The sequence below is a fragment of the Pelagimonas phthalicica genome, assembly GCF_004364805.1.
Lineage (GTDB): Bacteria > Pseudomonadota > Alphaproteobacteria > Rhodobacterales > Rhodobacteraceae > Pelagimonas > Pelagimonas phthalicica.
Genome location: NZ_SOAP01000002.1, coordinates 461,374 through 519,044, shown reverse-complemented (window position 1 = coordinate 519,044; position 57,671 = coordinate 461,374). Strand labels below are relative to the sequence as shown.

General features: G+C 56.5%; 53 protein-coding genes and 1 pseudogene (2 of these 54 only partly in view). 16 read left to right on the top strand and 38 right to left on the bottom strand.

The window, feature by feature from the left end; all coding sequences use genetic code 11:
* Positions 1-398, bottom strand: the start of a protein-coding gene (locus CLV87_RS12570; protein WP_099245798.1) for an MBL fold metallo-hydrolase. It extends 520 nt beyond the left edge of the window; 398 of the gene's 918 nt are visible here — the first part of the coding sequence; its start codon is at positions 396-398; the stop codon falls past the left edge of the window.
* A 52-nt stretch (positions 399-450) separates the two neighbouring features.
* Between CLV87_RS12570 and CLV87_RS12565 the strand changes: the two genes are divergently transcribed.
* The gene (locus CLV87_RS12565) at positions 451-1,743 is read left to right on the top strand and encodes an ATP-binding protein (RefSeq protein ID WP_099245796.1); all 1,293 of its coding nucleotides are present in this window, start codon (positions 451-453) and stop codon (positions 1,741-1,743) included.
* Positions 1,744-1,910: 167 nt separating this feature from the next.
* Positions 1,911-2,180 carry a hypothetical protein gene (locus tag CLV87_RS12560; protein WP_133840778.1) on the top strand — a complete coding sequence of 90 codons (270 nt, stop codon included), beginning with the start codon at positions 1,911-1,913 and terminating at the stop codon, positions 2,178-2,180.
* A gap of 3 nt (positions 2,181-2,183) precedes the next feature.
* Here CLV87_RS12560 and CLV87_RS12555 read toward each other — a convergent pair whose 3' ends face one another.
* The 4 genes from CLV87_RS12555 to CLV87_RS12540 form a co-directional block, all read right to left on the bottom strand.
* Positions 2,184-4,400, bottom strand: coding sequence for a PAS-domain containing protein (locus CLV87_RS12555; RefSeq protein ID WP_099245792.1), 2,217 nt, complete (start codon positions 4,398-4,400; stop codon positions 2,184-2,186).
* Between the two features lie 2 nt (positions 4,401-4,402).
* A complete protein-coding gene (locus CLV87_RS12550; protein WP_099245790.1) occupies positions 4,403-5,548 on the bottom strand; it encodes an FIST N-terminal domain-containing protein in 1,146 nt (381 codons plus the stop codon).
* 74 nt (positions 5,549-5,622) lie between these two features.
* Positions 5,623-6,315 carry a response regulator gene (locus tag CLV87_RS12545; protein ID WP_099245788.1) on the bottom strand — a complete coding sequence of 231 codons (693 nt, stop codon included), beginning with the start codon at positions 6,313-6,315 and terminating at the stop codon, positions 5,623-5,625.
* 160 nt (positions 6,316-6,475) lie between these two features.
* Positions 6,476-8,293: an extracellular solute-binding protein gene (locus CLV87_RS12540; RefSeq protein ID WP_099245786.1), complete on the bottom strand. Its 1,818-nt coding sequence runs from the start codon at positions 8,291-8,293 to the stop codon at positions 6,476-6,478.
* A 315-nt stretch (positions 8,294-8,608) separates the two neighbouring features.
* Here CLV87_RS12540 and CLV87_RS12535 point away from each other — a divergent pair, with 315 nt between their 5' ends.
* A complete protein-coding gene (locus CLV87_RS12535; protein ID WP_099245784.1) occupies positions 8,609-9,382 on the top strand; it encodes a 3-hydroxybutyrate dehydrogenase in 774 nt (257 codons plus the stop codon).
* Positions 9,379-9,711, top strand: coding sequence for a pentapeptide repeat-containing protein (locus tag CLV87_RS12530; RefSeq protein WP_099245782.1), 333 nt, complete (start codon positions 9,379-9,381; stop codon positions 9,709-9,711). Before CLV87_RS12535 ends, CLV87_RS12530 begins: the two co-directional genes overlap by 4 nt.
* A 37-nt stretch (positions 9,712-9,748) precedes the next feature.
* Here CLV87_RS12530 and CLV87_RS12525 read toward each other — a convergent pair whose 3' ends face one another.
* On the bottom strand, positions 9,749-10,543 hold the full coding sequence (locus CLV87_RS12525; protein ID WP_099245780.1) for a crotonase/enoyl-CoA hydratase family protein: 795 nt from the start codon (positions 10,541-10,543) through the stop codon (positions 9,749-9,751).
* Between the two features lie 195 nt (positions 10,544-10,738).
* Here CLV87_RS12525 and CLV87_RS12520 point away from each other — a divergent pair, with 195 nt between their 5' ends.
* Positions 10,739-11,767 carry a patatin-like phospholipase family protein gene (locus tag CLV87_RS12520; RefSeq protein WP_099245776.1) on the top strand — a complete coding sequence of 343 codons (1,029 nt, stop codon included), beginning with the start codon at positions 10,739-10,741 and terminating at the stop codon, positions 11,765-11,767.
* 32 nt (positions 11,768-11,799) lie between these two features.
* On the opposite strand, the gene CLV87_RS12515 is transcribed toward CLV87_RS12520, so the two are convergent.
* From CLV87_RS12515 to CLV87_RS12505, 3 genes are all read right to left on the bottom strand, one after another.
* Entirely contained in the window at positions 11,800-12,531 is a 732-nt protein-coding gene (locus CLV87_RS12515) for a DUF502 domain-containing protein (protein ID WP_099245774.1), read from the bottom strand.
* A gap of 85 nt (positions 12,532-12,616) precedes the next feature.
* The gene (locus tag CLV87_RS12510; protein WP_099245772.1) at positions 12,617-13,531 is read right to left on the bottom strand and encodes a pseudouridine-5'-phosphate glycosidase; all 915 of its coding nucleotides are present in this window, start codon (positions 13,529-13,531) and stop codon (positions 12,617-12,619) included.
* On the bottom strand, positions 13,528-14,421 hold the full coding sequence (locus tag CLV87_RS12505; RefSeq protein WP_099245770.1) for a PfkB family carbohydrate kinase: 894 nt from the start codon (positions 14,419-14,421) through the stop codon (positions 13,528-13,530). The genes CLV87_RS12510 and CLV87_RS12505 overlap by 4 nt, the downstream gene beginning before the upstream one ends.
* 282 nt (positions 14,422-14,703) lie before the next feature.
* Here CLV87_RS12505 and CLV87_RS24365 point away from each other — a divergent pair.
* The 4 genes and pseudogenes from CLV87_RS24365 to CLV87_RS12490 all read left to right on the top strand — a co-directional run.
* A pseudogene (locus tag CLV87_RS24365) lies at positions 14,704-14,826 on the top strand (tetratricopeptide repeat protein); the annotation flags it as partial.
* Between the two features lie 165 nt (positions 14,827-14,991).
* Positions 14,992-17,052 carry an O-linked N-acetylglucosamine transferase, SPINDLY family protein gene (locus CLV87_RS12500; RefSeq protein ID WP_176556031.1) on the top strand — a complete coding sequence of 687 codons (2,061 nt, stop codon included), beginning with the start codon at positions 14,992-14,994 and terminating at the stop codon, positions 17,050-17,052.
* 112 nt (positions 17,053-17,164) lie between these two features.
* Positions 17,165-17,608, top strand: a complete 444-nt coding sequence (gene aroQ, locus CLV87_RS12495) for a type II 3-dehydroquinate dehydratase (protein ID WP_099245766.1) — start codon at positions 17,165-17,167, stop codon at positions 17,606-17,608.
* A complete protein-coding gene (locus CLV87_RS12490) occupies positions 17,602-18,366 on the top strand; it encodes a helix-turn-helix transcriptional regulator (RefSeq protein ID WP_370739647.1) in 765 nt (254 codons plus the stop codon). Before aroQ ends, CLV87_RS12490 begins: the two co-directional genes overlap by 7 nt.
* Positions 18,367-18,671: 305 nt before the next feature.
* Here the strand turns inward: CLV87_RS12490 and CLV87_RS12485 are convergent, their stop codons facing one another.
* The 15 genes from CLV87_RS12485 to CLV87_RS12415 form a co-directional block, all read right to left on the bottom strand.
* The gene (locus CLV87_RS12485; protein ID WP_133840777.1) at positions 18,672-19,196 is read right to left on the bottom strand and encodes a hypothetical protein; all 525 of its coding nucleotides are present in this window, start codon (positions 19,194-19,196) and stop codon (positions 18,672-18,674) included.
* Between the two features lie 63 nt (positions 19,197-19,259).
* Positions 19,260-19,775: a hypothetical protein gene (locus tag CLV87_RS12480; protein ID WP_133840776.1), complete on the bottom strand. Its 516-nt coding sequence runs from the start codon at positions 19,773-19,775 to the stop codon at positions 19,260-19,262.
* A gap of 4 nt (positions 19,776-19,779) precedes the next feature.
* On the bottom strand, positions 19,780-20,658 hold the full coding sequence (tsf, locus tag CLV87_RS12475) for a translation elongation factor Ts (protein ID WP_099245758.1): 879 nt from the start codon (positions 20,656-20,658) through the stop codon (positions 19,780-19,782).
* Between the two features lie 108 nt (positions 20,659-20,766).
* The gene (gene rpsB, locus CLV87_RS12470) at positions 20,767-21,540 is read right to left on the bottom strand and encodes a 30S ribosomal protein S2 (protein WP_099245756.1); all 774 of its coding nucleotides are present in this window, start codon (positions 21,538-21,540) and stop codon (positions 20,767-20,769) included.
* 630 nt (positions 21,541-22,170) lie between these two features.
* Positions 22,171-22,860 carry a phosphate regulon transcriptional regulator PhoB gene (gene phoB, locus CLV87_RS12465; RefSeq protein ID WP_099245754.1) on the bottom strand — a complete coding sequence of 230 codons (690 nt, stop codon included), beginning with the start codon at positions 22,858-22,860 and terminating at the stop codon, positions 22,171-22,173.
* 3 nt (positions 22,861-22,863) lie between these two features.
* Positions 22,864-23,598 carry a phosphate signaling complex protein PhoU gene (gene phoU / locus CLV87_RS12460; protein ID WP_099245752.1) on the bottom strand — a complete coding sequence of 245 codons (735 nt, stop codon included), beginning with the start codon at positions 23,596-23,598 and terminating at the stop codon, positions 22,864-22,866.
* Entirely contained in the window at positions 23,598-24,395 is a 798-nt protein-coding gene (pstB, locus tag CLV87_RS12455; RefSeq protein ID WP_099245750.1) for a phosphate ABC transporter ATP-binding protein PstB, read from the bottom strand. The genes phoU and pstB overlap by 1 nt, the downstream gene beginning before the upstream one ends.
* Positions 24,396-24,411: 16 nt before the next feature.
* Positions 24,412-25,764, bottom strand: coding sequence for a phosphate ABC transporter permease PstA (pstA, locus tag CLV87_RS12450; RefSeq protein WP_099245749.1), 1,353 nt, complete (start codon positions 25,762-25,764; stop codon positions 24,412-24,414).
* Positions 25,764-27,251: a phosphate ABC transporter permease subunit PstC gene (gene pstC / locus CLV87_RS12445; protein WP_099245748.1), complete on the bottom strand. Its 1,488-nt coding sequence runs from the start codon at positions 27,249-27,251 to the stop codon at positions 25,764-25,766. The genes pstA and pstC overlap by 1 nt, the downstream gene beginning before the upstream one ends.
* An 82-nt stretch (positions 27,252-27,333) precedes the next feature.
* Positions 27,334-28,374 carry a substrate-binding domain-containing protein gene (locus CLV87_RS12440; protein ID WP_099245747.1) on the bottom strand — a complete coding sequence of 347 codons (1,041 nt, stop codon included), beginning with the start codon at positions 28,372-28,374 and terminating at the stop codon, positions 27,334-27,336.
* A gap of 286 nt (positions 28,375-28,660) precedes the next feature.
* On the bottom strand, positions 28,661-29,698 hold the full coding sequence (locus CLV87_RS12435) for a sensor histidine kinase (protein WP_099245746.1): 1,038 nt from the start codon (positions 29,696-29,698) through the stop codon (positions 28,661-28,663).
* Positions 29,699-29,702: 4 nt separating this feature from the next.
* Positions 29,703-30,884: a trans-sulfuration enzyme family protein gene (locus CLV87_RS12430; RefSeq protein WP_099245745.1), complete on the bottom strand. Its 1,182-nt coding sequence runs from the start codon at positions 30,882-30,884 to the stop codon at positions 29,703-29,705.
* A 118-nt stretch (positions 30,885-31,002) separates the two neighbouring features.
* The gene (locus CLV87_RS12425; protein WP_099245744.1) at positions 31,003-31,524 is read right to left on the bottom strand and encodes a gamma carbonic anhydrase family protein; all 522 of its coding nucleotides are present in this window, start codon (positions 31,522-31,524) and stop codon (positions 31,003-31,005) included.
* Positions 31,521-32,174, bottom strand: a complete 654-nt coding sequence (gmk, locus tag CLV87_RS12420) for a guanylate kinase (RefSeq protein ID WP_099245743.1) — start codon at positions 32,172-32,174, stop codon at positions 31,521-31,523. The genes CLV87_RS12425 and gmk overlap by 4 nt, the downstream gene beginning before the upstream one ends.
* 3 nt (positions 32,175-32,177) lie before the next feature.
* Positions 32,178-33,068, bottom strand: coding sequence for a YicC/YloC family endoribonuclease (locus tag CLV87_RS12415; protein WP_099247738.1), 891 nt, complete (start codon positions 33,066-33,068; stop codon positions 32,178-32,180).
* Positions 33,069-33,308: 240 nt separating this feature from the next.
* Between CLV87_RS12415 and CLV87_RS12410 the strand changes: the two genes are divergently transcribed.
* Complete coding sequence (locus CLV87_RS12410) at positions 33,309-34,028, top strand: PAS domain-containing protein (RefSeq protein WP_235871918.1); 720 nt, start codon at positions 33,309-33,311, stop codon at positions 34,026-34,028.
* Between the two features lie 167 nt (positions 34,029-34,195).
* Here the strand turns inward: CLV87_RS12410 and CLV87_RS12405 are convergent, their stop codons facing one another.
* The 6 genes from CLV87_RS12405 to CLV87_RS12380 form a co-directional block, all read right to left on the bottom strand.
* On the bottom strand, positions 34,196-34,981 hold the full coding sequence (locus tag CLV87_RS12405; protein WP_099245741.1) for an FAD binding domain-containing protein: 786 nt from the start codon (positions 34,979-34,981) through the stop codon (positions 34,196-34,198).
* Between the two features lie 93 nt (positions 34,982-35,074).
* Entirely contained in the window at positions 35,075-37,444 is a 2,370-nt protein-coding gene (locus CLV87_RS12400; RefSeq protein ID WP_099245740.1) for a xanthine dehydrogenase family protein molybdopterin-binding subunit, read from the bottom strand.
* A 92-nt stretch (positions 37,445-37,536) separates the two neighbouring features.
* The gene (locus CLV87_RS12395) at positions 37,537-38,022 is read right to left on the bottom strand and encodes a (2Fe-2S)-binding protein (RefSeq protein WP_099245739.1); all 486 of its coding nucleotides are present in this window, start codon (positions 38,020-38,022) and stop codon (positions 37,537-37,539) included.
* A gap of 71 nt (positions 38,023-38,093) precedes the next feature.
* Positions 38,094-38,609, bottom strand: coding sequence for a CoxG family protein (locus CLV87_RS12390; RefSeq protein ID WP_099245738.1), 516 nt, complete (start codon positions 38,607-38,609; stop codon positions 38,094-38,096).
* Between the two features lie 211 nt (positions 38,610-38,820).
* Positions 38,821-39,708 (bottom strand): hypothetical protein, encoded by an 888-nt coding sequence (locus CLV87_RS12385; RefSeq protein WP_099245737.1) that lies wholly within the window; start codon positions 39,706-39,708, stop codon positions 38,821-38,823.
* A 41-nt stretch (positions 39,709-39,749) separates the two neighbouring features.
* On the bottom strand, positions 39,750-41,291 hold the full coding sequence (locus tag CLV87_RS12380) for a helicase HerA-like domain-containing protein (RefSeq protein WP_099245735.1): 1,542 nt from the start codon (positions 41,289-41,291) through the stop codon (positions 39,750-39,752).
* 446 nt (positions 41,292-41,737) lie between these two features.
* Between CLV87_RS12380 and CLV87_RS12375 the strand changes: the two genes are divergently transcribed.
* Positions 41,738-42,367, top strand: a complete 630-nt coding sequence (locus CLV87_RS12375; RefSeq protein WP_099245733.1) for an invasion associated locus B family protein — start codon at positions 41,738-41,740, stop codon at positions 42,365-42,367.
* Positions 42,368-42,413: 46 nt separating this feature from the next.
* Here the strand turns inward: CLV87_RS12375 and CLV87_RS12370 are convergent, their stop codons facing one another.
* Positions 42,414-43,379, bottom strand: coding sequence for a DUF808 domain-containing protein (locus tag CLV87_RS12370; protein WP_099245731.1), 966 nt, complete (start codon positions 43,377-43,379; stop codon positions 42,414-42,416).
* 292 nt (positions 43,380-43,671) lie between these two features.
* On the opposite strand from CLV87_RS12370, the gene gap reads away from it, so the two are divergent.
* Both gap and CLV87_RS12360 read left to right on the top strand, forming a co-directional pair.
* Positions 43,672-44,676, top strand: a complete 1,005-nt coding sequence (gap, locus tag CLV87_RS12365; protein WP_099245729.1) for a type I glyceraldehyde-3-phosphate dehydrogenase — start codon at positions 43,672-43,674, stop codon at positions 44,674-44,676.
* Between the two features lie 32 nt (positions 44,677-44,708).
* Entirely contained in the window at positions 44,709-45,341 is a 633-nt protein-coding gene (locus CLV87_RS12360) for a hypothetical protein (RefSeq protein ID WP_133840775.1), read from the top strand.
* Between the two features lie 2 nt (positions 45,342-45,343).
* Here the strand turns inward: CLV87_RS12360 and CLV87_RS12355 are convergent, their stop codons facing one another.
* The 7 genes from CLV87_RS12355 to purC form a co-directional block, all read right to left on the bottom strand.
* Positions 45,344-46,678: a sigma-54-dependent transcriptional regulator gene (locus tag CLV87_RS12355; RefSeq protein ID WP_099245725.1), complete on the bottom strand. Its 1,335-nt coding sequence runs from the start codon at positions 46,676-46,678 to the stop codon at positions 45,344-45,346.
* 7 nt (positions 46,679-46,685) lie between these two features.
* A complete protein-coding gene (locus CLV87_RS12350; RefSeq protein WP_099245723.1) occupies positions 46,686-48,452 on the bottom strand; it encodes a sensor histidine kinase in 1,767 nt (588 codons plus the stop codon).
* A gap of 46 nt (positions 48,453-48,498) precedes the next feature.
* Positions 48,499-49,164: a phosphoribosylformylglycinamidine synthase subunit PurQ gene (purQ, locus tag CLV87_RS12345; protein WP_099245721.1), complete on the bottom strand. Its 666-nt coding sequence runs from the start codon at positions 49,162-49,164 to the stop codon at positions 48,499-48,501.
* 134 nt (positions 49,165-49,298) lie between these two features.
* Complete coding sequence (gene purS / locus CLV87_RS12340; protein ID WP_099245719.1) at positions 49,299-49,529, bottom strand: phosphoribosylformylglycinamidine synthase subunit PurS; 231 nt, start codon at positions 49,527-49,529, stop codon at positions 49,299-49,301.
* 165 nt (positions 49,530-49,694) lie between these two features.
* Positions 49,695-51,872, bottom strand: coding sequence for a right-handed parallel beta-helix repeat-containing protein (locus CLV87_RS12335; protein ID WP_099245717.1), 2,178 nt, complete (start codon positions 51,870-51,872; stop codon positions 49,695-49,697).
* A gap of 109 nt (positions 51,873-51,981) precedes the next feature.
* On the bottom strand, positions 51,982-54,096 hold the full coding sequence (locus CLV87_RS12330) for a S1 family peptidase (protein ID WP_099245715.1): 2,115 nt from the start codon (positions 54,094-54,096) through the stop codon (positions 51,982-51,984).
* A gap of 61 nt (positions 54,097-54,157) precedes the next feature.
* The gene (gene purC, locus CLV87_RS12325) at positions 54,158-54,919 is read right to left on the bottom strand and encodes a phosphoribosylaminoimidazolesuccinocarboxamide synthase (RefSeq protein WP_099247736.1); all 762 of its coding nucleotides are present in this window, start codon (positions 54,917-54,919) and stop codon (positions 54,158-54,160) included.
* A gap of 182 nt (positions 54,920-55,101) precedes the next feature.
* On the opposite strand from purC, the gene CLV87_RS12320 reads away from it, so the two are divergent.
* From CLV87_RS12320 to CLV87_RS12310, 3 genes are all read left to right on the top strand, one after another.
* Complete coding sequence (locus tag CLV87_RS12320) at positions 55,102-55,413, top strand: DUF1476 domain-containing protein (RefSeq protein ID WP_099245713.1); 312 nt, start codon at positions 55,102-55,104, stop codon at positions 55,411-55,413.
* Positions 55,414-55,561: 148 nt separating this feature from the next.
* Positions 55,562-57,424: a phosphatidylglycerol lysyltransferase domain-containing protein gene (locus CLV87_RS12315; RefSeq protein ID WP_133840774.1), complete on the top strand. Its 1,863-nt coding sequence runs from the start codon at positions 55,562-55,564 to the stop codon at positions 57,422-57,424.
* 85 nt (positions 57,425-57,509) lie between these two features.
* Positions 57,510-57,671, top strand: partial view of a DMT family transporter gene (locus CLV87_RS12310; RefSeq protein ID WP_099245709.1) — the beginning only. Its footprint extends 705 nt past the window's final position; the window shows 162 of its 867 coding nt (coding positions 1-162); it begins with the start codon at positions 57,510-57,512; the stop codon falls past the right edge of the window.

Below are 57,671 nucleotides of genomic sequence, written 5' to 3'. Positions count from 1 at the left end.
TCTGAATCCACCCCTTCACCGCCACCAACGCAGCCGGAATCGGCCAAAGTTTGCATGGCGGCACTGCGACCCGCCTCAGCAGGGCCAAACCCGTAAATGGGCGCGTCAAAGTGTTGGGACAAACGTTTCGATAAAGGCGAGTGATCGAGATGCGCATGGGTCACCAGAATATGGGTGATTGACTGACCGTCTTCCATAGCGGCCAGAATCGCCTGAAAATGAGCCGCGTCATCCGGGCCTGGATCAATAATGGCGAGATCGCTGTCACCAATCAGATAGGTATTGGTGCCGCGATAGGTCATGGGCGAGGGGTTGGGGGCCAGAAGGCGGCGAACCCCTGGTGCCACCTCTTCTGGTACTCCGGCGACCGGGCGAAACTCCGGTTGTGGATCTTGCATGGCCTGTCCTTTTCGAATGGCACGGCGGTATTGCTTTGTTTAGGCTTAGAGCATGTCTTTCAAGTGGCTCAAACACTATATGCCGCGCAGCCTGTACGGGCGGGCGGCTTTGATTCTGGTCTTGCCGGTTGTCACGCTGCAACTGTTGATTTCGGTCATCTTCATTCAACGCCATTTCGAGGGCGTCACCCAACAGATGAGCCGGGAACTGGCGCGGTCGACCAATCTTGCTTTGGCGCAAGCCGAAGCGTCGCCCGAAACCCTGCTCGGGCTGGACCTGAAACTGACGACCATTCCTGAAACCGACCTGCCAGCAGAGAATTTTCGCCGGTGGTATGACTTTACCGGTCTGGTCGTGATCCGCGAGTTGAACAAATTCATTCCGAATCTACAGCGCGTGCAACTGCCCGATGATGGGCGGGTTCTGTTATATGTTCAGCGCGGCGATGAACTTTTGCAGCTCACGGTAAACAGGGGGCGCGTTTCGGCGTCAAATCCGCATCAGCTTTTGGTCAACATGGTTTTCTTTGGAATGCTGATGACGTTGATTGCGTTCCTATATCTACGCAACCAATTGCGCCCAATTACCCGTCTCGCCGCAGCTGCCGAAGCTTTTGGTAAAGGGCGCCACGTGAGTTATTCACCCTCCGGCGCGGTCGAAGTTCGGGCAGCCGGTCACGCGTTTCTGGATATGCGGGCGCGGATTGAGCGCCATATTGAACAGCGCACGATGATGTTGTCGGGCGTAAGTCACGATCTGCGCACGCCGATTACACGCCTGCGATTGGGCCTGTCGCTGCTGGAACCCGAAGACCGCGAACCGCTTGAAAAAGACGTGGAAGAAATGCAGCGCCTGATCGACGCTTTCCTGGATTTCGCACGGGGCGAGGCCGAGGCGGGTGAGGCAGAGCCTGTGGATCCGACGCAATTGGTGGCAGATGTGGTGACGGATGCCACGCGCGCCGGTCAGGATGTGACCTTGACCGAGACACAGGGCCGTGGAGAGGTTCTGTTGCGTCCCAAAGCTTTGCGGCGCGCGATTGAGAATCTGGTCGGGAATGCTGGCCGCTATGGCAAGACCTGTCATGTTTCGGTCAACCTGTCGGGCAAGGCGCTGCGCATTCGGGTCGAGGATGACGGGCCGGGAATCGCCGTTGAGGATCGCGAACGCGCCCTGCGCCCCTTTGTGCGTCTGGATCCGGCGCGAAATCAGGATCGCGGCTCGGGCGTTGGATTGGGGTTGGCGATTGCGGCGGATATTGCCCGTGCCCATGGCGGCGTCCTGCGGCTGGGCGAAAGCGATGCGCTTGGCGGGTTACGCGCGGATATTGTTATCGGGCTGTGATCCAAGTCGCATTTGAGGTCCCACTCGCGGATTTGTTTAATAAAATCCGCGACTTTCGCCCAATTTTGGCCACGAACCAAACACCTCAGCGCGTCTTTGAAAGGCCAGAACGTTCCCACGAGCTGCTGATGCGGCACCGGAATTCAAATCATGGGAGCCCCGATCCAATGGGTATTACAACACTTGTCACGCTCGCTTCGCTTGGCCTTGCCTCTGTACCATCCACCGCTCCAACCGGAGAGGTGTTGGCACAGGCCAATCCGTTTATTTCCACGCAAGGGATCGCCGTGCCGCGCGGTGATTACATGACGACGGCCAAGGGCTGCACCTATCGCAAAACCCAAGCCCCAGGGCATCCGCCGCGTTGGATTCTGGTGGTAAACCCGCAGCGGCTGGGCCTGCCCAAGCCACCCAAAGGCTGCCGTGGCATGATGTAGGGATCAAAACCTTTCTGAGCCGTCGGCAATCGCGTCCAGAAAGGCACCAAGTTTATGACGGTCGAGCGGCTTTGGTAGCAGCTCGACCGTTTCCTTTTTGCAGGCCTCTTTCAGTGCATCGGTTCGGTCGGCGGAAATGATGGCGCAGGGCAGGGAGCCCAGGCGCGATTTGATTTCGGAAAACAGATCGAGCCCGGACGGCCCCGGCCCGAGTTGATAGTCGAGCAATAACAAGTCGGGCTTGAGATCCAGGTCTTCGAGCAAGCTAAGGGCCGATTCAGCATCCTCGGCCTCGATCACATGCACGCCCCAAGACTCCAGCATGACGGTCAATGCCCGGCGCATTTGAGTTTCGTTTTCGACCAGCAAAACCACAAGGCCTGCCTGCGCCAATCCCACAGGGGCGGCAATGCGGCGGCTGACCTGTTTGTTGCGCACGGACCGGCCTGACAAGGGCACAGTCACCTTGAAACAACTGCCCGCGTCAAGGCTGGAGCGCAGATCCAAGGCGTGCCCAAGCCGTGTGCAGGCACGTTCAACAATCGCCAGCCCAAGCCCAAGCCCTTCGTTGTCGCTGGCATTGGGGTCCAACCGGCGGAATTCCTCAAAAATGGCCAGCTGATCCTCTTCGCTGATACCGGGGCCGGTATCCCAAACCTCGATCCGCGCGGAATCAGCGATGCGCCGCACGCCAACCAGAACCTTGCCTGTTTGAGTGTAGCGGATGGCATTGGAGACGAGGTTTTGCACGATACGGCGGAAATAGGCCGGGTCGGTATCTACGATAACCGAGCTTGGCACATATCGCAGTTCCAACCCGTGTTCGCGCGCCAACACGTCGCCTTCGTCACAAAGGGGACCAAGCACATCGTCCAAGGCAACCGGGCGCACGTCAAAGGAAATCCCTTCATCGGAATCCAGCTTGGAGATGTCCAGCAAGGCGTCGATGATCTGCTCGGCACTGCCCAGCGCCGCCTCGGCCTTGCTCAGAACAGCGCGATCGGCGTCGGGTTGGTCACGATCCGCAAGCGAGGCGATAAAGAGCTTGGCCGCCGACAAGGGTTGCAGCAAATCATGGCTGGCCGCAGCCACAAAGCGAGACTTGGAGGCATTGGCGCGTTCCGCGGCTGCCAAGGCGTCCTCAAGCTCCATGGTCCGTTCGACCACACGACGCTCCAGGATTTCGTTGATTTCCGCGAGTTTCTGCGCCGCTTCGCGTTCGGCGGTGACATCCGTCACCGAAATGACGAACCCCTGATCCGGCATGCCGCGACCAAAGACCTGCAAGGTCATGGTGGTGCCGTGTTTGATCTCAAAACTGATCGGACCTTGTGGGCGCCCAGAATAGGCCCAATCCCGAAATCCATCGCGTCCAATCCCGCGGGTAAAGACGATCTGGTCATCAAGCTGCTGCAACAGGCTGGAAAAGGAGGCACCCAATTGCAGCCGTCGGGCGGGCAGGGCCAGCAACGTGCCAATTTTCCGGTTCCATCCCACCAGACGGGCGTTTTCGTCAAACACACACACGCCTTGGTTCAAATGATCCAAGGTCGCGCGGATCATGCGGGTTTGTTTGTCCTTGAGGCGGTCGCGTTCTTGACGCTCCAACCGGATGAGATCGGTCACATCGGTCTGGAGCACAACCGTGCCGCCATTGGTGGTGCGATGTTCCGAAACCTGCAACCAACGGTCATGCACAAGGCGCACGTTGAACATGACATGGCGGTCACGGTGGCTTTTGAGCCTCTGTTCCGCCCATTTGTCCGAGGTCATGCCCTCGGGCAAGGCTAGGTATTTCGAATGGCTGATCTCTTGGACATAAGTGCCAAAAGGAAGGCCTGGATGAAGAGCTTCTGTTATATCTTTGAAATCTCGACAAAAACGTGAATTGCACATCACGAGATTGTCGAGCGGATCAAAAAGAGCAAAACCTTCGGAAACGGTTTCGATGGCATCGGCCAGGTTGCGGCGCGCGGCCTCGGTTTCTTCGTTCGCTTGCGCCAGTTGCGAATTGGACTGGTGCAACAGATCAAGCGTGCGTTCCAATTCATTAGTCCGCTCACGCACCCGCTTTTCCAACAGGGCGGCACGTTCGAATTGCACATAGGCAGCGCTTGATTGTTCGGTCCCGTATTCGACACGCTGCATCAACGCGTCGGCGATTTTCAGCAGCTTTTCATTTTGACGTTCAAGACTGTCGGTCGGATCAACAAGGGACATGCCTACCCATCCTCACGGGCAACGGGCGGAAAGATGGCGACTCCGGTCAGGGTCTGATTGACATGCAGCCCCCCGATCTGTTCGCCATAGGTGGAAAAGCCGACAACGTTATGGCGTTTCAATATATTTGAAATCTCATGATTTTTCTGAGTTTGTTCGGCCTCAATCCGCCGCAAGAGACAGTCACAGCCCAGAATATGATCCGGCGCGACTTCTTCTCTGAATTTGGACAGGCCCGCCTCAAGATGGGTTGCCATATCTTGATGCTGAGCCAGTGTCAGCACCATGCCCTCGTTCACGGCGGAAAAGAAAACGAGTTCACCATTTTCGTTGACCCGCTGAATGGCGCGCACGTGATGGGTATCGCCCAAGCGCACAACAACCGGATGAGAAGCAAAGGTAAAGGCCGAAAGTTGATAGGGGTCTTTCCCAGTCAGGCGGGCATATTCCTTGGCTGCCGGTTCAGCATTGATCTCGGAAACCAGTCGATTGGCCGGATCGGCACCAGTCACCACCATGCGTGTTTCGGTCGGGATGAGATGATCTAGGCTGAAGACGCGAACAGGGCAATGGCTGCGCACCAGGGCGACAACGGCAGCGTCCTGCCGAATGGCCCCGTTATAGGCCAGCCATGTCTGACCAAACTCGGTTCCATCGCCCGAGGAGCCCCCAAAAAGCGGCATGGTCCCAAGTCCGGAGGCCAGAACACTGGTCAGCTTCTCTTCACACAGGGACAACCCATCAACCAGCAGAAAGGCAAACTCTGACTCCATCGTGTCGGCGCGCTGGTTCAATTCGATCCGTTGCTGAATGAGCGTGTCGACCACGCTTTGCTCATCCATTTTGCTTATGTCGTCAATGACATAGGTAGAGGTGGCAAAGTTTTCCTCCGGAAAACCTATGGCGATGATTTGCCCATCTTCATAACCATTCTCCCCAAGCTCACCAGCGGTCGTACAAGACAGCACATCGGCCCCCGCGAACAGGGTTTGGGCTGCGCTTGTCAGGGCAGCAAAATCCGCTTCTGGGCTGACAAATAGACAGACCATTGAAAATGGCCCGTCCCCCAATTGATTGCACAGGCTTTGCGCCGGATTCGGCGCATCAGCTTGCACCTGCGCAATGCGCAAGGCCGGCAATCGTGTCATCTCCTCCCGAGCGGAGCTGTTATTCGCTCCGTCCACTCTTTTACGTCCTCAGTTGTCGTCCAAGGATAGGGGGCCTAGCCGTCGCTTGGCAAGACCCGTGAAAACCGTGCCTCTTGCGCGACCAGCACGGCCTGGGTGCGCGATTGCACCCCCAGTTTGCGCATGATCGCGGTGACATGCGCTTTGACAGTTGTTTCAGCGATTGAAAGGTCAAAGGCGATTTGCTTGTTCAGCTTGCCTTCGCAAATCAGATGCAAGATCCGGGCCTGCTGGTTGGTCAGCGATGCCAGTCGTGTCAGTGCCTCGTCGGGAGAGCCTTCTTGCCCACCCTGGGGATCGATATAGTCATCGGGAACATAGCTCTGACCTGCCACCACGGCCTCATAAGCGCGACGAAAGACCGAGCGTTGCGAGTGTTTGGGGACAAAGCCATTGGCACCGGCCTTGAGCGCGTGACTGATCATCCGGTTATCGGCCATGGAGGAGGCGATGATGATCAAGGCATCCGGCGCTGCGGTCCGCAACCGCACAACCCCGTCCAGCCCATTCACATCGGGCAAGTTCAGATCAAGGATGATCAACCCAATGCTGCTGTCCTGGCCCACGATCTGCAGCGCTTTCTCAAGCGTGCCTGCGGTGCGAATTTCCGAAAAATCGGCAATGGATTGCAAGGTCAGGGTTAGCGCATCGCAAAACAACGGGTGATCATCGACAACCAGGGCTGTGGTGGGTTCGTCTCGCTGGTCGGGTGTTGTTTGCGGGGTCATGTCGCCTTGTCTTTATGTTGTCTTTTGAGGTTTCAAGATCAGACTATAACGGTCTGGCGCTCAGGTCTCTTACCGAAAAGTCGCATAAGGACCAGACCCTAAGACGGCAAAACGGCGGGGAAACCCCCGCCGCTTTTTCATTTGATCGACTTGTCTGGGCTTATTTGTCTTCCCACCACCACACGTCGGATTGCCAGGTGATCCAATCGCCATAGACTGGAATACGCTCGGGATAGCTAAGCTCCTTGGCATGTGCAAGACGGCCATTTGTGTAGGTGTAGAACGGGATGACATAGCGCCCTGATGTCAACACGCGGTCCAGGGCACGGGTCGCTGAGACAAAATCTTCGCGAGATTGCGCGGTTAGGATCTCATTGATCATCGCATCAACTGCGGGTGAATTCACCCCCATCCAATTGCGCGTTCCCGGCGTTTCGACACCGTTCGAGCCCCAATAATTATACTGTTCATTGCCGGGGGACAAAGAGACGCCGCGCCAGTAAAAGGTCATGTCGAAATCGTATTCGAGCGTACGTTCCTTATATTGCGCCGAGTCGATTGTGTTGATTGTGGCATCGATGCTCATGCGTTTTAACGCTTGAACAAAGGTGTCGGCGATCCGCTCATGCTCTGAATTGCCTTTGCGCATGAGAATTTCAAAGGTGAACGGATTACCGTCGCCATCTTTCATCACGCCGTCCTGCACGGTGTAGCCAGCTTCTTCCATAAGGGCCAAGGCTTTGCGCAGGTTCTTGCGGTTGCGTTCCGAGCCGTCAGAAACGGGCAGGGCGTAGCCCTCAAGCGCGCCGGGCAGCAGATCGTCTTTGAACGGCTCCAACAGCTCCTTGACCTTGCCAGTGGCCGGTCCGTCCTGCATCCCCAGAACCGAGTTTGAGAAATACGAGGTTATGCGCGGCTGTTTTGATCCGGTGAGGATTTCGTTGATGTATTCAAAGTTAAAGGCGTGGGTCATCGCATCACGCACACGCCAATCGGCGAAGAGGTCTTTGCGGGTGTTCATCGCCAACCCGATGATGCCCGACGGTCTGGCATGCGGGATTTCCGATTTAACGACTTCTCCTGCGCCAATGGCAGGGAAACCATATTGCGTTTCCCATTTCTCGACGTTGAATTCACGGTTGGTGTTCAAAAGCCCGCCTTTGAATGCTTCAAACAGAGCGGTTTCGTCACCAAAGAATTCCATGCGGATTTCATCAAAGTTCATGGTGCCGCGACGATAGGGCAGGTCGTTGCCCCAGTAGTCGGGGTTGCGTTTCAGGGTAACGAAACGGCCCGCCTCGTAATCGTCTACGACATAGGGTGATGAGGTGATCGGGACTTGATCCAGGCGCGAGGTTTCAAAATCCACACCTTCCCATTGAGCCTTTTTCAGGATCGGACGCATGCCGACGATCAGGGCCAGTTCGCGATCTTCGACGTTGAATGTGAACTTGACCTTGTTGGGGCCGGTCTGCTCCATGCTGCCGATTTTGCCCCACAACCCACGGTAGCGGCCATGCCCCTTGGTCCCAAGGGTCTCATAGCTCCACATCACATCCTCGACGGTGACCGGGCTGCCATCAGAAAAACGCGCCTCATCGCGCAGGGTGAATTCAACCCACTCGCGATTCGGACCGACCTCAATCGATTCGGCCAGCAGGCCATAAAGCGAGAAAGGTTCGTCCCAATTGCGCCCCATCAGGCTTTCGACTCCGAGGAAACGCAACTGCCAGGGCACGCGCCCTTTTTGGATATAAGGGTTCAGGCTGTCAAAGCTGCCAACCTCGCCTGCGGCGATCACCCCACCTTTGGGAGCATCGATATTCACATAGGGGAGCGACACAAAATCCGGTGGAAGTTCGGGGTCACCATACATAGCTATGCCATGTTGGGGCTCGGCAACCGCTAACCCACTGGAGAGAATCAGAGAAATGACGCCTGCGGTCAGTCTCGAATTTCGGAAAAAGTTTACGCTCATTTTGGCAACAATCCCTGTTAACCCTTGTTTTATTGATCCGCAGCCTACCGGTGCTTTTACGCCTTTTCAAACTTTTAGCTTGGACTCGGGCGAGGAAACGCTTATAACAAAATCACTGCTCGATAGGTTTCTTGCCTGTATGAAACCTGCCTCAATGACTGAACCCCGGCCTTGCGCCGGGGTTTTTTTCTGCGTGATTGGGCGGCGGGCTTCAAGGCGTGTTGCGCTTATTATGTACGCTTTCCCTTGCAAATATTGGCGATGCAGCATGTTATGCCGCACAAGCAAAGTCATTCACGTAAAAGGGAAGAGCACATGTCGCTTCAGGGAAAAACAGCCGTCATCACCGGATCCAATTCGGGAATCGGTTTGGGAATCGCTTGGGAAATGGCCAAGGCGGGGGCCGATGTGGTGATCAACTCCTTCACCGACCGTGAAGAAGACCACGCTATCGCCGCCGAGATTGCCAAGGAAACCGGCGTGACCGCGCGCTATATTCAGGCGGACATGTCCAAAGGCGATCAATGCCGTAACCTGATCGAAAAGGCGGGCAGCTGCGATATCCTGATCAACAATGCCGGGATTCAGCATGTGACCGCGATCGACGAATTCCCGGTTGAAAAATGGGATGCCATCATCGCGATCAACATGAACTCTGCCTTTCACACCACCGCCGCCGCTTTGCCCAAGATGCGCGCCGCCGGGTGGGGCAGGGTGATCAACATCGCCTCGGCCCATGGGTTGACTGCCTCGCCCTACAAGTCCGCCTATGTCGCGGCAAAACACGGAGTCGTCGGCATGACCAAAGTTGTGGCGTTGGAAACCGCTCAAGAACCAATCACCGCCAATGCCATCTGCCCAGGATATGTTCTGACCCCATTGGTCGAGGCGCAGATCCCCGACACGATGAAAGAATACAACATGTCGCGCGAAGAGGTGGTCAAGAATGTCATGCTGACGCGCCAACCATCCAAGGAGTTTGCGACCGTGGAACAAATGGGTGGCACCGCAGTGTTCCTTTGCTCTGACGCGGCGGCGCAAATCACCGGCACAACCATCAGCGTCGATGGCGGCTGGACCGCGCTGTGAGCGACAAAGAGGCAGGGCGCGACAAGCTCGAAATTGACAACATGTACCTGTGCGGCTCGCGCTTTACCCGCGTGAGCCTCAAGGATGCTGTGTTCAAAGATGCGCATTTGATCGAGGCCACGCTTGATGATGTGAACGCGCAAGGGTTGAAGGTTGAAAACGTCAACCTGTCAGCCGCATGTTTTCACAACGTCAACATGTCGGATGTCTCGATCAAGAATGCGAACCTGCAAGGGGTCGCAATCTCGGATGCCAACATCACCGACATGACGATTGACGGGATCAAACTGTCTGATCTGATTGCGCTTTGGGATAAAATCCACGGGTAAAAAGGGCCCGTCATCGGGGGCCTTTTTCAGCAAGGCTTCATTTAAAGACCGGGGCGCGTTTTTGCATCTGAGCAAAAATCGCCTCAAGCTGGTTGGGTTGTCCGATTACCTCGGCTTGCAATTCCGCCTCGCGCCGCAGAGTGGTTTCTGCATCGCCAAGCCAGCAATCGTTCAACAATTGCTTATCGCGTCGGATCGCATCCGGGTTTTTGCCCGCAATCACGTCAGCCAAGGCGCGGGCTTCGGCCAATGGGTCGTCGACAACGCGAGTCACTAGTCCTAGCTGCGCACATTCCTCGGCCTCGACGATACGACCGGTAAAGACCAACTCTTTGGCCACATCCATGCGCACCAAACGCGGTAGGGTCTGGGTGATGCTCATATCCGGGATCAAACCCCATTTGATTTCCATCACCGACATCCGCGTATTCGGTGCGGCAAATCGGATATCCGCGCCCAAAGCGATCTGTGTGCCTGCGCCATAGGTCACGCCCTGAAGCGCGGCGATCACCGGAACCTCGATCTCTTGCCAGACATAGCCCGGCTTTTGGAACATATTGGCAACTTCGCCGTCAGGGAAAGTCTTTATCTGTTCAACCAGTTTGGCCGGGTTCATCGCACCGGTGAAAAAGCCGGTATCGATGCCGGAACAAAAATTGTCGCCAGTTCCGGCCAGAACAACCGCGCGAATGCTTGGGTCAGCCTTGATCTCCTCGCCAATGCGGGCCAGCCCTTCGAAGACCGACAAATCCACGGCATTGTGTTTCTCGGGGCGGTTCAACCACACTTCGGCCACGTGATCATTGCGTTTGAGCAGAACGGTTTCAGTCATGGTGGCCTCTTTTGTGGAATGTCGTGCCACAGGTATTCCCCGAGAAAACCGGTCTGAAAAGAACAAGTTGCCGTTTGCCGGGCACTCCGTCACGTCAAATGGAATGAAATACCCCTGTCATGTTTTTCAGCGCCTGTTTCTGGCAATTCTGCGCGGCAGCGATTACCTTGAACAAGCCGATAGAGAGGACACGTGATGGTAAAGATCAACCTGGCCCTACAGGGCGGCGGTGCGCATGGGGCTTTTACCTGGGGTGTCCTGGATCGGCTTCTCGAAGATGATGAGATCGAAATTGCCGCCATTTCCGGCACCTCTGCCGGGGCGCTGAACGGCGCTGCGCTGAAATCGGGCCTGATCCATGGCGGGCGCGAAGGCGCGCGTGAAAACCTCGACTGGCTTTGGTCGCAGCTTGGGGCAGGGGAAACCACCACCCCGCAATGGATGCATCCCTGGCTGCCCAATCCCGGCATCGTGTCCAAGGCCGTCGAATATTCGCTGCCCTATATATGGGGCGAGACGATGGGGCGCATGATGTCGCCCTATGCCTGGGGGCCAGCCTATCGCAATCCGCTGGAAAAGATCGTTGATCGTTTTGACTTTGACACGATCTGCGCCGAGGACGGGCCACGGTTTTATGTCGGGGCCACGCAGGTGCGCGAAGGTAAGATCCGGGTCTTTACCGGCAAACGGATCACGACCAAAGCTATTCTGGCCTCGGCCTGCCTGCCAACCCTGTTTCAAGCAGTTGAATTGGAAGACCCGGAAACCGGTGTCATCGAAGCCTTTTGGGATGGCGGATACACAGGCAACCCGCCGCTTTTCCCGTTTTTCGACAGTGCTTTGCCAGATGATATCATCGTCGTGAACATCAACCCGATGTTTCGCAGTCAGGTTCCGGTGACGCCACCAGAAATTCAGAATAGAATCAATGAGATCAGCTTTAACTCTTCGCTGTTACGTGAGTTGCGCGCTATTGAATTCGTTCAACGCCTGCTGAAACAGGGATCATTGCAGGCGGGCAGCATGAAGGATGTTCGCGTGCATATGATCGCTGATGACGACCTGATGAATGACCTCTCGGTGGCGACGAAAACCCTGCCCGTGCCATCCGTTTTGGCGCAGTTGAAAAAGGCCGGGCGACGTGCCGCTGGCAGCTTTATCGACGCGCATAAAAAGGATCTGGGCAAGGCGCAGACCGCCGATTTGCGCGCCATGTTTGGTTAAGAAGTCAGGGCAGGGGCCGTGCCTGACCTGGATCAGGACGCCTTGCGTAGCTGTTCTTCGACCGCTTCCTTGGCCTTTTCGCCATTGGGGTAAACCAAGCCCGCCGAGATCACTAATTTGGCGGCGTCTTCGATATTCATGTCGAGCTCGATCACATCCTCACGCGGGAAGAACAGCAAAAACCCAGAGGTCGGGTTGGGCGTCGTGGGGACGAAAACCGATATCAAATCGCCCATATTCTCTGCTTTTTCAGCGACTTCACCCCTGGCGACGGTTGAAATGAACCCGATGGCCCAGATCCCCTTGCGCGGATATTGGATCAAGCAGGCCTTTTCAAAACTGCGCTCGGATTGGGCGAATACCGTCTCGGCAAGCTGTTTGATCCCCGAATAGATCGAGCGCACCACAGGGGTGCGATCCACCAGAGTTTCCCCAAAATTGATCATCGAGCGACCAATCAGCCCCTTGGCGATCCAGCCAACCAGAATGGTAAAGATCAAAAAGACGACAACGCCCAGGCCGCGAACATTCACCTCAATCCGGTTTTCGCCCTCAAGCTCAAACCAACGATTCAGAATTTCGGCCGGGTGATAGGCATCCGGGACAAACGGCCAGACAAAACTGTCCACCCAGCCGATGACTGTCCAGATCAACCAGACAGTCAGGCCAACCGGAGCAATGACGATGATCCCCGTCAAAAAGGAATTGCGCAATCTGGCGATAAAGCCGGGGCGCTTGGTTTCCGGGTCAAATGGTGTTGTCATGGTCCGGTGTACTTTGAGTAGTGGTCACAGGGAAATTAAGGTCTGATTCACCTCGCGACAATGGTCGGAGGTCATTTCTGTGTCGTCATGCTTCTATTTTGCACAATTCTTGCGCGATTTCAGAGGCTAGCCGCGCGTTGTTCAGAACCAGCGCGATATTTGCCTCCAGCGAACGGCCCTCGGTCAGTTCATAGATCCGCTGCAACAGATAGGGCGTTACGTCCTTGCCCTTGATCCCATGAGTTTCGGCGTCTTTGGTTGCCTCACCAATAATCGGGGCAAGGGTTTCGCGTGCGATTTCAGCATCTTGAGGAATCGGATTGGTCACCAATTGACCACCCGGCAGACCAAGCTTGGCCCGCATCACCTGAGCTGCGGCGATCTCAGCCGCGGAATCCATACGCAGAGGTGCGCGCAAACCTGCCTCGCGCGACCAGAAGGCGGGGAGCTGATCCTGACCAAAGGCAATGACCGGAACGCCAAGGGTTTCAAGTACTTCCAAGGTTTTCGGAAGGTCAAGGATTGCCTTGGCACCCGCCGCAACGACGGTCACGGCAGTTTGACCAAGCTCTTGAAGATCGGCGGAGATGTCGAAACTGTTTTCGGCCCCTTTATGCACGCCCCCAATGCCTCCGGTCGCAAAGACCGAAATTCCGGCAAGTTTGGCGGCAATCATGGTCGCCGCGACAGTGGTTGCACCCGTGCGGCCTTGCGCCATGCAAACGGCCATATCGGCGCGGCTCAGCTTGGCGACACCTTTGGTCTGCGCCAGCTTTTCCAGCTGCTCATCGGTCAACCCGACATGCAAAACGCCGTCAATAACCGCAATCGTTGCCGGTTCTGCTCCGTTTTCACGAACCGTGGCCTCGACCTGGCGCGCCACCTCAAGGTTTTGCGGCCAAGGCATGCCATGGGTGATAATCGTGCTTTCCAGCGCAACAACGGGACGACCGTCTTGCAGAGCCTGGGCAACGGCGGGCGAGGGGGTAACGATGGTCATATTGCGACTTCTCCGGAAACGTAGGATGCAGCGGCGTGCAAGGCGCGGCTCAGGGCGTCGGCACGATTTGCGCCGTCACATTCTGCGGCGATATGGGCCGCCATAAAGGTATCGCCGGCACCGGTCACACGGGTGACCAACACTTCGGGCGGTGACTGACTGATCAAACCATCCTGGGTTGCGTCACAACAGCTATCGCCGCCATTGGTCACCAAAACCCGAGACGCTCCTCTTTCCAATAGTTTAGCCGCAGCTTCGGAAGCGGTTTCAAAAGAGGCCTGACAGAGAATTCCAGCTTCTTCCAGATTCACGTAAAGCGTCCCGCGCCCTTCGCGAACAAAGGGCAAGAGGCGCTCAGCCTTGCCCGGACTGGCAGGCGCAACGCGCAGATCAGCGGCAGAAAAAGAGTCGCTGACCGCGATTTTCTCGAGCAAAGCAGCGGTGAGATTGCCATCAAGTGCGATCAGACCGTCAAAGGGTTTTTCCGGATTCCCCAACGGGCCAAAGTTCAGTGGATTCAGTATCTTGTCGCCCGCAGCTTCCAAGGAGTGGGCGTCTGCGATTGCTGCGATCAACCCGTTAGCACCTTCAATCGCCATGTAACGATCTGTGGGCAAGTCAGCCGAGCGATAGAGGTGATCCGTGCCAAGCCCACGCCGCGCACATTCGCTGACCAATTCGTTGCCTTCGGCGTCCTGGCCAATGGCAGATAACAGATCCGCCTTTAAACCAAAACGCGACAGGGCCATGGCGATGTTCATCGCAACGCCGCCGGGCAACCTGATGATCCGTCCGGGCACATCAGATCCGGCGCGCATAACGCTGGCGGATCGGCCAATGATGTCCCACAGGACCGAACCAATACATAGGATATGTGGAGTCTTTGTCATGATGCGGTTTTGCAGCGGATTGGCAAAAGGGGCAAGAGCCGAAGCGTTAGCTCTGGCAATGCAATTAACCCATAATCCGTATTATGTAAAATATATTACTGCACAGAAACGCTGCCCGCGACACATTGAACCCATCACCCACGGTGCTATCAAATTCGCCGTTTTGCACTGGTAGTTCGTCAGAGAATTCCTAAATACCACGCAACGATTTTAAACCAATCGTTGCGCTGGTAACGCCGTTTTCAGGTGTCAGTGTAACGACCCAATTCCCCGGTACCCTGTGTGACCCAAAGCGACCAAAAAGCCCTCAGAGCTGCAAAGCTCTTGGAGACTCAAGGAAATCCTGCGCAGGCTGCAAAGATCTATGCGCAACTGTTGGCCAAGAACCCCAATAACAAGGACGCCCAAAAAGGACTGCAACGGTTGAACCCGTCCAAGCGCAATCCGGCCCTATCGATTCAGACGCTTTATCAACAAGGAAAATTTCAGCAGGTCGTCCGCGCCATTTCCGCTCTGCCAGCAGCACAACAAAACGCACCTGGTATTGTTGCGCTTTTGGGGGCGTCTCAGATGCAGTTGAGCAATTTTAAAGGTGCGGAGGACGCTTTTCGTAAGTCTCTGATGCTCGCACCGGACAAGCCTGCAAGCCATAACAATCTTGGATTGGCCTTGCGCGCTCAGGGGCGGATGGCAGATGCCGAGCGCGCGTTTCGTGCGGCTTTGAAGCTGGCTCCAACCTATGCTGAGGGCTGGAATTCGCTTGGTGCGGTCCTGCAAGAAACCGAGCAGATATCAGAGGCGTTGGCCGCTTTTACCCGTGCCACCGAATTGAACGCAGATAACCCGGAATTTCTGACCAATCTTGGGAATATGTTTCAGAAGACCGGTGATTTAACCGAGGCTGTCAAGTTGTACCACCGCGCCCTCAAAGCCCATCCGCGTTTTGCTGGGGCTCATTTCAATCTTGGCCTTGCCCTGAAAGCCACCGGACAACTGGAAGCTTCCGCAGAGCATTACGAGAAGGCCATTTCAGCCAGCCCGCAATTTGCCGCGGCCTACATCAATCTGGGCAATGTATTGCAATCGCTCGGTCGCTTGGCTCAGGCGGAAACGGTCTTGAAAAAGGCTGTGGACCTCGCCCCCAAAGACGCAAATGCGCAAAACTCCTATGGCACTTTGCTTCAACGTCTTGGCCGATTAGATGAGGCTGTTGCAGCCTATGATGCGGCGTTGCGTGCGGATGACAATCACGCCATGGCCAGCGCACAACGATTGCATCAAATGGCTCACATATGCGATTTCCGGGCCTATGCAGATTTCGCTGATGTGACCGATACCTTGGGTATTAAAGGTGATGCTGTTCCGCCGTTGACTTTGTTGGCGATGGTGGATCATGCGGAACATCAACTTGCCAGGGCAAGCAATTATGCGAAAACGTCTTTTTCAGATATTGCCCCCCTGCCCCAACCACCCCAAAGCTCCGAACGCCCCGCGAAGTTGCGCATTGGCTATTTCTCGGCTGATTACCGCAATCACCCGGTCGGGCGCTTGATCGCCGGCACTCTGAAAGCGCATGATCGCAACCGGTTCGAGCTGATCGGCTATTCCTTTGGTCCCAACCAGCAAGACGCGTTGCGCGATGAACTCAGCCAGGAGTTTTCGACTTTTCGCGATATTCGCGCCCTCAGTGACAATGAGGCGGCGCAACTTGTTAAGGACGACAAACTTGATATCGCCATCGATCTGACAAGCTATACGCAGCATTCGCGCACTGCGCTTTTCGCCAAACGTCTTGCGCCGGTGCAAATGAACTATCTTGGCTATCCGGGAACCTCTGGTGCCCCCTTCATGGATTACATCGTGGTTGATCCCACTTTGGTTCCATCGACCCATCGCAACCATGTCAGCGAAGCGCTATTGAGCTTGCCTCATTGTTACCAGCCCAATGACAACCGTCGCGAAGTGCCTAAGGACGCCAAAACGCGCGCAGAGCATGAGCTGCCTGAGGATGCGCTTGTGCTGTGTTGTTTCAACAGCACGTATAAAATTACGCCGCGCGAGTTTGCCATCTGGATGCGTGTTCTCGAACAGGTGCCCAATGCGGTGCTTTGGTTGTTGGAATCCAATGACTGGGCGCAGGCCAATTTGAAAGAACAAGCGGCGAAGGTCGGGATTGCGCCGGACCGGTTGGTCTTCGCGCCACGCGCGAACAATATCGACCATTTGGCGCGTCACCAGCACGCGGATCTGTTCATCGATACCTTTGCCTATAACGCCCACACCACGGGCAGCGATGCTTTGTGGATGGCCGTGCCAATTGTGACTCTCTTGGGTGACCAGTTCGCTGCGCGCGTTTGTGGCAGTTTGCTCAAGGCTGTTGGTTTGCCCGAATTGATCACCGAAACCGAGGCGGATTACGAAGCTTTGATCCTGGCCTTGGCGAAAGACCCGGACCGGCGCGCGCAATTGAAGACCCGCTTGGAAGAAACACGCGCGACGGCCCCCTTGTTCGACACCGAAGGCTATACACGCGATCTCGAAACCGGATTTGATATGGCGCATGAGCTTTGGCGCGCGGGGCAAGCTCCCCAAGATATTCAGGTTCCGGCAAGCGGCCAGCGGTCCACATAGGTTGCAGGTGCAGAAAGCACAGTAAAACCGTTAAAGATCAGGAAAAATCAGGAAACACTGGACAGGGCCACGCCCTGCCCTTTACCAGATGATCAGAAATTCGGAGAAACTCATGCGCTCCTTCCTGATCCTGAACGGTCCCAATCTGAACCTGCTTGGCACGCGACAGCCGGAAATCTACGGCCACACCACCTTGCCCGATGTCGAAGCCATGTGCGCGGCCCATGCGGACAAGATTGGCGTAATGGTCTGCTGTGTTCAATCGAACCACGAGGGTGCCCTTGTTGATGAAATCCACAAGGCGCGCGGCACGCATGATGGCATCGTTCTGAATGCGGGTGCCTACACGCATACCTCGATTGCTTTGCTGGACGCGATCAAAGGCTGCGACGCCAAGATTATTGAGCTGCATTTGTCCAATATTCACGCCCGTGAAAGCTTTCGACACAAATCTTATATCTCACCTGTCGCCATAGGTCTGATATGTGGGTTTGGAGCGCATGGTTATATTCTGGCCATGGATGCGCTTAACAACCATTTGGAGACCGGATCGTGAAAGCCAATTTGCGCACATACCTGACCGAACTGACCAATGTCGACAATGTCGAAGCTCTTTGGTCTTTGCATTGTGACAAGATGGCAGAGTTCGGCTTTGACCGGCTCATTTACGGGTTTACCCAATTCATGACGCCGACCTCCTTTGGCGATCCAAATGACTTTGTGGTTCTCAGCAACCACACTGCGGAATACCGCAAGGGCTTTGTCGAAGATGGCTTGTACCGCGATGCGCCCATGGTGCGTTGGGCGCTTGAAAACGAAGGTCATGCCAGCTGGCGTGTGATGGCCGAGCGGATCTCGCATGGTCAGATTGACGAGAAGGTGCAAAAGGTCATTGCCTTCAACCTCACCCACAAGGTGAATGCCGGCTACACCGTCAGCTTCAAATCGGTTTCCAGCCGCGCCAAAGGGGCTATTTCGCTTTGTGCGGCGGCCGATATCAACCAGGATCAGATTGACGAAATGTGGGCCGATCATGGTGGCGATATTGTTCTGATGAACAACCTTGTTCATCTGAAAATCATGACCTTGCCCATTCCGCTGCAAAACCAGAACCTGACCCCGCGCCAACGCGAGGCGCTGGAATGGGTGGGAGATGGCAAGACCATGCAGGATATTGCCCAGATCATGGGGCTAACCCAGGCGACGATTGAAAAACATCTGCGCCTTGCCCGCGAAACACTGAATGTGGAAACCACAGCCCAAGCGGTCGCCAAGGCGGCGTTCCACAATCAGATGTATGTGATTCACGCCTAAATTCAGCGCCTTACCCGCGTTTTGGTCCTAAAGTGACGTAAGGTCTGGAAATCCAGACTTACGGATTTCGGCCATTCTTGCGAGTTTGGCTTTGTTCCGTGAGTGGTGGCCGATTTAGGCCATGGAACACCAAGGGAATGGTACCCCGTCGATTATCGGGCTCTGCTTTTCTTCGGCTTTTGCCGAGTGGGTTGGGGATGTGTTTTCAAGCATCTTCCAGCTTGCAAACCGTCGGGGCCTCAACCTTCATCCCCAATGTCTCTGGTTGGGGTCCCGGCGCGCCCGCCCTGCCCTTTTGCCTGTGATCAGACGAGCCGCAGCATGAATGTATCTTCGTCAATCATCAACCAAACCGATTTCGCCGTTTCCTGACCGGACAAGCGTAGCAAGGCGCGCGGATATGCTTTTGGGTCCAGACCGTCCAAATCGGTGATCTCATCCAGTGGCTTAAACCGGTTAAAGGTGTAAAAGCCTTCCTCGGCACGTCGAACTATATCCTCGCATAGCTGAACATCCCGATCGTCGCGGTGATAGCTTCCTGGGCCATCCTCCGCTTTTCGGCGAATGCCGTGTTCATGAGGTTGCCCCGGCCCGCCCAGATGTCTTGGGCCATCACATCGCATAAAGAAAGTCGCCGCGGTGGCCAAATCACAATCTGGCTGCGCAACAATCCATTCCACCCACTGGCGGGGGCCAAAATGCTCTTTGTCACAAAAATGCGCCGCGTATTCGTGCCAGAATGCCGGATCGCGGTTCTGCTCCAACCAGGTGATGTCGATTTGATCACGCGAAACGGTATATCCGTATGGATCTGGGAGAGTGCGACGCAAGTGACCAAATTTCGCCTCCGCACCTGCGCTTGCCGCCAAGATAAAGGCGATGCAATGAAAGGGTTACGCTGCCTCTGCCTGCCAAAGCTGTTTTGCAAGATCGACTGAGCGAATTTGGTCCTTCTGAAAGAAACCGGGTTTCAAGGCCTGGTCAATGACTTCGGTGACATCCGAACGCCAACAGGTGCGAAACCGCAAGAACTCTTCCAAGAGAAAAAAGGCATTGCCGCTGATCGCCTCGTCCAAGGTGCCACCCCCATAGAACCGCCAGCAAATCGTCAAAGCCCGCTGTTCATAAAGCGACAGCGAGTCCCATGTCGGAGGTGCCGAGAAATCAGCCAGTGTGTCACCGCGCTCCATAGCGCGATGCAACACGAGCCCAAGAGGAAGCCACAGCTTGCCCCGGGTTTTACGTGAGTTCAGAACGCGACCTTTGAGGAGTTCAGCCCGCCCAATGTTATAGGCTTTGCGTCCATCGTCGAGCGCACCCAACCCTTCGACCGGGCGGCGCGCGCCCCAAAAACGCAAAATGGCGCGGGAGAGTATCCCGCGCCATCCACTTGATCCAGAAGAGGACAAGGGCTTAGCCTTGAACCGCTTTCGCAACCTCTGCTGCGAAATCTTCTTCTTTCTTTTCGATGCCTTCGCCAACCTGCATACGGACAAAGCCAACGATCTCGGCACCCGCGTCTTTGGCTGCCTGCTCAACGGTTTTGTCAGTGTCCATGACGAACTGCTGGCCCAGCAGAGTCACTTCGGCTAGGAATTTCTTCATGCGGCCAACGATCATTTTCTCGATCACGGCGTCTGGCTTGCCGGATTCCTTGGCGATGTCGATTTGAACCTGACGCTCTTTTTCAACAACGGCCGGGTCCAGGTCTGCTTCGCCCAGCGACTGCGGGTTGGCTGCTGCGATGTGCATGGCAATTTGCTTGCCGAATGCTTCGTCGCCGCCTTTCAGCGCAACCAGAACACCGATCTGGCCCATGCCAGCGGTGGCTGCGTTGTGCACATAGGCTGCAACAACGTCACCTTCAACGGACGCCATGCGGCGCACGGACATGTTTTCGCCGATGGTGGCGATCTTGTCGGTGATGGTGTCTGCAACGGATTTGCCACCGAGGAGGTCAGCAGCTGTCAGAGCTTCTACGTCAGCAACGCCCAGAGCGGCCTTGGCGATACCGCCAACCATTTCCTGGAACTCAGCGTTTTTGGCAACGAAGTCGGTTTCCGAGTTCACCTCAACAGCGACACCTTTGCCGCCATCAACGGAAACGGCCACCAGACCTTCGGCTGCGGTACGGCCAGATTTCTTCGCCGCTTTGGCGAGGCCCTTGGTGCGCAGCCAGTCGACAGCAGCTTCCATGTCGCCATCAGTTTCAACCAACGCTTTTTTGGCATCCATCATGCCAGCGGCAGTCATTTCACGCAGTTCTTTTACGAGTGCAGCAGTGATCGCCATGATTTGGCTCTCCTCATCTGTCTTAAATGCTGTTCGGGTGGCCTGAAGTCATTCAGTCCGGCCACCCGCCTATGTCACATTCGGATGTCGCTTTTGCGACAGCTCCGATCAAGCCTCTGCAGGGGCTTCTTCTGCCAGAACTTCTTCTGCTGGTGCCTCTTCCAGAGCACCCAGATCGATGCCGGCGGCTTCCATCTGACCGGTCATACCGTCCAGAGCAGCGCGCGACGCCAGATCGCAGTACAAAGAGATCGCACGAGATGCGTCGTCATTGCCTGGGATGATGTAGTCAACGCCATCTGGAGAGCAGTTGGTGTCGACAACAGCCACAACCGGGATGCCCAGCTTGTTGGCTTCGGCAACGGCCAGAGCTTCTTTTTTCACGTCGATGACGAAGAGCATGTCAGGCACGCCACCCATCTCGCGGATACCGCCCAGAGAGGCCTGCAGCTTCGCCTGGTCGCGTTCCATGTTCAGGCGCTCTTTCTTGGTCAGACCTTCGGCACCGGTTTCCATCTGCTCATCGATCGCACGCAGGCGGTTGATGGACTGGGAAACGGTCTGCCAGTTGGTCAGTGTGCCGCCGAGCCAGCGGTGGTTCATGTAGTACTGGGCGCATTTTTCAGCGGCTTCAGCAACCGGGCCAGCGGCCTGACGCTTGGTGCCAACGAACAATACGCGGCCACCTTTGGCAACACAGTCACGGATCGCGTTCAGAGCCTGATCCAGCATAGGAACGGTCTGGGTCAGGTCCATGATGTGGATGCCGTTGCGCGAGCCGTAGATGAACTCGCCCATACGAGGGTTCCAGCGCTGGGTTTGGTGGCCAAAGTGAACGCCAGCTTCGAGCAGCTGACGCATGGTGAACTCAGGAAGAGCCATGCTTCTTATCCTTTCCGGTTTCATATCCTCGAGCGGGGGATCAGCCAAATGGCCAACCGGTGGACGTATGGGGATGTCTCCCCCAAATGCCCGCCCCCGCCTGTGGGGTTCGTGCGCGTGCCATACAATGAGGAAAAAAGGAACACAAGCGTTATTTCTTCAAATATGCAGTTTCGCCTGACCGGCACCATTGGGGCGCTGCCCCGCCCCGAGCAAGCTCGGGACTCCCCGGGATATTTTTAGCCCAAAGAAACCTGGGGCGCGGTGCTAAGGCTTCTTTGGGCCAAAAGTATCCTAGGGTCAGGACCCATTAATTTAACGCCACTGGTTTGGTTGGTCTTGGTCCTGACAAGGCACGTCTCCGCAGGAATACTGGTTGTATTTCAAGGTGATGTAACGCAGCTCAGGGGCAAGACCAACCAAATCTTGGAGACGCAGGTAGCGCTGCAAAGCAGCGGCTTTGACCGCTTGAAATTGACCCCGCCAGTTCCTGCGCGTCCAAAACCACTGCTTTTTTGCTCTTCCTGCGCCAGTGACGTCAAATGAATGGGTCCTGACCCTAGGGTGAATGGAGCCCTTGGGCTCTAGAGGGGCAATGCCCCTTAAAATCCGTTCACGGATTTTTCTTCTTCAGCCCAAAGCATAGCCGGCCCCTCGCACAGTGCGCAGAGGGTCACCGCCGCCATGCTGGCACAAAGCTTTGCGCAGGCGGCCGATATGAACGTCAACGGTGCGTGTATCCACATATATGTCGCGGCCCCAAACCCGGTCGAGCAGCTGGTCGCGTGACCACACTCGGCCCGGCTTTTCCATAAAGGTCGAGAGCAGGCGAAACTCGGTGGGGCCCAGTTTCAGGGTCTGACCGCTGCGGGTTACGCGGTGCGTTTCGGGATCCAGCGAGATATCCTCGTAATCCAGTTGCACACCCACCGCTGCCGGACGGGTCCGGCGCAGTTGGGCGCGCACCCGTGCCATCAATTCGACCACCGAATAGGGTTTGACCACATAGTCATCCGCGCCGGTTTCCAGACCCCGGACGCGGTCCACCTCTTCGGAACGCGCCGACAGCATGATGATCGGCACATTGCGCGTGTCGGGCCGGGTTTTGATCTGGCGGCAGACCTCGATGCCCGACACATTGGGCATCATCCAGTCCAGCACGATGATATCCGGGCTTTCTTCGGAGACCATGACCAGAGCTTCTTCGCCATTTTCGGCTCGAACGACGCGAAACCCTTCGGCCTCCAGGTTATAGCTGAGGATTTCGCGCTGTGCCGCTTCATCCTCAACCACAAGCACTGTCGGTTGATCAGAAGACATGGGTTAGCTCCCGTTGCTCGCGCTGTGCTGACCAAGCTCAGCAGCAGTTTCGTCGCCCTTTTGGCGGGCATCTTCTGGCTTCTGGCCTGTCGCCAGGAACACGACCTGTTCCGCGATCGACGTCACATGATCACCCATGCGCTCGATATTCTTGGCGATGAAGTGTAGATGCATACATGCGGTAATATTGCTTGGATCTTCCAGCATGAAGGTCAGGAATTCGCGGAACAGAGCATTGTGCATCTTGTCCACGTCTTCGTCGCGCGCGATGACATCCAGGGCAAGCGCATCGTCGCGCTGGATATAGGCATCCAGGGCGTCCTTGAGCATCAGCTCAACTTCACGCGCCATGCGACGCAGCGAGGTGGGCGTGTCGCCAACCTGTGGCATCTGGACCAGAACATCCGTGCGCTTGGCGATGTTTTTCGCCAGATCACCGATGCGTTCCAGGTTGGACGACATCCGCATCACCGACAGGACAACGCGCAGGTCAGAGGCTGTAGGCGCGCGCAAGGCGATCACACGGGCGGCCTCGTCGTTCAGCGTTTCTTCCAAGGCGTCGATCAGTTTGTCGCCATTGCGAACACGCTCCGCCTTTTCGATGTCGCGGGTTTCCAACGACGTGGCGGCCTCCATGATGGCGGCTTCGACCAGACCACCCATTTTCATGATCTGGGCCTGAATGCCTTCCAGGTCGCGATCAAAGGCGCTGACAATGTGATTGTTAAGCTCGGTCATCAACCAATCCGTCCTGTGATATAGCTTTCAGTGCGTGGGTCTTCGGGGTTTGTGAAAATCTTGCCGGTCTCGCCGAATTCAACGAGATTGCCCAGGTGGAAGAAGGCGGTCTTTTGGCTGACGCGCGCGGCCTGCTGCATCGAGTGTGTCACGATCACAACCGAATAGTCCTGACGCAGTTCGTCGATCAGCTCTTCGACCTGTGCGGTCGCAATCGGGTCAAGCGCCGAGCAAGGTTCGTCCATCAGCAGCACTTCGGGCTCGGTGGCAACGGCGCGGGCAATGCACAGGCGCTGTTGCTGACCACCAGACAATCCTGTGCCGGGGGCGTGCAAGCGATCCTTGACCTCATCCCAGATGGCACCGCGGCGCAGGGATTTTTCGACGATCACGTCCAGGTCAGCCTTGGAATTGGCCAGCCCGTGGATACGCGGACCATAGGCGATATTGTCATAGATCGATTTGGGGAACGGGTTGGGCTTTTGAAACACCATCCCGACCTTGGCGCGCAATTGAACAGGATCGACACGCTTGTCATAGATGTCTTCTTCGTCGAGCAGGATCTGGCCTTCGACGCGGCAGATATCAATCGTGTCATTCATGCGGTTCAGACAGCGCAGAAAGGTGGACTTGCCGCAGCCCGACGGACCGATAAAGGCCGTAACACATTTGGCTTCAATCTCGATGCTGACGTCTTTGATGGCATGGGTGTCGCCATAATAGACCTGTACATCATTGGCGCTGATTTTAATGTCGTCCACGTTCGTCTCCGCGCGATGTGTGTGTACGTCGTACATGATTGTCGTCTCCCTTTTACCACCGGCGCTCAAAGCGGCGGCGCAGGATGATTGCGATGATGTTCATGGTCAGCAGGAACACCAGCAAGATGATGATGCCACCCCAGGCGCGTTCGTAATATGCCGGGTCGGCACGTTTGGCCCATTCATAGATCTGCGCCGGCATGGCCGAGTTTGGATCCATAAAGCCCGATGCGATGCCTTCGGGATAGTTGGTGGCAATATAACCCACCATACCGATCAGCAGAAGCGGCGCGGTTTCACCCAAGGCCTGAGCCAGACCAATGATGGTCCCGGTCAGGATGCCCGGCATGGCCAGGGGCAGCACGTGGTGGAACACCGCCTGCATCTTGGAGGCACCAATGCCCAAGGCCGCGTCACGGATGCTGGGTGGAACCGATTTCAACGAGGCGCGGGTCGAGATGATGATGGTTGGCAGGGTCATCAGTGTCAGAACCAGACCACCGACCAGCGGGGCTGATTGCGGCAGATGGGCGAATTGGATGAACACCGCCAGGCCAAGGATACCAAACACGATAGAGGGCACCGCCGCCAGATTAGAGATGTTCACTTCGATCAGGTCAGTGAATCGGTTCTGAGGGGCGAATTCCTCAAGATAGATCGAGGCAGCCACACCAATGGGCAACGCCAGGGCGAGCACCACAAGGGTCATAAAGAACGAGCCTAGGATCGACACGCCCATGCCCGCCTGCTCGGCCCGGCTTTCAGAGGCATCGGCACCGGTAATAAAGGACCAGTTGAACTCTTTCTTGATGATACCCAAGTCCGTGAAGCTGTCGACCAGATCCAGATGCACCGGCTTGATGTTCTTGTCACGGGCCACGCTTTCACGGGTCACACGACCTTTGAGGTAGCCATCGACGCGGGACGATGTGAGCACGCGGAATTCGACCTTGTCACCAATGCGATCCGGGTTGGCGATGACGAAATCTCGTACCTGCGCAGCAGCAGAGGCCGAGATCAGCGCCTTCATATCCTTGCGCTTGGCCAGAGGTGTTTCGATCCCATTGGCCTCGATCTGGTCAAACAACCCCTGCTGCACCAGTGGCGTATAGCCAAAGGTCGACACCTTTTTGATATCGGCAATGTCGCGCTGGCCTTTCTTGTCCAGTTTGGCCGGATCAAGATAGACCTCAACCGTCAGGAAGGTTTGCTGAAACGCCCCTACCCCGTTGGACAGGATCGCCCCCAGCAAGACCACCAGAAAGAACACGCCAGCGGCAACGGCAGAAATGCCATACATGCGAAAGCGGGCTTCGGCAGCGTTGCGGCGTTTGGTGCGGGCGTCCAGCGCAAGAAGAGAGCTCTTGCCACCGGATGCCGGGCTGTGAATGCTTGCATCGGTCATTAGTCGTACTGCTCCCGATATTTGCGCACGATGTAGAGGGCGAAGACATTCAACCCCAGCGTAATGATGAAGAGGGTCATGCCCAGGGCAAAGGCAACCAGCGCCTCGGGCGAGGCAAAGTCCGCATCACCGGTCAGCTGAGACACGATCTTGGCGGTCACAGTGGTCATGGCCTCGAACGGGTTCAGGCTCAGACGGGCCGCGGCCCCTGCCCCAAGAACCACGATCATGGTTTCCCCAATGGCGCGCGAGGCCGCCAGAAGGATTGCACCGACGATGCCGGGCAAGGCCGCGGGTAGAACAACCTGTTTGATGGTCTCGGATTTGGTGGCCCCCAACCCGTAAGAGCCATCACGCATGGCCTGCGGCACGGCGTTGATAATGTCATCTGACAGCGAGCTGACAAATGGGATCAGCATGATGCCCATAACCAGACCGGCGGTCATCACGGCGGTCCCGGCTTGCATCCAGCCCAGCCCGTCATCGCCAAAGACACCGATCAGCAGCGGACCAACTGTCAGGAGCGCGAAGAGACCGTAAACAATGGTCGGGATACCGGCCAGAACCTCAAGCATCGGCTTGGCAATGGCGCGTGTCTTGGGCCCGGCATATTCCGACAAAAAGATCGCGGCGAAGAGCCCGATTGGCACGGCAACTGCCAAGGCAATCAGAGAGATATAGAGCGTGCCCCAAAGCAGTGGGATGATGCCCAGCTTGGAGAGCGGGTTGCCATCCGCGTCGATGCCACCGCCAAAGGACGGCAACCAGGTCGGATTGAAAAAGAACTGAGACGCAGGATAGAGGCGGAAAAACTCGACCGTGTTAAAGATCAGCGACAATACGATGCCAATCGTGGTCAGGATCGCAATGGAGGCAGCTGCAACCAGCAACCAGCGGATCGACCGTTCAACAACGTTGCGGGCGCGAAAGTCAGCCTTGGCCCCGGCCAAGCCCCAGAACACCCCGGCCACAGCAATCGCAATCACCGCGATGGACATATAGAGGTTGCTGGACTTGACCATGGCGCGGTGCGCTTGCGCGGCTTTCAGGATTGGCTGTGTGATCGTGTTCGTCACAACCTGCCCCGCATCCTTGAGCCGCTGGGTCACATCGGACAAATCAGCGCGCGCATTGCGCGCCTCTTCATCGGTCATGAAACCGCCGGCTACGGCGTTTTCCAACCCTTCGGAGGCGCGGCGCACTTCGGCCATCAGCAGACTCGCGCTAGAGCCTTCGCGGATCTCGCTTTCGGGGATCATGCCCGAAACGCGCCCTTCGATGACAAAGGGCTGCGCAAGCAGCCAGACGATCATCAGGAAGAACGCCGGAACCATCACTTTGATGGAAACGTTCGAGCCATAATAAGATGGTAGTGAGTGCAGATGGCGACTGTCGCCCCCCGCACTAGCCAAGGCACGTTGGCGGCCAATGATATAGCCGACCGCCGCTAACCCCAGCACGATCAAAATGAGCCAGAAAACAGGCATCAAGCCCCCCGCGGGTTGTATTTGGAAAAGGTCCTAAAAGGGGTAAGGGGCGGCGAAATATACCGCCCCTAGGAAGAATGGCTTACATGCCTTCTGCCATTGTGGTGCCTGCGGCAACCGCGGCCTGAGTTGCTTCCAGCTCAGGGTCGGAAACCAGACCGTACTCGGCCAGAGGGCCGTCACCACCGGCGATCTCGTCGGAGATGAAGAAGTCAGCATATTCCTGCAGACCTGGGATCACGCCGATGTGGGCTTTCTTCACATAGAAGAACAGCGGGCGGGATACAGGGTATTCACCGGTCGCGATGGATTCGGTGGAAGGCGCAACGCCACCCATGGTCGCAACTTTCAGCTTGTCGGTGTTGTTTTCGTAGAACGCCAGGCCGAATACACCGATGCCATTCGGGTTCGCGTCAACGCGTGCCAGGGTCTCGGTGTAGTCGCCGTCGATGTCAACGGAAACGCCATCGGTGCGCACTTCGTAGCAGGCTTTGCCAGCGGCTTTCTTGTCGCCACCGTTTGCCGCCATGTACAGGTCAAATGCGCCTGCAGCTTTACAGCCCGCAACCATAACTTTTTCTTCGAACACTTCACGGGTGCCGTGCTTGGTGCCTGGGATGAAGGCTGCGATGTCAGCCGCTGGCAGGTCAGCGTTGAAATCTGCCCACTGCTTGTTGGTGTTCTCAACCAGTGCGCCGTCAACAACAACTTTGGCTGCCAGTGCGTTGAAGATGTCGACAGGCTGGAAGGCGGTGTAGGCTGGGCCGTCGATTTGCGAGGCAAATACGATGCCGTCATAACCGATGCGAACTTCGATGATGTCGGTGACACCAGCTTCGGCACAGGCTTTGATTTCTTTGTCTTTGATTTTGCGCGATGCGTTTGCAACGTCGATGGTGTTTTCGCCAACACCTTCGCAGAAACGCTTCAGGCCTGCAGAGGAACCACCGGATTCAACAACAGGTGTCGGGAAGTCAAAGTTTTCGCCAAACGCTTCGGCAACGATGGAAGCATAAGGCAGAACGGTCGAGGAACCGGCAACCTGCACGTTGTCACGGGCAAAAGCGGCGGAAGCAGAAACGGCGGCGATTGCCAGCACGGAGGCGGTCAGTTTCACGGTCATGGTGAACTCCTGAAAGTTACGGATTGGATCATCCCTGTGATGATCTCCGGGGCCGGAAATATTAACGTCACGCAATGCTTTTGTGACAGCTATGTAACAGTTTTATGAAACAGCTAGACAGCGATGGCGGGCATTGAGCTATTGCATTGAAATTGCACCATAAAATAAAGCGACCAATTCCAAAAATCAGCGCAAATTACATGCCGAAGGGCGCACTGGTGCCCCTCTGCCCTGACAAATGTAACAGATTTCCGTCACAAAGGAATCAGACGGGAAGAAACGGCCCCTAGGTCACCGGCAGAATGACCGTGAAACAGGTGCCCTTGCCCTTTTCACTGTCGACTTCCAAACGCCCGCGATGGCGATTGACGATATGTTTGACAATCGCAAGGCCCAGCCCCGTGCCCCCCATCTCACGCGAGCGGTGGCTATCTACCCGGTAAAAGCGTTCCGTCAGGCGCGGGATGTGGTGTGGTTCGATCCCCTGCCCCGTGTCGCACACGACCAAACGAATGGCCTGCGCACGCAGGCGCGGCTCATAGCTTGGTCCGGTCAAGGACAGCGTGACCGTTGATCCGCTGCCGGAATACTTGATCCCATTTTCGGTGAGATTGGTCATGACCTGACGCACCTGATCCCGATCCCCAACCATCGAGACTTCGTTGTCGGGCAAATCGGTTTCGATTGTCACGCCTGCCTCTTCGGCCAGCGGGGTCAAGCTATGCGCGGTTGTTCGGATAATGTCATTGGGTGACATGATTTCCGTGGGCCGCACACGTTCCTGCGATTCCACCCGGGACAGGGACAAAAGATCGCCGACCAAGCGGTTCATCCGCTTGGATTCATCTTCCATGATATCGAGAAACCGCAACCGCGCGGCGTCATCATTGCGCGCGGGTCCTTTCAGGGTTTCGATGAAACCGATCAAGGCTGTCAGCGGCGTGCGCAACTCGTGGCTGACATTGGCCACAAAGTCCCGCCGCATCTGCCCGGCCTGTTCAAAGGCCGTGACATCTTCAAAGCAGACCAGAACAACATGCTCGCCACTGTTCTCAATCGCGCGGACCGAGACCTTGTAGGTCGTGTCCTGCTGGCCATCATTTGTCAGATATTCGCTGCGACGCGGCTTTGCATCATGCAAGGACCCTTCGATGGCTTCGATCAGCATGGGCTGCCGCAAGGCGGTGATAAAATGCCGCCCCTCAATCCCCGCGCCAAGCAATGTCAGCGCGGGTTCATTCGCCGCCTCAATCCGCTCATTGCGCCGGATCAGCAGAGCTGGCCAGGGAATGGCATTGACGAATTGCGCGGCGGAACATTGCATGGGCTTACTCCGAAACCTCTTGGGCGGCCTTGAGGCCCTTGGTGAAGGCGGCGATCATCGCATCCGGATCTTCGAGGCCGACGGAGACGCGAAAGAACCCTTCGGAGATGCCATTGGCTAGGCGATCTGCCTCGGGTACATTGCGGTGCGAGGAGGAATTGGGATGTGAAATAGTGGTGCCAACATCGCCAAGCGTCGGAGCAAAGGCCAATTCGCTTGCCGCCTCGGTAAAGGCATTGGCCTGCGCCCGCCCGCCCTCGATCTCAAAGCTGACCATATTCGCCCCGCGCCCTTGCAACAGGCTTTGCGCCCGGGCCGCTTCGGGATGGTCCTGCCGCGTCGGATAGACCACCCGTTTGACATTGGGCATCTCCGCAAAGGCATCCGCCAGGCGCTGCGCCGTTTGCTGCGCGCGCTGATACCGCAAGTCAAAGGTCGCCAAGCCGCGCTCGGCCAGCCAGCATTCAAACGGGCTGGCGGTCAATCCATGGGTCACAGCATAGATGGTCATACGCTCCATCAAAGCCGGGTCTTTGGCACAGACCCAGCCCAGGGTCACATCCGCATGCCCGGCCAACAGCTTGGTCACCGAATGCAAAACGATATCGGCACCATGTTCGACAGGCTTTAGCGCCGCCGGCGTGGTAAAGGTGTTATCCACCACCAGTAGAACACCCTTTTCTTTGCAAACCTCGGCGATCCCATCGAGATCGGCAATGCGGATGGTTGGGTTCGACACGATCTCGACCAGGACCAGTTTGGTATTCGGTTTGATCGCCTCTGCCACGGCCTGGGCATTGGTTGTATCGGCCAATGAGGTCTCGATGCCGTAACGCGGCAGATCTTCGGACATCAGCCGCAAGGATCGACCATAAAGCTGGTTGCCGCCAACAACGTGATCTCCGTTTTCACAGAGCCCCATCAAGGCCGCGCTAACCGCCGCCATACCAGACCCGGTGATAATACCGCCCTGCATGCCCTCCATCATGGCAATACGCTGGGCAAGAATATCGGCGTTGGGGTGCCCTTCGCGTGCATAGGTGTAGCCATGCGCCTCGCCGGCATATTGCGAATCCAGCTCGTCAGGCGTTTTGGACGCATAAACAACCGACGGCATGATCGGCGAAACAACTGGGGCAGACAGGCTGTCTTTGAATACGACGGGACGTTGCAGGGTGGGTTTCATACCGTGACCTTCTCTTTGGGCCGCAAACGGCCTTAAATCCAAAATGTAACAGACTGATGTCTGGCGCTCAGGACATGTTCAATTCAAACGAAAATGATCGAACCGAACACGCGATAGATCAAAGAGCCTTGAGCTCTTTGGCGAACAGGGCTGCGTTTTGCTGGTAATGCAGGGCCGACCACTTGTTTTTCTCAATGGCGGCCTCGTCCAATTGACGCACCACCTTTCCGGGCATCCCCATGACAAGGCTTCCATCGGGAATTTCCTTTCCCTCGGTCACCAAGGCCCCGGCGCCGATCAGGCAGTTCTTGCCAATCTTGGCCCCGTTCAAAATGGTGGCCCCCATGCCGATCAGAGTGTTTTCGCCAATCGTGCAGCCATGCAACATGACCTTGTGACCAATGGTGCAGCCCGCGCCAATGGTCAGAGGAAAGCCAAGATCGGTGTGACAGACGACATTCTCTTGAATGTTGCTGCCTGCCCCGACGCGCATTTCCTCATTATCGCCGCGCAGGGTGCAGCCGAACCAGACGCTGGCTTTGTCCTCAAGCACAACGCGCCCGATGACATTGGCATCCGGGGCAACCCAGGCCGTTTCGGCAATCTCGGGCGACACGCCCGCAAGAGAGTAAAGCGTCATGACAGATCCTCGAATTCAGTTTGCAGCGCGCGCACATGTTCCACCAGGCTGGGCTGTTGAAGGCGGCGCAGGCGCGTGGCGGTCACGATGGTTTGCAAATCGGCAAAAGTCCGGTCCAAATCATCATTGACCAGCACGTAATCATAGCTGCCCCAATGGCTGATCTCATCCCAGCTTTTTTGCATACGCTTTGAAATGACATCGTCGCTGTCCTGCCCCCGCCCGATCAGACGACGCCGCAACTCGGCGATGGAGGGCGGCAGGATGAAAACCGACAAAGTGTGTTGCCCAAGCGAGGAATTCACAATCTGCTGCGCGCCCTGCCAGTCGATGTCAAAGAGCACATCGCGCCCCTGATTGATTGCCGATTGAACCGGTGCCTTGGGTGAGCCGTAGAAATTGCCGAACACGTGGGCATGTTCCAACATGCCATCCTCGGCCACTTGTCGTTTGAACGTCTCTTCGCTGAGGAAATGATAATGCTCTCCATCCACCTCACCCGGACGCGCAGAGCGCGTGGTGGCGGATACCGAAAAGCTCAACGAGGGATCCCATTCCAGCAAACGGCGCGACAGGGTGGATTTGCCCGCCCCCGATGGGCTGGACAGGATAATAAGAAGACCCCGACGGTCGGGGGTTTGGCTGCTCATGTCTTACTCCACATTCTGAACCTGTTCGCGCATTTGATCGATCAGGGTTTTGAGCGACAGCCCGACCCGCGTCAATTCCGCATCACCGGATTTCGAACACAGCGTGTTGGCCTCGCGATTGAACTCCTGCATGAGAAAGTCGAACTTGCGGCCAATGCTGCCCTTGGTCTCAAGCAATTCGCGCGCCGCCGAGATATGGGCGCGCAAGCGGTCAATCTCTTCGGTAACGTCTGCCTTGACCGCCAAAACCGCCAATTCCTGCGCAAGACGGGTTTCATCGACGCCCTCGGCGTTTTCCAGCACGCGGGCCAGTTGGGTTCTTAACCTTTCGGCCTGTTGAGGGGCCCGCTGATTGGCCAAATCCTCGGATTCTGTAACCAAAGACTCGATCTCAGCCAATTGGCGCGTCAAGATTTCGCCCAATTTGCCACCCTCCGACACCCGCATTTCGATGAAATCGGACAGGGCCGCGTCGAAATCTGACAGAATTGTGGCACGCAACGCATTTTGGTCAATTTCGCCCGCATCACTGGTCAAAACACCCCGCAAAGCGACGATTTCAGCTGAAGTTGAGGGGGCCAATGACAGGCCTTGATTCATCGCCTCGGTCTCGATCTCGGACATGGCGGTCAGAACCGCCTGCATCTGGGTCTGATCCAGACGCAAACCACCCTCTTCTCCACCGGCGGTCAGACGCAAAGAAACCTGTATATTTCCACGACTTAGCTTGGCCGTAATGCGTTTGCGAACCTCTTGTTCCAACCCGTCAATCCAGTCGGGTAAACGCAGGCGCAAATCCAGCCCTTTGCCATTGACGCCGCGCATCTCAAGACCCCAGTCAAACCCATGTCCCGAGCCCTGTTTGCTGGCAAATCCCGTCATTGACTGTCGCATGCTGGAGCCTTCCATCTGTGTTTGAAATGGCCTATCGGCTCCTCGCCTTCATGGCAAGTCTCTGAAGGTTGTGTTAACCTTGCATCTACAATTGGGGCGATTTTAAGACAAAGCTCTGCTAGTAATAATTCAGTAACGAAGATTACGCAGGCTTGGTGGACGGGGGCCCTCCAACGCCGCGCCAGACTTAGGAGCGGAAACATGTTGGGCAATGGTGGAAACGGTCGGGATGTCGTGCAGATGTCTGAACGTAATAAAAATCGGATATTGGCACCTCTGCGCAGTGTAGAGGCCTATTGGCATGGCTTGTGCCAGGAAAATCAGGTGCCCTTACGAAGCCAGATTGACCCGCGCGGCATGGAAAATGCGCTGGAATATGCCTTCTTGATGGAGCGTATCGCCCCGTCTATGGCCAAGATCCGGGTTGCTGGGTCACATCTTTCTGACCTGATGGGTATGCAGATCGCAGGCATGCCCCTGTCCAGCCTGATCGCGCCCTCAGATCGGGATCGTTTTGGCGAGGCCGTGTCGAAACTCTTTGGCGAACCGTCAATTATCAAGATCGAGCTCAAGGCCGAGGGTGGTTTTGGCAAGCCTGATCTCGAAGGTCACATGCTGCTTTTGCCGCTGCGTTCCGATTTTGGTGATCTGAGCCGCGCTTTGGGTGTCTTTGTCAGCAATGGCAAGATCGGCCGCACCCCGCGCCGCTTTACCATCACCAATATCGAGGTAAAGCAGGCCGTACCGTCGGGCATCAAAGATCGGCGCCCGGTCAAGGTGACCGAGCCAGAGCCCAAGCCACGCGCCTTTGAAGAGCCCGCCACCCCGTTTCGTGGCAAGCTTAGCACCAAGTCTGACCAGACCGCCTCGCGCGATATCGCGAAGACAGTGCGCGACAAATCTGAAAAGCCCAGCATCAAACGCGGGCATTTGCGTCTGGTCGTCTCGAACGACGACTAACCGACGAAAGGCCAGACTGACAGGAAGACGACAAGGCCGACCAACAGGCCATCCAAGACACCCGCAGCCAGCGCTGTGGGTGTTTTTCGTTTCAAGGCCTTTCAACGCGCATAACAAAAAAAACGCCCCGCAAAAACTGCGGGGCGTCTCTTTTACATGTGGCTAACTTAGCTTGCCGCAGCAACGGCGCGTTTGGTCAAGACACCAATCAAATGCGCACGATAAGCACCCGAGCCATGCAGATCGCTGATCATGCCATCAGCAGAGACAGACAAACCGTTCAACGCCTCGGCACTGAAATTGCTGCTCAGCGCTGCCTCAGCCTCGCTCCAACGGAACACACCCTCTTCGGAGGCACCTGTCACAGCAACCCGCACACCATCCGCATATTTGGCAACAAAGACGCCAACCAAGGCAAAGCGCGATGCAGGCTGTTCGAACTTCTGGTAATTCGCCGCCTCCGGGATCGGGAAGCTGACCGAGGTGATGATCTCGCCCTCATCCAAAGCCGTTTCAAACATGCCCTGGAAATAGTCATCCGCTGCAATCGAACGGGTGTTGGTCGAGATGGTCGCACCCGAGCCCAATGCTGCCGCGGGATAGCAGGCAGATGGGTCGTTATTTGCCAGAGAGCCGCCAATCGTGCCGCGATTGCGCACCGCAGGGTCACCGATATTGCCCGCCAAAGCCGCCAGCGCCCCATAGGCCCCGGCCTCGTTTGCGACAGTGCCATGCGTGGTGCCGCCACCAATCACAACCGCCCCGCCATCAGCGGACACGCCCTTGATCTCTGCGATACCGCTCAGGCTCACCAGAACCGACGGCGCTGCCAGTCGCTGTTTGAGCGTCGGGATCAGCGTTTGACCACCACCCAGCGCCTGCGCCTCATCCTGCCCCAGAGCCGCCACGGCATCGGCGACCGTTTCCGGGTTTTCTACATCAAAAGAATACATTCTTTCCTCCTTCGACCCATGCCACCTTCAGGTTTCTTTGGGCCAAAAATATCCTCGGGGGTCTGGGGGCCGACAGCCCCCAGCGCTCTCCTCTTAGCCTTGCATGGCCTCCCAAACGCGCGATGGCGATACGGGCATATCGATGTGCTCCACATTATGGCCACCCGATTGCAGCGCATCAATCACCGCGTTCACAATGGTCGGAGGCGAGCCGATCGCACCGGCCTCACCGCAGCCCTTCACCCCAAGAGGGTTATGGGTACAAGGGGTCTGGCAGGAATGGTCGACCGTATAGTTTTCCATATGCGGCAGATCATCAGCACGTGGCATGGCGTAATCCATATAGGAGGCGCTCAGCAACTGACCGTTTTCGTCATAAGCACAGTTTTCCAACAATGCCTGACCGATCCCTTGCGCGATCCCTCCATGAACCTGACCTTCTACGATCATCGGGTTGACCACATTGCCGAAATCATCCGCCGAGACGAATTTTTCAACAGTGACCTTGCCGGTATCCGGATCAACCTCGACCTCACAGGCATAGGCACCTGCCGGATAGGTAAAGTTGGCCGGATCATAAAACGCCGTCTCTTCCAAACCAGGCTCAATATCCTCAAGCGGATAGTTATGTGGCACATAGGCCGCCAGGGTCACATCGCCCCAAGCCACCGATTTGTCGGTGCCCGCGATGGAGAATTGACCATCCTTCAGCTCGATATCGCCCTCGGACGCCTCAAGCAGGTGGGCCGCGATTTTCTTGGCCTTGTTGATGATCTTTTCGGTTGCGCGCACCATGGCCGAGCCACAGACCGCCAAGGACCGCGAGCCATAGGTGCCCATGCCAAACGGGATCTTGGAGGTGTCACCATGCACGATGTCAACCATGCTCTCATCAATGCCCAGCATCTCGGCAACGACCTGTGGGAAAACGGTTTCGTGGCCCTGACCGTGGCTATGCGCCCCAACCATGACCGAGATTGAACCGGTGGCGTTCACACGCACCGTTGCCGCATCATAAAGACCGGCACGAGCGCCCAACTGACCAACCAGGTTGGACGGAGCGATCCCGCAGGCCTCGATAAAGCAGTTCACGCCAAAGCCACGCAGCTTGCCATTGGCCTCAGAGGCCGCACGACGGGCTGCAAAACCGGGCAGATCCATCAGCTCTTCCATTTTGGCCATGGTCGCCTCGTAATCGCCGGTGTCATATTCGACGGCAACAGGCGTGGCATAGGGGAATTGTGTGATAAAGTTCTGACGGCGCAAGGCGATTGGATCGACACCCACCTCGCGGGCAGCTTTGTCAATCACACGCTCAAGCTGATAGGTCGCCTCAGGGCGCCCTGCCCCGCGATAAGCGTCAACCGGAACAGTGTTGGTGAACACGGCTTTGACGTTCACGGTAACATTTGGCGTCTTATAGTTGCCCGCCATCAGCGTGCCATGCAGCCAGGTTGGAACCGATGAGGCAAAGGTCGACAGATAGGCACCCATATTGGCGTAAGTATCTGTACGCAAACCGATAAAGTTATTATCGGCATCCAGCGCCAACTCGATCTTGGACACGTGATCGCGTCCATGTGCATCCGACATGAAGGCTTCGGACCGGGTCGAGGTCCATTTCACCGGACGGTTACAGGCCTTGGCCGCAAAGGTGCAAAAGGCTTCCTCGGCATAATGGAAGATCTTGGTGCCAAAACCGCCACCCACATCAGGCGCAATAACGGTCAGCTTGTGCTCTGGAATGCCCAGAACAAAGGCCCCCATGAGCAGCCGGATCACATGCGGGTTTTGCGAGGTTGTGTAGAGCTTGGATTCGTCATTGGCGCGGGAATAATCGCCCACAGCCACACGAGGCTCCATCGGGTTGGCAACCAGACGGTTGTTGATCAGCTCCAACGTGGTGACATGCGCCGCATTGGCAAACACCGCGTCAGTTTCATCCGCCGGGCTTCCGAATTGCCAGTCATAGCAAAGGTTGTCATCCAGATCGTCATGAACCTTGGTCGCGCCACCTTCGAGCGCGGCCTTCATGTCGACCACGGCTGGCAGTTCTTCGATATCCAGCTCAATCGCCTCGGCGGCATTGCGCGCCTCTTCGAGGCTGTCGGCGACAACGGCGGCAATCGGATCACCAACATGGCGCGCTTTGCCCTGTGCGAGAACCGGGTGGGCCGGCTCTTTCATGGGCTCGCCATGTTTGTCGGTCACCTGCCAGCCGCAAGGAATGCCGCCAACGCCTTCGAAGTCGGCTCCGGTGAAAATGCGCACAACACCCGGCATGGCCGCCGCAGCAGCCGTATCGATATTGTTGATCTTACCATGAGCCACGTCCGAGCGCAGGAAATGCACATAGGCCTGCCCCTGAACGTTGATGTCATCTGTATAATTACCGGCGCCGGTCAGAAAGCGGACGTCTTCGCGTCGCTTCGGGCTTGCGCCAATGCCATGATCCTTCGGCATGGTCCTGTTCCTCCCTTGGGTCGATGGCGTTATTTGGGCCATCGTTTTCGGAAAATTCCTTGGCGGGCCTCCCCGCCGCGTCTCAAATCAGATTATTCGGCTGCGATACTGGTCACGTCTTGACCGCTGGCTGCCATGATCGCCTTGACGATATTGTGGTAACCGGTGCAGCGGCAGATATTGCCTTCGAGGTAATCGCGGATCTCGGCCTCGGTCGGCTTTGGATTGTCCTTGAGCAGCGCCGCTGCGGACATCACCATGCCTGGCGTGCAGAACCCACATTGCAAACCGTGATGATCCTGAAAGGCCTGCTGGATGACACCCAAAGACCCATCCGGGTTTTCCATGCCCTCGATGGTCTTGACCTCAGAGCCGTTGGCCTCGGCTGCGAACATGGTGCAACTTTTGACCGCTTCGCCATTCACATGAACGACACAAGCCCCGCATTGCGAGGTGTCACAGCCCACATGGGTTCCGGTCAGGCGCAGCTCTTCGCGCAAGAACTCGGACATGAGCGTATTGCCCTTGACCGATTTGGTGACGGATTTCCCGTTCACCACCATGGTCACTTCTGTCATTTCTCTCCTCCCTTGAAATTCTTCATTCTTGGTACTGTTGCTTGGTACTTAGATGGGGATTGGTTCACGGATCAGCTGACGATCCGCTTGAACCACCCTTTCTTTTCACCACTGTCTTCGCCGTCGGTTTCGCCTTCTTCAGACGGGCCTTCGATGGCGGTCTTGAAGTTCGTAAAGAACTGGTCGGCCATTTTCTTGGCAAAACCGTCAACGATGCGACTGCCAAGCTGCGCCAGCTTGCCGCCAACCTTGGCCTCGACCGTGTATTCGAGCAATGTGCCACCGTTTTCCGTGGCGCTCAGGCTGACATCCGCACCACCCTTGGCAAACCCGGCAGCGCCGCCCTTGCCCTCGCCAGACAGGTGCAAACTGTTGGGGGCGTTCATGTCGGACAAGGAAACATGCCCCTTGAAGGTTGCTTTGACCGGGCCAACTTTCTGTACAACGGTCGCGTCAAAACCGTCCTCCGCATTGCCTGCCATTTCGGTGCAGCCGGGCACGCATTGCTTCAAAATCTCAGCGTCCAGGATCGCGGCCCAAACCTGTTCCACAGGGGCGTTGATCTCTTGGGAATCATTCATATGCATGGATAGTCCTCTTCGTTGGCTACGAGACTAGGCGCAGGCGCTGACGGGTCCAATAGGACTAAGGGTGTAGGACGTTTTGATAGACTGTGTGAGCACTGGATTGATGCGCGCTTTGCACTGCGGTTCCTGACGCGTGCTGTTCCGTCTCGCTACAAGCCTTTCTGTTCACCCATTTCAATGCAACCTTGTAAAAGCTGTGCCCTACACCTCATCAAACAGAGCAATCGGTACCTGAAATCAAATAGGACTTGGTTTCAGAGTTTCCTTTGCTTCGCACCACCATGCTCAGACGCCCACCATTGTCGACCGCAGTGCCAAAAACCTCGGGTTCGCAAAAATAGCCCTTGAGATTTGGGAAGTGGCCGTAGTGGAAATCATCCAACTCTCCGTCAATCTCATAACCCAAAACAAGCTCCTTCCCGGAGGAAGACATAGAGACCAAATCAAGGTCAACATCGATCTCAACTGGTAAATCAGGCTTTGTGAATTCAACTTCTTGCGCAAACATTTCTTCGATGGATTGCGCCCGAACTGATATTTGTTGCAAGGCACTTACATTTTCAAAAGCCGGGAATTCAGCATTTTCCAGATGGGAATCAATCGAGCGACTGGTGAGGAAAAGGACGATCCCAAGCAAGAGCAGTGCTGGGTCCCCTGCCTTTTTACCAAAGCCACTTCGTTTCGGTTGGTCATCCTGTGCTGCCTCTTGCCCAGCGGAAAAGAGAAACCAAAAGACACCGAATGGCACAAAGATCAGCCAGGCTTTTCCTGTGCGTCCTGTTATATCCAAACAACGTGCTGCGCTGATCCGATACACATAGTATCCAAATATGATGCAGCCAGACCAAATCCCGGCGCAAAGCACTGAAAACAAGCCGAGTTCGGCCGCCGGAGCAGTGAAAAACCAACCGACATGTATAACCGAAAGCACAAAGTTCGCGCCGGCCAAACGAACGAAGAAATCCAAGCGGTTTAACGGTGATCCGGGTTTGACCAAGACTAAACCCAACAAACCACCGACCACCATCAAGCCCAAAAAGAGCAACGTAAGCTGCAATTCACTCAGCATAAGAAGGCGGTAAAAGAAGACGTCGATCATTTAAAGTGGTGCCCCAAAGTTTTTTTTACGGGGCATAGCCGTTACCGACCTTTAAAAAGCCCCCCGAGAATGCCGCGAACAATGCGACGTCCGGTTGTTCCGGTCAATTCCTTAACAACCATTTTGGTCATAGCGTCGCCAAAGCTTTCGGTTTGACGGGTGCGGCGTGATGTCGAGCGTGACACGCGGGTTCCTGAATAGCGCCGCCCTGCCCGATATTCTCGCTGCGCGGTTTCCATTTCCTCTTCTTCGGCCTCGGCTTGTTCTGCGGCCTTTGCCGCTGCCTCGGCCTGCGCCTTGAGGATCTCATAGGCCGATTTGCGATCCAGCCGCTCTTCGTATTTTCCGGCCAAATCAGAACCAAGAATAACGGATTTGCGCTGACCGGCGGTGATCGGCCCCAATTGCGAAGACGGTGGGCGGATCAATGTCCGCTGAACGATCCCCGGCACGCCTTTCTTTTGCAACATCGAGGTCACCGCCTCCCCTACACCGACCTCGCGAATGGCGGTTTCCGTGTCAAAATCAGGGTTCGGGCGGTAGGTTTCTGCCGCAAGGCGCAGGGCCTTTTTGTCCCGCGCGGTAAAGGCGCGCAGGGCGTGCTGGATGCGGTTGCCGAGTTGGCCCAAGATATCCTCGGGGATGTCGTCCGGGTTCTGGGTGATGAAATAAACCCCAACCCCCTTGGAGCGGATCAGACGCGCCACCTGCTCCACTTTGTCGACCAGCGCCTTGGGTGCGCCATCAAAGAGCAGATGCGCCTCGTCAAAAAAGAATACCAGCTTGGGTTTCTCAGGGTCGCCGACCTCTGGCAATTCTTCGAACAATTCCGAGAGCAACCATAGGAGGAAGGTCGAATAAAGCCGTGGTGAAGACATCAATTCATTGGCCGCCAGAACGTTCACCTGCCCGCGCCCATCCGCATCAACCCGCATCAAATCGGCCAAGGCCAGGGCCGGTTCGCCAAAGAAATTCGCCCCGCCCTGATTCTCGATCACCAGGAGGCGGCGTTGAATGGCGCCGATTGAGGCGGTTGAGATATTGCCATAGCGCAGCGACAGGTCTTTGCGATTCTCGCCCATCCAGACCAGCATGGCGCGGATATCGTCCAGATCGAGCAGCGGCAGCCCTTCTTCATCCGCCAAACGGAACGCGATGTTCAAAATGCCCTCTTGGGCTTCGGACAGTTCCAACAGGCGCGACAGCAGCAGCGGCCCCATTTCGGCAACTGTGGTGCGCACCGGATGGCCCTGTTTGCCAAACAGGTCCCAGAAGGTGACTGGGAACCCTTCATAGGTATAGTCGTCAAAGCCAATCTTGGCCGCGCGATCCATGAACGGCTGATGCAGTTTGTGATCCGGCGAGCCTGATACAGCCAGCCCAGACAGGTCCCCTTTGACATCGGCCATAAAGACGGGAACGCCTGCATTGGAGAACCCCTCGGCCAGGATTTGCAGGGTCACGGTTTTCCCGGTTCCGGTTGCCCCGGCAATCAATCCATGGCGATTGGCATATTTCTGATTGAGCCATTGTTTGTCGGCGTAACCCTTGCCACCGCCACCCAGAAAGATTCCATTTGTCATCAAAGTTCTCCACAAGCGTACGGTGCCAAACATACATCCTTAACTAATAGCTGCCAGTGTCATTTCCGTTCGAGGCAACATGTCCTCTCCTGCCTTGAACAGACTTCCTCCCTGTCAGACTGGCCGCGCCCTAGGGCGCGGCAATTTTTTTCTGCTATCTCGCGAAATTAATTGGGAAAAGCCTGTTGACCACACGCCAAGACTTTCGTAGCGTCCCACTCAATGACAAAGTCGGCCAGTCCGACAGGGAGTGAAATGGAAAGGGGCCGTCTGGCCCCTTTCCTTTTTTCCGGTCTAAGCCGCTGGTTTTCCGCCTTGCTTACAGATGCTTAGGAAACGGGCAGGTATTTGCCCATTCCGGGTGGGGGTCAGGAATTTCTCCCCTGACAGCGCGCCCGTCCCGTGTTAAGCGATCCTTCAGAAAAAATCGGGTTCAGGGGATTTCGATGAACAAACCGCTTCTTACCATGTCGTTGATTGCGGCCATGACAGCTGCTCCGGCTTTTGCTCAAAGCGACGAACCAGCCGCAGACCCGGCAGCAGATGTTGCCGAAGGTGCAGTTGTTAACGCAGACGTGCCAGAGCTGGATATGGGCGAAGACCCAAATACGCCCAAACCCTCCGGCCCGCGCACCTATACCCAAGATGGATTTGACGATTGGGTCCTGCGCTGCCTTGAGGTTCCAGAGGGAACTGATGTTTGCCAGATGTACCAGCTCTTGAAAGACGAAGCAGGCTCAAGCGTTGCCGAAGTCAACATCTTCAAAATCAAAGATGGCGGTCAAGCCGTTGCTGGCGGCACTTTCATCGTGCCTCTGGAAACCTTGCTGCCACAAAAGCTGACCATCACCGTCGATGGCGGCGGCGCGCGTCGCTATGACTATTCCTTCTGCAGCCAGATCGGCTGTTATGCCCGTGTTGGCCTGACCAACGAAGACATCAACCGTTTCAAGGCTGGTGCCGTTGCGCAAGTGTCCATCGTGCCTGCGATTGCGCCGGATAAGAAAGTCACCGTTGAAATGTCTTTGAAAGGCTTCACAGCCGCTTACAAGGCTGCGTCCTTCATCCAACAATAAAGCGCCCCGAAGGACGCTTTAGCAGATTAGTCAGACAGAGGCGCAGTTAATGCGCCTCTTTCTTTTTACCAAACAACGCCCCCCAAATCGGGGCGATAATCTTGGTCCCGATCGGGATCAGGAACAACCCAACCACAAAGCCGAGAACAAAGTCGATGGCGGCGGTGATGCCCCATTCCAACCCCGGATTTTGCTGACCATACGCGACGGCAATGTGGTGGATTTCCTCTTCGGGCATGTGCCACCCCATCTCGTGTAGTGAATGCACAATGATCGAGCCCCCAACCCAAAGCATCGCCGCCGTGCCAATCACGGTAAGTGCCAAGAGCAGCCAGGGCATGAAACGAACGATCAAGCGGCCCAACCCGCGCACAGCAGCGACGGAACTGTTCTGGTTCATCCACATGCCGACATCGTCCATTTTGACGATCACCGCCACGGCCCCGTAAACAACCGCCGTGATCAGCACCGCAACAACCGCCAAAGTCGCGGCCTGCATCCAGAAATTCGGGGCATCAATGGCAGAGAGAGAGATCACCATGATCTCGGCAGATAGGATAAAGTCTGTCTTGATCGCGCCCTGAATCTTTTCCTCTTCGAGATGTTCGGGATCCTTCACATCATGGCTGCCATCCGGCCCACCGCTGTGCTGATCATGCGGCATGAGAACATGGACGATCTTTTCCGCCCCCTCATAGCACAGGTAACCGCCACCCAGGATCAGCAAAGGCCAGACCATCCAAGGGGCAAAGGCGGCCATCAGCAGAACCGCAGGCATCAGCAAAACAAGCTTGTTGATCAAGGACCCTCGCGCGATCCGCCAAATGATTGGCAATTCCCGCGCTGGTGCAAAGCCCTGCACATATTTCGGCGTCACCGCCGCATCGTCAATAATGACCCCGGCAGTCTTGGAGCCTGCTTTCATCGCGGCCGCGCCAATATCATCAACTGAGGCCGCCGCCACTTTGGCGATGGCCGATACGTCATCCAGCAGAGCCAGCAATCCGCTCATCTCTATGCCCCCGTTTTGTCCGGGCTTGGCCCGGTCCTGTGTTCGTCGCTTTTCCAGACAGTAACCGCTGTCACTGCAGGTGTTAACAGGGAAACGATTCTGTCATTTCCCACAGCATTGATCAGCCGTTACCGCAAACCTTTCCAAATCGTTAGCGCCACCACCACACCCATCGGCAAGTTTACCGCTAACATACTGCCAAAAAACAGTTTTTACTTGGCACCTGCAGCATTGCCACCCTATATCCCTGCGCAAGGATCAGACCAAGACCTACGAGCCAGGAGACGCCCTCATGACTGTAACAATCGGTATCAACGGATTTGGCCGCATTGGCCGCTGCACCCTCTCTCACATCGCGGAATCCGCCCGGAATGACGTGCAGGTTGTGAAAATCAATGCCACCGGGCCGATTGAAACCGCTGCACACTTGCTGCGCTATGACAGTGTCCATGGTCGTTTCCCGGGCAATATCGCTGTGAATGGCAACAGCCTTGATCTGGGTCGCGGCCCGATTGATGTCATGTCGACCTATAACATGGACGAGCTCGACTGGACCGGCTGTGACGTGGTTCTGGAATGTACCGGCCAGTTCAATGATGGCGAGAAAGCCAATCAGCACCTCAAGCAAGGTGCCAAATCGGTTCTGATCTCGGCCCCCGCCAAGAACGTTCAGCGCACTGTTGTTTATGGCGTAAACCATCGCGATCTGGTCAAGGGCGAGACCATGATCTCTAACGGTTCCTGCACCACAAACTGCCTGGCCCCTCTGGCCAAGGTCCTGGACGAAGCCATCGGGATCGAAAGCGGCATCATGACCACGATCCACAGCTATACCGGCGACCAGCCAACCCTGGACCGCCGCCACAAGGATCTGTACCGCGCACGCGCCGCGGCAATGGCGATGATTCCGACCTCAACCGGCGCTGCCAAGGCCCTGGGTGAAGTTCTGCCAAACCTCAAGGGCAAGCTGGACGGGTCTGCCGTTCGCGTTCCGACCCCGAACGTCTCGGCTGTTGACCTGACCTTCTACGCCAAGAAAGACGTGACCGTTGCTGACGTGAACGAAATCATGGCCGAAGCGGCAGCGGGTCACATGGGCATGGTTCTGGACTTTGATCCAGAGCAGAAAGTCTCCATCGACTTCAACCACACCACAGCCAGCTCGATCTTTGCACCGGATCAGACCAAGGTCATCGGGTCGCGCATGGTCCGCGTCCTGGCCTGGTACGACAACGAATGGGGCTTTTCGGCGCGTATGGCCGATGTCGCCGGTCACATGGGCCGCCTGCTGCACTAATCACCGCACGGCATTTAGCCAAAAACATCACCTTGAAAACACCGCGTGGCTGTCCCAAGCTCGCGGTGTTTTTCATTCAGGGTGTTTCCATGGGCCTTTTGCGCAAACTCGTTTCCTCACTCTTTGGCGAATCCATTGCCAAGGACCAATCACTTTCTGATTACGGCCGTGTTCAGGGCTATCAACTCTTGTTGCAAACACAACTGGCTCAGGCCGCACCGAATTTTCGCGCTAGTGTCGACAGTCTGGATCTGACCCGCCTACCGGATGGCACCAAACATCTGCATCTGGAGATCTTTGTTTCGGACTTCGAAATGCGCCTCTTTGCCTTTGACGATGCGTGGAACGAGGTTTTTGATGAAACCGATCAGGTGGATGAGCTGGAACGGGTAAATGCCGAGATTGACAGCATGCCACCCTTGCTAAACCAGGAAGACCGGGATCGTTTTATCATCTGGGAAGAGACCGAGACCGGGCGTCAAGAGGCGCTAGAGCAACCCATTGACGGTGCCGATCTCAGCAAGTCCTTTGCGCCATTTGCCTCCCATGTGATGGAAGGGCTGCAGGGCAGGTTTTCGGGCAAGGTAACTGCCGGTTTTCATGACGATGAGGCAAATCTGTTAGATCTGCCTCATCGAACCATCTTTGATCGCGATAAAAGCTAGGCTTAAAGGTAGTCCGCCCGCGCCAAGCCGTATTTAGCCATCTTTTCGTTCAACGTACGGCGCGGCAGGCAAAGCTCTTCCATTACTGACGCAATCGAGCCCTTGTGGCGCCGCATGGTGTTGTCGATCAACATACGCTCAAACGCCTCGACATATTCCTTGAGTGGCTTGCCCTCAGTCGTCATCACCGGCTGCATCTGGTCATGATCCGACATCAAGAGCGAGGCAATGGTCCCCTGCCCGCGCCGCGCTTGCAGCACTGCGCGTTCCGCCAGATTGATCAGCTGGCGGACATTGCCGGGCCATGGCGCTTGCAACAGCTGCGCGGCTTCTTGCGCGGACACCTTGGGTGCGTCGCAGCCATATTCTTCTGAGAATTGTTCAGACAGGCGGGTGAAGAGTGTCAGGATATCTTCGCCGCGTGAGCGTAGTGGCGGCACAACGATCTTCAAAGCCGCGAGTCGGTAATAGAGGTCGGAACGCAGCGCGCTTTCACAGGTGCGCCCCTCATCCTGCAGGTTGCAGATCGCCACGATGCGGGTTTCCGGCGGGTTGCCCTGATCATTAATCACCGAGAGTAGGCGCGCCTGCGCAGCATCCGACAGCGCTTCGATGTCCTCGAGCACCAGCGTCCCGCCGCGCGCTTCTTCGATCGCTGGCAACCGGGTGTCGTCGGGCTGCATCGGGCCAAAGAGCCGCTGCATCAGCGCATCTTCGTCATGGGCGCCGCAAGAGATCAGCACAAACTTTTTGCCCGCGCGGGTACCCACGGAATGCAAAGCATGGGCGACCAGGGTCTTGCCGGTGCCGGTTTCGCCTTCGATCAGCACATGGCCATCGGCCTGCCCCAGGTCGAGAATATCCTCGCGCAAGCGTTCCATGATCGGGCTGGCTCCAATCAGCTTGCTCATGATTTGGCCACCATCCGACAGCTCCCGACGCAGGGCGCGGGTGTCCAAAGTCAAACGCCGCGCATTGGTGGCCTTTTTGGCCAGCTCGCTCATCCGGTCGGGATTGAACGGCTTTTCAAGGAAATCAAACGCGCCGATGCGCATCGCCTCGACCGCAATCGGCACATCGCCATGCCCGGTGATCATGATCACAGGCAGCGAACTGTCCGCCCCCATCAGCTTTTTCAGCAGCTGAATGCCATCCATGCCCGGCATCTTGATGTCCGAAATCACAATGCCCGGATATTCCGGCCCAAGCGTGCCAAGCGCCTCTTCGGCAGAGGCGAAGGTTTCCGTGTCATAGCCCGAGAGAGCCAACCATTGCGAAATGGACTGCCGCATATCCTGTTCGTCATCGACGATGGCGATTTTCATTGCGTTTGCCATAAGACTATTACTCCGCTGCCTGCGTATTATCATTGAGGACCGGAAGCTGCATTTCAAACACCGCGCCCCCGTTTTCCGCGTTACGGGCGGTTAACCGCCCACCTAGTTCCGAAACAATCCCGGATGAAATCGCCAGGCCCAATCCCACCCCGTCACCGGGTTGTTTGGTTGTGTAGAATGGCTCAAACAGTGCATCCAGGTCCTTAATTCCATGCCCATTGTCGCGCACGCTGAGCGTGGCGGTCTCGCCCGCGGCCAAAAGGATTTCGACCTGCGGGTCGTCGACAGATTTGGTGGCGTCAAGCGCGTTGCGCAAGAGGTTGACCAAAACCTGTTCGATCCGCATCCGGTCACCCATGACCAAAACCGGCTCGTCCGGCAGGATGCGCGAGATGCGCACGCGCCGCACCTTGAGCTGGGGTTCCATCATCGACATGGCACTGCCAAGCGCGTCGCCCATATTGACGGGGCTAAAGCTTTCCTGACCTTTGCGGGCATAGGATTTCAACTGTTTGGTGATCGCACCCATGCGCTCGATCAGGTCATCAATCCGGTGAAAGGCGCTCAGCGCTTCGTCCGGGCGATTGCGGCGCAGGAGAAGCCGCGCACCGGCCAGATAGGTCTTCATCGCGGCCAGTGGTTGGTTCAATTCATGGCTGACTGCTGCTGACATTTCGCCCAATGCGGCCAGTTTTGAGCTTTGCGCCAAAGATTGCTCGGCCACATCCAGATTCTTTTGCACCCGCTCCCGCTCGGCCATCTCGCGCGACAACCGGGCGTTCAGCGCGCGCAGTTCCGCGGATTCCCGTTGGAACAGGGCCATGCGGTCCGCTGATTTGCGCGACAAGGCGTAGAACACCAAGGCAGCCAAAATCGCAAAGCCCATGATCTCAAGCGCCAGAAACGCGTTCACACGTTCCCGGACCGAGGAATATGTGGTGAAGGTGGTCAACGACCAGCCTCGAAAGGGAATGCGCCCATCCACGCGCATCACCGCCTCGCCCTTGAGATAGGCATCCGCCTCTTGCGAGGTCCAATCGGTGGTGACCTGAATAGCGCGCTCAATCGCGCCGCTGGGGGGCTGGCGTTCCAAGGCGACTTCGGCGGTCAGGCCACGCCAACGTGGTTCGGTGGCGAGAACAATGGTGCCTTCGGAATTGGTGACCAGAACGGCATCGGAAATCCCGGCCCAAGCGCGTTCAAACTTGGCAAGATCCACCTCGACCATGATCACGCCGACGGTTTCATTGCCGCTTTCCACCTGACGCGAATAGGTGAAGCTGAAACCGCCAGCCTCGCGTTCGCTCACCGTGAACACAGTTGAGTTGGACCGGATGGCATCGACAAAATACCCGTCCGAACGATGTGCCTCACCCAAGCGAGACCGATCTGTCGCCGCCACCGTGCGCCCGTCGCGATCCATCAGCATCAGCGAGGCAGCCCCGATTTCATCAACAAAAGAGATCAGCCGCTGCGAGCTTTGGGTAAAGTCACCAGAATTCAACGCTCCGATCAGGGCCGGGTCACGCGCCAAAAGCTGCGGCACAATCGCGTTGCGGCGCAATTCGGAGATCAAGTTGCCGGAGTAGAGCGCCAGTCGCAACTCGGCCCGGTTCTGGGTGGTTTCGGTAAAACGTTGTGTCAGAAGGCGGTTGGTGAACCACACGGTTGCGATGGCCACCAGCACCAGCAAGACCAACGCCAAACGCACCCGGGCCGATAGCGGGCCGGTCCGTCTGGGCTGGACTGTTGGATTGGGTGTGGCGTCTGACATATGAGGCAGGATACGCGCGCCCTGCCCCGGCCTCAAGCCATGCTGATCAGGCGTTAACCAGTTGTGAGGTCAGATTGGCAAAAAGACGCGCACCATCTTCATTGCCATGAGCGGCTTCTGACGCACGTTCCGGGTGCGGCATCATCCCCAGCACCCGACGATTGCCCGACAGGATACCCGCGATGTCACGCGCGGACCCGTTGGGGTTGTTGGTGTAACGGAAGGCCACACGCCCCTCAGCTTCGAGCATATCCAGCGTTGTATCATCGGCGTGGTAATTGCCATCGTGATGCGCGATGGGCAGCGCGATCTCTTCGCCTTTGGAGTAGCTGTCGGTAAAGACGCTTTCGCCTTCGACCTTCAGACCAATGGTGCGGCAGATATATTTCAGCTCGGCATTGCGCAGCAGCGCACCTGGCAGAAGACCGGTTTCAGTCAAGACCTGGAACCCGTTGCAAACGCCCAGAACATAGCCGCCCATGTCTGCGAAGGCTTTGACGTCTTTCACAATCGGCGCGTTGGCGGCAATCGCCCCGCAGCGCAGATAGTCACCAAAAGAAAACCCGCCGGGCACGCCGACCATATCGATGCCGGTGGGCAAGGACGTGTCCTTGTGCCAGACCATCTCGACATCAAACCCCGCTTGCTCAAAGGCGACAGCCATGTCGCGGTCGCAATTGGATCCGGGAAACACGATGACGGCGGCTTTCATGGCGGGGCTCCTGTCCGATTTGGGGTGATCCGCGCGGCCCCTTGCCGCGCCAATCCCAGTTTCAGCGGTTCGGACGCTAGACGCCCAACCAACACAGTCCTAAGGCGGGCCATCAGGCCCGATGAAGATTGCGCTTAGATATGTTCGATGCGATAGCTTTCGATGACCGTATTGGCCAAGAGCTTTTCACACATTTCACCGATGGTTTCGTCCGACGTTCCTTCGGCCAGCTCCAACTCGATGACTTTGCCCTGACGCACCGAAGACACGCCCTCAAAGCCCAATGCGCCCAAGGCGTGACGCACCGCTTCGCCCTGTGGATCCAGAACACCTGTCTTGAGCATTACATGCACCCGAACCTTCATGTTCCGTCCTCCTGTCTGACGCGCTGAAGTCTGTTTGATCACTTGGGGGCGTAGAACCCCATTCCGCGCCAAATTGCAACCCGAAAGGCGCGCCCATCCGCGCTTGAAACGAAAAACGCCCCAGACAGCAGCCTGGGGCGTTCCAAAACCAGCCTGAAGGGGCGGTTATTCCTTATTGCCGATGCGCAGCACGTCGCCCGCATCCGACTCGATCCGGAAAGCGCCGGGCTTGTTCCGGCTCAGATCGTTGTTCTCATAGGTGCCACCGGCACCAAGGCGTACGCGGATACCTTCATAGAGATTGCCGTAGATCTCATTCTCGCGCACGATTGGCTTGCTGTTGTCGCGCACCGAGATCCCGTAAAAGGCGTTGTTGTGGATCTTGTTGTTTTCAAAGACGCCTTTGCCTTCTTTGTGGATGTAAACCGCGCTCTGCTGACCGTCGCGCAACACGTTGTTCCACACCACAGGGTTGGCGCCAGAGGTCACTTCGATCCCGGCATAGGTATTGGCATAGATTGTGTTGCTTTCGATCCGGGCCGTGGACTTATCCGACACCAGAATGCCACCCTGCTGACCGTTGCGAACGATATTGCCGGTAAAGAGCGGATCCTTGGCGGCTTTGATCTCGATCCCGGCCAAGCCATTGTTGTAAACGGTGTTGTTTTCATAGCGACCTGTGCCGCCCTCGTTCACAAAGATTCCGCTGCCTTTGCCGTCATAGAGGCTGTTGCCACGGACCACTGGGGCGGCACCTTCCTTGATCTCGATACCGGCAAGGCGGTTGCCAAAGATTGTGTTGTCTTCGATCGTCGCTTTGCCCTGTTCGAACAAAAAGATCCCGCCCTGCTGGCCGTCATGGATCGTGTTGCGACGGATGGTGCCGCCGACATTGCCACGCACCGCGATAACGCCAAGTCCTTTGGAGGTAATGTCATTGTCCTCAATGATGACCGAGCCGCCAGCGAGGTGGAAACCGAAATAATCGCCACCATCCTGGATCATGGTCAGACCCGAGACACGACCCGAGCTTGCGGTCCATTCGACAAAATTGTCATTGGCGACCTTGAGAACGATGTCTTTGACAGCACCCACGCCGACAATTTCGACCGACCGGGTGACATCAATGCCTTTAGTGTAAGTGCCGGGGAAAACCTCGACACGGCCACCTTCTGGTGCGGCTTGAACCGCATCGGCAATCTCAAAGTAATCGCCACCACCATTGGCCTTGACCGTCAGGACCGGAACATCGGATTCCGCTGGTGCCACGGTTGGCACCGAACATTCCCGCTCGATCACACGGCGCGCCATGGAGGCAAAAGTGTGTGTGCCGCACTCTTCGACATAGGCTTCGTAACCGGCGCAGCCGACGGCCTTGGCTTCATTCCACAGCGCAGTACAGGAATTGCCCTGCACAGGTGGCGGTGTGGCAACCGGTGTCGTTTTGGGCGGCGCTGTAGGCGTTGGTGCCACGACTGCCGGTGCAGCGGTTGCGACCACAGCCCCGCCAGCGGCCTTCAAGACCTTACTTTGTGGCAGGATTCGCGTCATCGGGATTGCCATGTTGAACCCGGTGCGATTGTCACCGGCATGGTGCAGCCCGACCACACGCTTATCGCTTAGTCGGATCACAGGTGAGCCGGAATTACCGCCCAGCGTGTCGCAGCTATGAACCAGCTTGCCCTCTTCGGAAATCGCTGGTGTCGCGGCTGCGCAGCCTTCACGCGAAATATGCTGGGACTGGCCTTGCGGGTGGCCAATGATCCAGAGGAATTCGGCATCTTCCGGATCGGCCATGGCCAATTCCATCTTGCCATATTTGGTCGATGGATTCCCGAATACGCGCAGCACGGTGTAATCCAGCTCGCGATTGGTTTCGACGATCTGAGGCGACACGGTGTAGCGATCGGTTCCTTCGGCGCGACCCGGTTTGATGAAACCGGCGACAAACTGCGCCGCCTGAACACCGCTGACCTGGCCGGTGGCGTCGCCATCCATGCCCGGAATGCAGTGGTGATTGGTCAGGATATGCTGCTCATCCACGATGAAGGCCGTGCAAAACCCGGTCTTGCCACTTTGAAACAGCATGTCCAGGCGCCCGATGGGGCGGCCCAAGCGCACCGCTGGGCTGTTTTCACCATATTCGATGATTGGCTCGTTTTGGTAGTCACCAAAAGCCTGTTCAAACACCAGCCCCCCGGCCCCACCGGCCAATTGACGTGGTTGAATGACAATCTTGCCAAAATCGTTTGGATCAAACTCTGCCGGGCCCTGAGCGGCCAGCGGAGCGGCAAGAAAAACGGAACTTGTTAAAACAGCAGCGGCGTTTCTAAGAGTACGCATGGCAATGTCCCCGGATGTAAATAGATTACCCAGAGCCTAACGCGGCCCCCAAGGTTCCGCCAAGTAAAGAATACCTTGCCTCATAGGTTTTAATTTCGCGCTTGCGGGATCAATACGGGCTAAAGGCGAGCCGCAGCTCCTCTAGCATGGATGCAAGTTGTTCTGGATCGTCGCCATTCTCGGTGATGACCGTTACGATGTCTTCTTTTTCGATGCGCGACAGATCAGTGGTTTCCAGAAATTTCTGCAACAAAGCCATGTTGAATTTGTCCGGAAACAGAAACTGTTCCGGATGATAGCCGCCCGCCAGGGCTTGTTCATCTGCCACTATCTTGGCTTTGACCGCCTGAAACTCTGCGGTTTCTCGGGCCAAATCGCCTTCGATATTGGCCATCTCGCGATACACAAACAAAGCATCAAAGGACACGTTTGACACAAGCGAAGCGACATCCCGTTGCGTCTTCATACGTGGCAAGGCATCGATGCTTTCCTGCGTCAAAGGCAGGCGTTTTTCCGAGAGGTCGATCAAGATCTGCAAGTGTTGCTTGAGGAATTCACCATCCTTCAGATCAAATTCCAGAGCTTTGATAACCGACTTGATCGGCTGCGGTCGCGCCTCTTGATCTGACTTGACCTGTGCCATTTCCTTATAGAGCGTATCCAACCCTGAGCGCGCAGCACGGATACGCTCCATACGCTCTTCGGTCAGTGCTTGTCGGCCAAGCATCCATGTCTTGGCGGTTTGGCGCAGCTCCGCCATTGGAATAGCCACATCCTTATGGGCGCTGATCCGGCCCGAGGCGGCATTTGCGGCAAAGAAACGGTCGTTGATCTCTTTGGCAATCGCCTCCATCACTTGTTCCCGAGCTTCCAATTTGGTCAGAAGTTTCGTCATGATTTGCGGATGGTCGCGCACGTAATAAGGGTCCGTTTCATGCGCCATCCGCCGACCGAACCCCTTCATTGCGCGGATATCAACCTTGAGTTCGACCAATTCCGCCTTGAAGTTCAGATGCATGGGCAGAATGTCTTCTTCCGCCTCGGCCCAATTGATCCGCATCTCAAGCTGGTCGGTCGCATAGCCACGTTCGCGGATTACCAGTTCGACATCTTCAACCCGGTCCTGAGTGCCTTCAATACGCGTTTCCAGCAATTCGGCTTTGAATGCGATCTCCCGGGTCTTCAACTTGAGCTTGGACAGCTCTTGTTCGTCCAGTACCGCTTGTTTCGCATCCTCTTCGATCTGACAAATCTGGTCTTTGAGAATGGATGCCGCGGTGATCATGGGATGGGTTGGGCAGGCGGTTTGAAACGCAATCAACGCCTCACAGCCCGCGTTCGAGTTTTCCTGCCACATGACATTGCAGGCCTCATCCGCTTCTGGCAGCGCCGCGACCGGCCCTTCTTTCAAGGGCAACAGCGCAGGCAAGACCTGACTGTCTTGCAAGATCCGCTGCATCGGAATGGCATAGTTAAAGCCCGTGCGGCTATCACCAGCATGATGCAGGCCGACCACGGTCTGATCGAGGATGTTGAAAACCGGCGATCCGGAATTTCCGACCAGCGTGTCACAGCTATGAACCAGTTTACCCTCAGAAGACACCGCCGGGTCCGTCGCCGCGCAACCCTCGCGGCTGATATGCTGCGCCTGCCCGGCTGGATGGCCAATGATCCAAAGGAACCCGCCATTTGGAGGCTCAGCATCGGTCAAGGTCACAGTGCCGAATTCTTCGGACGGGTTTCCAAAGACCTTAAGCACGCTGTAATCCAGCTCTCGATTGGTTTCGACCGGGTCGGTGAGCACCTGAAATTTCTTCGCCCCCTGCCCCAGGGCCTGATCCGTGAACCCCATAACCAATTGCGCGCTGACAACACGGGCGCTGCCAATGCCGGGAATGCAGTGATTGTTGGTCACCACATGGCTGTCATCGACAATAAAAGCCGTGCAAAACCCGAGCTTGTTATTGTCGCTGAAAATGTCCAGCCGCCCGACTGGGACACCCAAACGACGCGCGGCGCTGTTTTCAGAATAGATGGCCACGGGTTCGTTCTGATACGAGCCAAAGGCCTGTTCCAGGATCAAATTGCCTTGAGCCGATTGGCGCGGGGCGACGATGATCTTGCCATAATCGGCGGGGTCAAATTCTATGTCCTGCGCCGAAACTGGCAAGGCCGCCGAAAAACACAACAAGGCAGAACAAAAGCGAGCAATAAAAAAGCGCATTCAAACCTCCCTGGGCGAATGCGCTTAGTCTAGCATAGCGGGCCCAAACGGCCAAAGCTGCTTAATTGATCAGGGTCGGCTTGCTGACCGGGTTTGCCTGTTTGGGCATAACACCCAGACGTTTGGCCACCTCGGTGTAGGCGTCAGTCAAGCTGCCGAGATCACGGCGGAACACGTCCTTGTCCAGCTTTTGACCGGTTTCAATATCCCACAGGCGGCAGCTGTCGGGGCTGATTTCATCAGCCACGACCAGGCGCTGGAAATCCCCTTCATAGATGCGGCCAATTTCGATTTTGAAATCGACCAGACGGATGCCAACACCATACATCAGACCCGACAGGTAATCATTGACCCGCAAGGCCAGCGCGACGATATCGTCCATATCCTGCTGGCTGGCCCAGCCAAAGGCGGCGATATGCTCTTCGGTGACCAGCGGATCCCCCAGCGCATCATCCTTATAGCAATATTCCACAATCGGGCGCGGCATGGCGGTGCCTTCTTCGATGCCCAAACGTTTGGAGATCGAGCCCGCGGCATAATTGCGTACGATCACTTCAAGCGGCACGATCTCACAGGCACGGACCAGCTGTTCGCGCATGTTCAGACGTTTGATGAAATGGGTCGGTACCCCCACAGCACCAAGGCCGGTCATGAAATATTCGCTCAGCATGTTGTTCAACACGCCCTTGCCCTCGATGACATCTTTCTTTTCGGCGTTGAACGCGGTGGCGTCATCCTTGAAATACTGCACAATCGTGCCCGGCTCCGGCCCTTCATACAGGGTTTTTGCCTTGCCTTCGTAGATCTTTTTGCGCCGTGTCATCGGAGCCCTTTCCATATCAGGTCGCAGAGGGGCCAAACGCCCTGCATTGCGGGTGGCGCACACATAGGCCAAGCTGGGCTCAGCCGCAAGCATTGTGGCATCTGCGGCGCTTCGGCACTTGCACCCAAGCGCAAGTTGTCACATATCGAAAAGGAAACATTCATCCCGAGGGAGCCAAATCAATGACAACCTTCGACGAGCGTGAAAGCGCATTCGAAAACAAGTTCGCGCATGACGAAGAAATGAACTTCAAGGCACAGGCCCGCGCCAACAAGCTGCTGGGTCTTTGGGCCGCTGAAAAGATGGGCAAAACCGGTGACGAAGCCGAAGCATATGCCAAAGAAGTCATCGTTGCTGACTTTGAAGAAGCCGGCCACGAGGATGTCGTGCGCAAGGTTGTTGGCGATATGGGCGATGTGACCGCCGAAGAAATTCGCGCAAAAATGGCGGAATTGCTGCTGGTCGCCAAAGAGCAGATGGTCAACGAAGTCTGATCTAGACACTTTGACAGAACAATTTGAAAGGCACCCGTTAGGGTGCCTTTTTGTTTTTGTGAACAATTCCACATATTCAAAATGTAGCATTAACCCGCGCAAAGCACTCTGACTGCTAAACCTTTGGCAACTTGAGTGGAGTGGTGTGGTGGTCAAATCAAAACTCTTGCAATCGGGCGATGTGGTCAAACGCCTGCTGCCCTTGGCGATTGGCCTGGGCTTTATGGGGTTATTGTGGACCAAGACCCAAGACCTGGATTGGTTCGCTGTCCAGCAATCGTTTGAGGCAATCCCGCATTGGCGTTGGGCTGCAGCCCTTTTGGCAAGCGTGATCAGCTTTTGGGCGGTGGCGCAGTATGACGTGATCGCACATCGCCATTTCGGCACAGCTATGCCGGCACGCGCGGCCCGCCACGCCGGGGCCGCCGCCATCGCCATTGGTCAGACCACAGGTTTTGGCCCCGTCATCGGCGCAGCTATTCGCTGGCGGTTGATGCCCGCCTTGGGACATGCCCAAATCGCCCGTGTCACCGGGTTTGTCACGCTTGGTTTTCTGAGCGCTTGGGCCTTGCTCAGTGCGACAATCGCCCTGCCCTTGCTCATCGGGCAATCCTGGCTTGCCTTTCTGTTGTTTCCAATCGCGGCCCTTGGGTTCGGTGGCGTTTTGTTGTGCTATCCGGAATTGAGGCTGTTTGGCTTCAAACTCAACCTCCCCAGCCTGCGCGCCATGTCCCAGATGACGTTGCTTGCAGGGTGCGACCTGATCTTTGCCGGTCTCGCGCTTCACCTGTTGCTGCCGCCAGAGATTGCGCCCTCGCTGCCAATTCTTGTGGCAGCTTTTGCCTTGGCCCTGGGGGCCGGCATGATGGGCGGCACCCCCGGTGGCGTTGGACCGTTTGAATTGGCCTTGTTGGCGCTTATCCCCGCATCCGATGTCGCGGGACTGGCTGCGGCCCTGATCGCCTTTCGGCTGGTCTATTACGTTATTCCCTGCATCGCAGGATTGACCTATGCGGCTTTGGGGCGTGTTGAAACACCTGACCTGGAAATCGTGCAGCCCCTTGTCCAGCAGGGTTCGCGGGCGGAACATGCTATCACGCGTCAATCCAGAACACAGGGCCTGCGCCAAAAAACGGCTGAGGCCGAATTGCTGGAAACGCCGCAAAGCTTAGCCCTGTTTCTAGGGCCGAGCCGGGGCCAGATTGCAGAGCTCCTCACGCCCCTGCGCCGCCGGGCCTTTACGCAAAATCGTCATGCCTGCCTTTACAAAGTCACCGCCCAAGATGCGGTTCAGGCCCGCAAGAACGGTTGGACCGTCACCGCCATAGCGCATGAGGCGGTTATCGATACGCGCAGCTACAGCACAACCGGCCCAGAAAGGCGCCAGTTACGGCGTTTCTTGCGTAAGGCCAGCAAGGCCAAGGTGGTCTTTGCTCCGATAGACGCCCCTGACTGGCCCTCCTTGCATGCCATTCATAAGGAATGGGAGGAACAGCACGGTCAGGAACGTGGGCTGACCATGGGCCGGTTTTGTCCGCTCTACCTTCTGGATAAGCCTTTGTTCGGGGCCTATCAGAATGGTGTGCTGATCGGCTTTATCTCGGGGCTGAGTGCACCGGGCGTCCTAAGCCTCGACCTCATGCGCCATCGGTCTGATATTCCAAACGGAACCATGCATGGGTTGATGGATTACATGATCACATGGGCGCAGGAGCGAGAAATTGACGAGGTTTGCCTTGCCGCCGTGCCACACCCGCACCTTGCCAAGCGTCTAAGTTTGCCGCCGGGTCTGACCCGTTTCAAAGCCAGCTTTGCGCCACGCTGGCGGCCATTATACATGGCCGCGCCCAACAGAATGGCGTTGATCATATGCGCGCTGGACATCATGCGCACCGTGTTGCGTCCACCCGCCATACCTTACACAACCGCCGAACGCTGGCAGGTTGACGCCTTGATCACGGGGGAAACTGCACCTTTGCCATGTCTAACAAAGCTGCGCGAAACCGGATAAGTTCATACGTAAATCCACTCGGATGGGCTTGCTATTCCCAGTACCCTCTGCTCTGTCAGACAAGCGCGCGGAATAGAGGTATCACATGAGCAACATTCTCAAGGCGAGCCTCTGGATGACCGGAGCGATCCTGTCTTTCACCTCCATGGCCATTGCCGGACGGGCGGTGAGCCTGGATCTCGATACGTTTGAGATCATGATGTATCGCTCGCTGATCGGGATCGTGATCGTCTTAAGCGTCTCGCAC

Bases quoted from the DNA above. Each gene is read 5' to 3' on its own strand.
- CLV87_RS12330 (WP_099245715.1), bottom strand. From the start codon at position 54,096: ATGCGCTTTTTTATTGCTCGCTTTTGTTCTGCCTTGTTGTGTTTTTCG.
- CLV87_RS12335 (WP_099245717.1), bottom strand. From the start codon at position 51,872: ATGCGTACTCTTAGAAACGCCGCTGCTGTTTTAACAAGTTCCGTTTTT.
- purC (WP_099247736.1), bottom strand. From the start codon at position 54,919: ATGACACGGCGCAAAAAGATCTACGAAGGCAAGGCAAAAACCCTGTAT.
- CLV87_RS12565 (WP_099245796.1), top strand. From the start codon at position 451: ATGTCTTTCAAGTGGCTCAAACACTATATGCCGCGCAGCCTGTACGGG.
- CLV87_RS12440 (WP_099245747.1), bottom strand. From the start codon at position 28,374: ATGACCGTGAAACTGACCGCCTCCGTGCTGGCAATCGCCGCCGTTTCT.
- CLV87_RS12425 (WP_099245744.1), bottom strand. From the start codon at position 31,524: ATGACGCTTTACTCTCTTGCGGGCGTGTCGCCCGAGATTGCCGAAACG.
- CLV87_RS12405 (WP_099245741.1), bottom strand. From the start codon at position 34,981: ATGTATTCTTTTGATGTAGAAAACCCGGAAACGGTCGCCGATGCCGTG.
- CLV87_RS12525 (WP_099245780.1), bottom strand. From the start codon at position 10,543: ATGACTGAAACCGTTCTGCTCAAACGCAATGATCACGTGGCCGAAGTG.
- CLV87_RS12545 (WP_099245788.1), bottom strand. From the start codon at position 6,315: ATGACCCCGCAAACAACACCCGACCAGCGAGACGAACCCACCACAGCC.
- gap (WP_099245729.1), top strand. From the start codon at position 43,672: ATGACTGTAACAATCGGTATCAACGGATTTGGCCGCATTGGCCGCTGC.
- pstC (WP_099245748.1), bottom strand. From the start codon at position 27,251: ATGCCTGTTTTCTGGCTCATTTTGATCGTGCTGGGGTTAGCGGCGGTC.
- CLV87_RS12380 (WP_099245735.1), bottom strand. From the start codon at position 41,291: ATGACAAATGGAATCTTTCTGGGTGGCGGTGGCAAGGGTTACGCCGAC.
- CLV87_RS12375 (WP_099245733.1), top strand. From the start codon at position 41,738: ATGAACAAACCGCTTCTTACCATGTCGTTGATTGCGGCCATGACAGCT.
- phoU (WP_099245752.1), bottom strand. From the start codon at position 23,598: ATGACCGAGCTTAACAATCACATTGTCAGCGCCTTTGATCGCGACCTG.
- CLV87_RS12415 (WP_099247738.1), bottom strand. From the start codon at position 33,068: ATGCGACAGTCAATGACGGGATTTGCCAGCAAACAGGGCTCGGGACAT.
- CLV87_RS12350 (WP_099245723.1), bottom strand. From the start codon at position 48,452: ATGTCAGACGCCACACCCAATCCAACAGTCCAGCCCAGACGGACCGGC.
- CLV87_RS12430 (WP_099245745.1), bottom strand. From the start codon at position 30,884: ATGAAACCCACCCTGCAACGTCCCGTCGTATTCAAAGACAGCCTGTCT.
- purQ (WP_099245721.1), bottom strand. From the start codon at position 49,164: ATGAAAGCCGCCGTCATCGTGTTTCCCGGATCCAATTGCGACCGCGAC.
- CLV87_RS12435 (WP_099245746.1), bottom strand. From the start codon at position 29,698: ATGCAATGTTCCGCCGCGCAATTCGTCAATGCCATTCCCTGGCCAGCT.
- pstB (WP_099245750.1), bottom strand. From the start codon at position 24,395: ATGTACGACGTACACACACATCGCGCGGAGACGAACGTGGACGACATT.
- CLV87_RS12390 (WP_099245738.1), bottom strand. From the start codon at position 38,609: ATGCATATGAATGATTCCCAAGAGATCAACGCCCCTGTGGAACAGGTT.
- CLV87_RS12510 (WP_099245772.1), bottom strand. From the start codon at position 13,531: ATGACCATCGTTACCCCCTCGCCCGCCGTTGCCCAGGCTCTGCAAGAC.
- CLV87_RS12355 (WP_099245725.1), bottom strand. From the start codon at position 46,678: ATGGCAAACGCAATGAAAATCGCCATCGTCGATGACGAACAGGATATG.
- CLV87_RS12505 (WP_099245770.1), bottom strand. From the start codon at position 14,421: ATGACAAAGACTCCACATATCCTATGTATTGGTTCGGTCCTGTGGGAC.
- CLV87_RS12535 (WP_099245784.1), top strand. From the start codon at position 8,609: ATGTCGCTTCAGGGAAAAACAGCCGTCATCACCGGATCCAATTCGGGA.
- phoB (WP_099245754.1), bottom strand. From the start codon at position 22,860: ATGTCTTCTGATCAACCGACAGTGCTTGTGGTTGAGGATGAAGCGGCA.
- CLV87_RS12385 (WP_099245737.1), bottom strand. From the start codon at position 39,708: ATGATCGACGTCTTCTTTTACCGCCTTCTTATGCTGAGTGAATTGCAG.
- pstA (WP_099245749.1), bottom strand. From the start codon at position 25,764: ATGACCGATGCAAGCATTCACAGCCCGGCATCCGGTGGCAAGAGCTCT.
- CLV87_RS12370 (WP_099245731.1), bottom strand. From the start codon at position 43,379: ATGAGCGGATTGCTGGCTCTGCTGGATGACGTATCGGCCATCGCCAAA.
- CLV87_RS12555 (WP_099245792.1), bottom strand. From the start codon at position 4,400: ATGTCCCTTGTTGATCCGACCGACAGTCTTGAACGTCAAAATGAAAAG.
- CLV87_RS12320 (WP_099245713.1), top strand. From the start codon at position 55,102: ATGACAACCTTCGACGAGCGTGAAAGCGCATTCGAAAACAAGTTCGCG.
- CLV87_RS12515 (WP_099245774.1), bottom strand. From the start codon at position 12,531: ATGACAACACCATTTGACCCGGAAACCAAGCGCCCCGGCTTTATCGCC.
- purS (WP_099245719.1), bottom strand. From the start codon at position 49,529: ATGAAGGTTCGGGTGCATGTAATGCTCAAGACAGGTGTTCTGGATCCA.
- gmk (WP_099245743.1), bottom strand. From the start codon at position 32,174: ATGAGCAGCCAAACCCCCGACCGTCGGGGTCTTCTTATTATCCTGTCC.
- CLV87_RS12560 (WP_133840778.1), top strand. From the start codon at position 1,911: ATGGGTATTACAACACTTGTCACGCTCGCTTCGCTTGGCCTTGCCTCT.
- CLV87_RS12520 (WP_099245776.1), top strand. From the start codon at position 10,739: ATGGTAAAGATCAACCTGGCCCTACAGGGCGGCGGTGCGCATGGGGCT.
- CLV87_RS12500 (WP_176556031.1), top strand. From the start codon at position 14,992: ATGCAGTTGAGCAATTTTAAAGGTGCGGAGGACGCTTTTCGTAAGTCT.
- rpsB (WP_099245756.1), bottom strand. From the start codon at position 21,540: ATGGCTCTTCCTGAGTTCACCATGCGTCAGCTGCTCGAAGCTGGCGTT.
- CLV87_RS12395 (WP_099245739.1), bottom strand. From the start codon at position 38,022: ATGACAGAAGTGACCATGGTGGTGAACGGGAAATCCGTCACCAAATCG.
- CLV87_RS12550 (WP_099245790.1), bottom strand. From the start codon at position 5,548: ATGACACGATTGCCGGCCTTGCGCATTGCGCAGGTGCAAGCTGATGCG.
- CLV87_RS12400 (WP_099245740.1), bottom strand. From the start codon at position 37,444: ATGCCGAAGGATCATGGCATTGGCGCAAGCCCGAAGCGACGCGAAGAC.
- aroQ (WP_099245766.1), top strand. From the start codon at position 17,165: ATGCGCTCCTTCCTGATCCTGAACGGTCCCAATCTGAACCTGCTTGGC.
- CLV87_RS12410 (WP_235871918.1), top strand. From the start codon at position 33,309: ATGTCTGAACGTAATAAAAATCGGATATTGGCACCTCTGCGCAGTGTA.
- tsf (WP_099245758.1), bottom strand. From the start codon at position 20,658: ATGGCGATCACTGCTGCACTCGTAAAAGAACTGCGTGAAATGACTGCC.
- CLV87_RS12540 (WP_099245786.1), bottom strand. From the start codon at position 8,293: ATGAGCGTAAACTTTTTCCGAAATTCGAGACTGACCGCAGGCGTCATT.